At 62.9% G+C, this 45,310-nt stretch carries 55 protein-coding genes, 2 tRNA genes and 3 pseudogenes (1 of these 60 cut by a window edge); 27 read left to right on the top strand and 33 right to left on the bottom strand.

Translation table 11 applies throughout. The features are described 5' to 3' along the window. From CJ028_RS01595 to CJ028_RS01660, 16 genes are all read right to left on the bottom strand, one after another. Window positions 1–460: the start of a hypothetical protein gene (locus tag CJ028_RS01595; protein WP_105033531.1), read on the bottom strand. Its footprint begins 593 nt before the window's first position; the window shows 460 of its 1,053 coding nt (coding positions 1–460); its start codon is at window positions 458–460; the stop codon falls past the left edge of the window. After that, window positions 457–1,077, bottom strand: coding sequence for a hypothetical protein (locus tag CJ028_RS01600; RefSeq protein WP_129590346.1), 621 nt, complete (start codon window positions 1,075–1,077; stop codon window positions 457–459). Before CJ028_RS01600 ends, CJ028_RS01595 begins: the two co-directional genes overlap by 4 nt. Window positions 1,078–1,100: 23 nt before the next feature. Beyond that, window positions 1,101–1,232, bottom strand: a complete 132-nt coding sequence (locus CJ028_RS21675; protein ID WP_276309358.1) for a hypothetical protein — start codon at window positions 1,230–1,232, stop codon at window positions 1,101–1,103. Then, on the bottom strand, window positions 1,229–1,462 hold the full coding sequence (locus CJ028_RS01605) for a hypothetical protein (protein ID WP_105033533.1): 234 nt from the start codon (window positions 1,460–1,462) through the stop codon (window positions 1,229–1,231). Before CJ028_RS01605 ends, CJ028_RS21675 begins: the two co-directional genes overlap by 4 nt. Beyond that, on the bottom strand, window positions 1,459–1,953 hold the full coding sequence (locus CJ028_RS01610) for a hypothetical protein (RefSeq protein ID WP_105033534.1): 495 nt from the start codon (window positions 1,951–1,953) through the stop codon (window positions 1,459–1,461). The genes CJ028_RS01605 and CJ028_RS01610 overlap by 4 nt, the downstream gene beginning before the upstream one ends. Next, a complete protein-coding gene (locus tag CJ028_RS01615; protein ID WP_105033535.1) occupies window positions 1,950–3,224 on the bottom strand; it encodes an OLD family protein in 1,275 nt (424 codons plus the stop codon). The genes CJ028_RS01610 and CJ028_RS01615 overlap by 4 nt, the downstream gene beginning before the upstream one ends. Continuing rightward, on the bottom strand, window positions 3,221–3,382 hold the full coding sequence (locus CJ028_RS20860; protein ID WP_161498865.1) for a hypothetical protein: 162 nt from the start codon (window positions 3,380–3,382) through the stop codon (window positions 3,221–3,223). Before CJ028_RS20860 ends, CJ028_RS01615 begins: the two co-directional genes overlap by 4 nt. After that, window positions 3,379–3,633, bottom strand: a complete 255-nt coding sequence (locus CJ028_RS01620) for a hypothetical protein (RefSeq protein ID WP_105033536.1) — start codon at window positions 3,631–3,633, stop codon at window positions 3,379–3,381. Before CJ028_RS01620 ends, CJ028_RS20860 begins: the two co-directional genes overlap by 4 nt. Further along, window positions 3,627–3,878 carry a hypothetical protein gene (locus CJ028_RS01625; protein WP_105033537.1) on the bottom strand — a complete coding sequence of 84 codons (252 nt, stop codon included), beginning with the start codon at window positions 3,876–3,878 and terminating at the stop codon, window positions 3,627–3,629. The genes CJ028_RS01620 and CJ028_RS01625 overlap by 7 nt, the downstream gene beginning before the upstream one ends. Further along, complete coding sequence (locus CJ028_RS01630; RefSeq protein WP_105033538.1) at window positions 3,875–4,096, bottom strand: hypothetical protein; 222 nt, start codon at window positions 4,094–4,096, stop codon at window positions 3,875–3,877. Before CJ028_RS01630 ends, CJ028_RS01625 begins: the two co-directional genes overlap by 4 nt. Beyond that, on the bottom strand, window positions 4,093–4,944 hold the full coding sequence (locus CJ028_RS01635; protein ID WP_105033539.1) for a phage antirepressor KilAC domain-containing protein: 852 nt from the start codon (window positions 4,942–4,944) through the stop codon (window positions 4,093–4,095). Before CJ028_RS01635 ends, CJ028_RS01630 begins: the two co-directional genes overlap by 4 nt. Next, complete coding sequence (locus CJ028_RS01640; protein ID WP_105033540.1) at window positions 4,941–5,228, bottom strand: hypothetical protein; 288 nt, start codon at window positions 5,226–5,228, stop codon at window positions 4,941–4,943. The genes CJ028_RS01635 and CJ028_RS01640 overlap by 4 nt, the downstream gene beginning before the upstream one ends. A gap of 61 nt (window positions 5,229–5,289) precedes the next feature. Beyond that, a complete protein-coding gene (locus CJ028_RS01645; protein ID WP_105033541.1) occupies window positions 5,290–5,595 on the bottom strand; it encodes a hypothetical protein in 306 nt (101 codons plus the stop codon). A gap of 32 nt (window positions 5,596–5,627) precedes the next feature. Continuing rightward, window positions 5,628–5,696, bottom strand: a tRNA-OTHER gene (locus tag CJ028_RS01650). Between the two features lie 578 nt (window positions 5,697–6,274). After that, window positions 6,275–6,466, bottom strand: coding sequence for a hypothetical protein (locus CJ028_RS01655; protein ID WP_105033542.1), 192 nt, complete (start codon window positions 6,464–6,466; stop codon window positions 6,275–6,277). Then, window positions 6,466–6,705, bottom strand: a complete 240-nt coding sequence (locus tag CJ028_RS01660) for a helix-turn-helix domain-containing protein (RefSeq protein WP_205683911.1) — start codon at window positions 6,703–6,705, stop codon at window positions 6,466–6,468. Before CJ028_RS01660 ends, CJ028_RS01655 begins: the two co-directional genes overlap by 1 nt. Before the next feature lie 165 nt (window positions 6,706–6,870). On the opposite strand from CJ028_RS01660, the gene CJ028_RS01665 reads away from it, so the two are divergent. The 6 genes and pseudogenes from CJ028_RS01665 to CJ028_RS01690 all read left to right on the top strand — a co-directional run bounded on the left by CJ028_RS01665 (window position 6,871) and on the right by CJ028_RS01690 (window position 9,968). Beyond that, window positions 6,871–7,344, top strand: coding sequence for a hypothetical protein (locus tag CJ028_RS01665; protein ID WP_129590347.1), 474 nt, complete (start codon window positions 6,871–6,873; stop codon window positions 7,342–7,344). Next, on the top strand, window positions 7,286–7,696 hold the full coding sequence (locus CJ028_RS01670) for an ImmA/IrrE family metallo-endopeptidase (RefSeq protein ID WP_240607021.1): 411 nt from the start codon (window positions 7,286–7,288) through the stop codon (window positions 7,694–7,696). The genes CJ028_RS01665 and CJ028_RS01670 overlap by 59 nt, the downstream gene beginning before the upstream one ends. Further along, entirely contained in the window at window positions 7,693–9,117 is a 1,425-nt protein-coding gene (locus CJ028_RS01675) for a recombinase family protein (RefSeq protein WP_161498866.1), read from the top strand. Before CJ028_RS01670 ends, CJ028_RS01675 begins: the two co-directional genes overlap by 4 nt. Next, a pseudogene (locus tag CJ028_RS01680) lies at window positions 9,099–9,191 on the top strand (DUF4244 domain-containing protein); the annotation flags it as partial. The gene CJ028_RS01675 and the pseudogene CJ028_RS01680, both read left to right, overlap by 19 nt. Further along, on the top strand, window positions 9,172–9,519 hold the full coding sequence (locus tag CJ028_RS01685) for a TadE family type IV pilus minor pilin (protein WP_129590349.1): 348 nt from the start codon (window positions 9,172–9,174) through the stop codon (window positions 9,517–9,519). The pseudogene CJ028_RS01680 and the gene CJ028_RS01685, both read left to right, overlap by 20 nt. Then, the gene (locus CJ028_RS01690) at window positions 9,516–9,968 is read left to right on the top strand and encodes an Rv3654c family TadE-like protein (RefSeq protein ID WP_105033546.1); all 453 of its coding nucleotides are present in this window, start codon (window positions 9,516–9,518) and stop codon (window positions 9,966–9,968) included. Before CJ028_RS01685 ends, CJ028_RS01690 begins: the two co-directional genes overlap by 4 nt. 9 nt (window positions 9,969–9,977) lie before the next feature. Here CJ028_RS01690 and CJ028_RS01695 read toward each other — a convergent pair whose 3' ends face one another. Further along, the gene (locus CJ028_RS01695) at window positions 9,978–10,214 is read right to left on the bottom strand and encodes a hypothetical protein (RefSeq protein WP_105033547.1); all 237 of its coding nucleotides are present in this window, start codon (window positions 10,212–10,214) and stop codon (window positions 9,978–9,980) included. A gap of 206 nt (window positions 10,215–10,420) precedes the next feature. On the opposite strand from CJ028_RS01695, the gene topA reads away from it, so the two are divergent. The 7 genes from topA (at window position 10,421) to CJ028_RS01730 (ending at window position 19,264) form a co-directional block, all read left to right on the top strand. After that, window positions 10,421–13,414: a type I DNA topoisomerase gene (gene topA, locus CJ028_RS01700; RefSeq protein WP_105033548.1), complete on the top strand. Its 2,994-nt coding sequence runs from the start codon at window positions 10,421–10,423 to the stop codon at window positions 13,412–13,414. Next, window positions 13,411–14,028 (top strand): dTMP kinase, encoded by a 618-nt coding sequence (gene tmk, locus CJ028_RS01705; protein WP_240607022.1) that lies wholly within the window; start codon window positions 13,411–13,413, stop codon window positions 14,026–14,028. Before topA ends, tmk begins: the two co-directional genes overlap by 4 nt. Before the next feature lie 127 nt (window positions 14,029–14,155). Further along, on the top strand, window positions 14,156–15,352 hold the full coding sequence (locus CJ028_RS01710) for a DNA polymerase III subunit delta' (RefSeq protein ID WP_105033550.1): 1,197 nt from the start codon (window positions 14,156–14,158) through the stop codon (window positions 15,350–15,352). Between the two features lie 121 nt (window positions 15,353–15,473). Further along, the gene (locus CJ028_RS01715; RefSeq protein WP_105033551.1) at window positions 15,474–17,009 is read left to right on the top strand and encodes an alpha/beta hydrolase; all 1,536 of its coding nucleotides are present in this window, start codon (window positions 15,474–15,476) and stop codon (window positions 17,007–17,009) included. Window positions 17,010–17,048: 39 nt separating this feature from the next. After that, a complete protein-coding gene (locus CJ028_RS01720) occupies window positions 17,049–17,705 on the top strand; it encodes a TetR family transcriptional regulator (RefSeq protein WP_105033552.1) in 657 nt (218 codons plus the stop codon). A gap of 46 nt (window positions 17,706–17,751) precedes the next feature. Next, window positions 17,752–17,827: transfer RNA gene (locus tag CJ028_RS01725), tRNA-Thr, on the top strand. A 363-nt stretch (window positions 17,828–18,190) separates the two neighbouring features. Beyond that, window positions 18,191–19,264, top strand: coding sequence for a tellurite resistance/C4-dicarboxylate transporter family protein (locus CJ028_RS01730; RefSeq protein ID WP_105033553.1), 1,074 nt, complete (start codon window positions 18,191–18,193; stop codon window positions 19,262–19,264). A gap of 330 nt (window positions 19,265–19,594) precedes the next feature. Here CJ028_RS01730 and CJ028_RS01735 read toward each other — a convergent pair. From CJ028_RS01735 to CJ028_RS01765, 7 genes and pseudogenes are all read right to left on the bottom strand, one after another. After that, a pseudogene (locus CJ028_RS01735) lies at window positions 19,595–19,819 on the bottom strand (ATP-binding protein); the annotation flags it as partial. Window positions 19,820–19,947: 128 nt separating this feature from the next. Continuing rightward, window positions 19,948–20,541 (bottom strand): SGNH/GDSL hydrolase family protein, encoded by a 594-nt coding sequence (locus CJ028_RS01740; protein ID WP_105033554.1) that lies wholly within the window; start codon window positions 20,539–20,541, stop codon window positions 19,948–19,950. A 1-nt stretch (window position 20,542) separates the two neighbouring features. Beyond that, on the bottom strand, window positions 20,543–20,944 hold the full coding sequence (locus CJ028_RS01745) for a gamma-glutamylcyclotransferase family protein (protein ID WP_105033555.1): 402 nt from the start codon (window positions 20,942–20,944) through the stop codon (window positions 20,543–20,545). A gap of 237 nt (window positions 20,945–21,181) precedes the next feature. After that, window positions 21,182–21,646, bottom strand: coding sequence for a GNAT family N-acetyltransferase (locus CJ028_RS01750; protein WP_105033556.1), 465 nt, complete (start codon window positions 21,644–21,646; stop codon window positions 21,182–21,184). A 348-nt stretch (window positions 21,647–21,994) separates the two neighbouring features. Beyond that, on the bottom strand, window positions 21,995–22,501 hold the full coding sequence (locus CJ028_RS01755) for an RNA polymerase sigma factor (protein WP_205683912.1): 507 nt from the start codon (window positions 22,499–22,501) through the stop codon (window positions 21,995–21,997). Between the two features lie 14 nt (window positions 22,502–22,515). Beyond that, window positions 22,516–23,136, bottom strand: coding sequence for a hypothetical protein (locus CJ028_RS01760; RefSeq protein WP_105033557.1), 621 nt, complete (start codon window positions 23,134–23,136; stop codon window positions 22,516–22,518). A 273-nt stretch (window positions 23,137–23,409) separates the two neighbouring features. Continuing rightward, complete coding sequence (locus tag CJ028_RS01765) at window positions 23,410–24,006, bottom strand: GNAT family N-acetyltransferase (protein ID WP_105033597.1); 597 nt, start codon at window positions 24,004–24,006, stop codon at window positions 23,410–23,412. A gap of 436 nt (window positions 24,007–24,442) precedes the next feature. On the opposite strand from CJ028_RS01765, the gene CJ028_RS01770 reads away from it, so the two are divergent. The 5 genes from CJ028_RS01770 (at window position 24,443) to CJ028_RS01785 (ending at window position 27,202) form a co-directional block, all read left to right on the top strand. Continuing rightward, window positions 24,443–24,982, top strand: coding sequence for a hypothetical protein (locus tag CJ028_RS01770; RefSeq protein WP_129590350.1), 540 nt, complete (start codon window positions 24,443–24,445; stop codon window positions 24,980–24,982). After that, on the top strand, window positions 24,979–25,512 hold the full coding sequence (locus CJ028_RS01775) for an RNA polymerase sigma factor (protein ID WP_105033559.1): 534 nt from the start codon (window positions 24,979–24,981) through the stop codon (window positions 25,510–25,512). Before CJ028_RS01770 ends, CJ028_RS01775 begins: the two co-directional genes overlap by 4 nt. Next, window positions 25,509–25,649 carry a hypothetical protein gene (locus tag CJ028_RS20865; protein ID WP_161498867.1) on the top strand — a complete coding sequence of 47 codons (141 nt, stop codon included), beginning with the start codon at window positions 25,509–25,511 and terminating at the stop codon, window positions 25,647–25,649. The genes CJ028_RS01775 and CJ028_RS20865 overlap by 4 nt, the downstream gene beginning before the upstream one ends. A 587-nt stretch (window positions 25,650–26,236) precedes the next feature. Continuing rightward, a complete protein-coding gene (locus CJ028_RS01780) occupies window positions 26,237–26,746 on the top strand; it encodes an RNA polymerase sigma factor (protein ID WP_205683913.1) in 510 nt (169 codons plus the stop codon). Window positions 26,747–26,758: 12 nt separating this feature from the next. Next, the gene (locus CJ028_RS01785; protein WP_105033561.1) at window positions 26,759–27,202 is read left to right on the top strand and encodes a hypothetical protein; all 444 of its coding nucleotides are present in this window, start codon (window positions 26,759–26,761) and stop codon (window positions 27,200–27,202) included. Between the two features lie 298 nt (window positions 27,203–27,500). On the opposite strand, the gene CJ028_RS01790 is transcribed toward CJ028_RS01785, so the two are convergent. Together CJ028_RS01790 and CJ028_RS01795 are read right to left on the bottom strand one after the other, a co-directional pair. Next, window positions 27,501–28,208 (bottom strand): NAD(P)H-dependent oxidoreductase, encoded by a 708-nt coding sequence (locus tag CJ028_RS01790; protein WP_105033598.1) that lies wholly within the window; start codon window positions 28,206–28,208, stop codon window positions 27,501–27,503. Between the two features lie 77 nt (window positions 28,209–28,285). Continuing rightward, window positions 28,286–28,621 (bottom strand): ArsR/SmtB family transcription factor, encoded by a 336-nt coding sequence (locus tag CJ028_RS01795; RefSeq protein WP_105033562.1) that lies wholly within the window; start codon window positions 28,619–28,621, stop codon window positions 28,286–28,288. A gap of 693 nt (window positions 28,622–29,314) precedes the next feature. Between CJ028_RS01795 and CJ028_RS20870 the strand changes: the two genes are divergently transcribed. Next, window positions 29,315–29,464 (top strand): hypothetical protein, encoded by a 150-nt coding sequence (locus tag CJ028_RS20870; protein WP_161498869.1) that lies wholly within the window; start codon window positions 29,315–29,317, stop codon window positions 29,462–29,464. Window positions 29,465–30,263: 799 nt separating this feature from the next. Then, window positions 30,264–30,533 (top strand): annotated as a pseudogene (locus tag CJ028_RS21865) (RNA polymerase sigma factor); the annotation flags it as partial. Window positions 30,534–30,833: 300 nt separating this feature from the next. On the opposite strand, the gene CJ028_RS01815 reads toward CJ028_RS21865, so the two are convergent. From CJ028_RS01815 to arsM, 5 genes are all read right to left on the bottom strand, one after another. Continuing rightward, window positions 30,834–32,030: a glycosyltransferase family 4 protein gene (locus tag CJ028_RS01815; protein WP_105033564.1), complete on the bottom strand. Its 1,197-nt coding sequence runs from the start codon at window positions 32,028–32,030 to the stop codon at window positions 30,834–30,836. Continuing rightward, on the bottom strand, window positions 32,027–32,683 hold the full coding sequence (locus tag CJ028_RS01820) for a response regulator (RefSeq protein WP_105033565.1): 657 nt from the start codon (window positions 32,681–32,683) through the stop codon (window positions 32,027–32,029). The genes CJ028_RS01815 and CJ028_RS01820 overlap by 4 nt, the downstream gene beginning before the upstream one ends. Then, window positions 32,680–33,885, bottom strand: a complete 1,206-nt coding sequence (locus CJ028_RS01825; RefSeq protein WP_105033566.1) for a sensor histidine kinase — start codon at window positions 33,883–33,885, stop codon at window positions 32,680–32,682. The genes CJ028_RS01820 and CJ028_RS01825 overlap by 4 nt, the downstream gene beginning before the upstream one ends. 215 nt (window positions 33,886–34,100) lie before the next feature. Further along, window positions 34,101–34,460, bottom strand: a complete 360-nt coding sequence (locus tag CJ028_RS01830; protein ID WP_105033567.1) for a hypothetical protein — start codon at window positions 34,458–34,460, stop codon at window positions 34,101–34,103. Between the two features lie 47 nt (window positions 34,461–34,507). Further along, window positions 34,508–35,272 (bottom strand): arsenite methyltransferase, encoded by a 765-nt coding sequence (gene arsM, locus CJ028_RS01835; RefSeq protein WP_105033568.1) that lies wholly within the window; start codon window positions 35,270–35,272, stop codon window positions 34,508–34,510. A gap of 96 nt (window positions 35,273–35,368) precedes the next feature. Between arsM and arsD the strand changes: the two genes are divergently transcribed. Together arsD and arsA are read left to right on the top strand one after the other, a co-directional pair. Next, window positions 35,369–35,761, top strand: a complete 393-nt coding sequence (gene arsD, locus CJ028_RS01840) for an arsenite efflux transporter metallochaperone ArsD (protein WP_105033569.1) — start codon at window positions 35,369–35,371, stop codon at window positions 35,759–35,761. Window positions 35,762–35,765: 4 nt separating this feature from the next. Continuing rightward, window positions 35,766–37,520, top strand: coding sequence for an arsenical pump-driving ATPase (arsA, locus tag CJ028_RS01845; protein WP_105033570.1), 1,755 nt, complete (start codon window positions 35,766–35,768; stop codon window positions 37,518–37,520). A 60-nt stretch (window positions 37,521–37,580) separates the two neighbouring features. On the opposite strand, the gene CJ028_RS01850 is transcribed toward arsA, so the two are convergent. Beyond that, window positions 37,581–37,850 carry a hypothetical protein gene (locus CJ028_RS01850; RefSeq protein WP_105033571.1) on the bottom strand — a complete coding sequence of 90 codons (270 nt, stop codon included), beginning with the start codon at window positions 37,848–37,850 and terminating at the stop codon, window positions 37,581–37,583. 49 nt (window positions 37,851–37,899) lie between these two features. On the opposite strand from CJ028_RS01850, the gene CJ028_RS01855 reads away from it, so the two are divergent. From CJ028_RS01855 to CJ028_RS01875, 5 genes are read left to right on the top strand one after another with little or no spacing between them, the layout of a single operon-like run. Beyond that, complete coding sequence (locus CJ028_RS01855) at window positions 37,900–39,282, top strand: DHA2 family efflux MFS transporter permease subunit (protein WP_105033572.1); 1,383 nt, start codon at window positions 37,900–37,902, stop codon at window positions 39,280–39,282. Then, a complete protein-coding gene (locus CJ028_RS01860; RefSeq protein ID WP_105033573.1) occupies window positions 39,279–40,265 on the top strand; it encodes a Gfo/Idh/MocA family protein in 987 nt (328 codons plus the stop codon). The genes CJ028_RS01855 and CJ028_RS01860 overlap by 4 nt, the downstream gene beginning before the upstream one ends. A gap of 33 nt (window positions 40,266–40,298) precedes the next feature. After that, window positions 40,299–41,777, top strand: coding sequence for a D-alanyl-D-alanine carboxypeptidase/D-alanyl-D-alanine-endopeptidase (locus CJ028_RS01865; protein WP_240607023.1), 1,479 nt, complete (start codon window positions 40,299–40,301; stop codon window positions 41,775–41,777). An 18-nt stretch (window positions 41,778–41,795) separates the two neighbouring features. Beyond that, a complete protein-coding gene (locus CJ028_RS01870; protein ID WP_105033574.1) occupies window positions 41,796–42,386 on the top strand; it encodes an isochorismatase family protein in 591 nt (196 codons plus the stop codon). Further along, complete coding sequence (locus tag CJ028_RS01875) at window positions 42,383–43,114, top strand: alpha/beta fold hydrolase (protein ID WP_105033575.1); 732 nt, start codon at window positions 42,383–42,385, stop codon at window positions 43,112–43,114. Before CJ028_RS01870 ends, CJ028_RS01875 begins: the two co-directional genes overlap by 4 nt. A gap of 85 nt (window positions 43,115–43,199) precedes the next feature. Here CJ028_RS01875 and CJ028_RS01880 read toward each other — a convergent pair whose 3' ends face one another. Then, window positions 43,200–44,945: a hypothetical protein gene (locus CJ028_RS01880; RefSeq protein ID WP_129590351.1), complete on the bottom strand. Its 1,746-nt coding sequence runs from the start codon at window positions 44,943–44,945 to the stop codon at window positions 43,200–43,202. Window positions 44,946–45,310 lie beyond the last annotated feature (365 nt).

Raw genomic sequence — 45,310 nt, forward strand, 5'->3', positions numbered from 1 at the left:
CTGACACCTTCCACACGCCGCCCTCCTGCTTGTACGTGCAGAGTTCTGCGCGCATCGCCCGGTGCGGCGTCCACGTCGACTTGTAGGTGAAATCGAGGTCATCGGAGCGTGTGAGTGTGGCGGTGGCCGTGAAGTCGCCGCCCTCCACTGTCCCGTCTGTCACGACACGCAGCGTGTGGCCGGCGCCGCGCACGAGCGCCGACATGAGCGCCGGGCTGATCGATGGTTTGCCTTCGATGATGTTGATGCCCGACAGCGCGGCCACCGGGTGAATTCCGAGCATCGCGCCCGTCTCCATGACCAGCAGCACTTTGCCGGGCGAGGGTGCCGGGAGAACCCCGCCGCCCGGGCTCGACCAGAGTCCCTTGGGGATAAGGTCGCCCGCGCTGGCCATCGTGCGGGCATAGCCCATACGCGCCTCGAGCGATTCGTTCCTGTAAACGGTCAGATCAGTGCTCATAGTTCAAGCTCCTTTGCGAATTGGAGTGCGGCGCGAACTCGCGCCAGCACGGGGGTTGCGATGTCGATCATTGGTTGCAGCAGGTGCTCGACGTCCTTCGGGAAGATGCGCAGATGCTTCGGCTCGATCGCGCCGTTTCGTAGCTCGCCGTTGACGACCTCGCCCCACACGAACTCTGTGTAGAGGACGCGGTCCCAATCGGCACAGAACATCTGCCAGGCGACCTGCCGAAACTCTCGCGGCGTCGGACCATGCACGATCTTGTTGTGCTTGACCTTCGCCTCGTCGAGGATGATTCCTTCGGGCGTGGATTTCATGGCGTCGGGTGTGGCGCCGAAACCCATTTCGCCGGGCGCATGAATGAGTACCGTGCTCTGCTGCAGGCCACGAGATGCGAGCAGGCGCGGCTCCCATTCGTGGCCAGCCTCGGTGTAAGCGTTGCCATGGAAGCTCGACGGCTTCAACTTCGCGGCCGTGTACTTCTCGATGGATGCGAGATTCACATAGCCGGCGGCGTCGCTCGCACCGATGACGGCGTTTGCGCGGGCCGCCAGCCACCGCTCACGGTCCGTCCCGTCATCGAGGATGCGCGAGTGCCAGGGCGGCAGGATCAGCATGGGCGATGAGATCGGGCTGGTCATCATTCCCACGCATCCCGTTCCCATTCGGCACGGCGCTCGTTCTCGTCGTCGGGGTCGGACTCTTCGACCGGCTCGGCAAATTCGTCGGGCACGTCGTAGTAGGCGTCGGACATTCCAGCGGGGAGCATCACGACACACGCTCGACTCGGATAGTGCAGTCGCCCATGATGCTCTCGAAGAGGTTGCCGAGACGTTCCATCTGTTCCGTCTGCGCTTGAGTGGCGGCGACGAGCGCCTGAGTGGCAAGCACCTGCGCGATGGCGGCCTGAGCCTGCGCAGCATGGTCGCTGTTCGCGTGCTTGGCGGTGTCGAGGCGGTCGGCGGATTGGTGCAGAAGGTGGGCGATCGATGCGGTGGTCATTTGGTGGCCCACTTCGCAGCGAGCAGGTCAAGCTGTGCGGCTGCCTGAGTGGTCCATCCGTTGAACGGTTGGCTGAGAATCGCGGCGAGGTCTGCCAGCACCTCGGCGGCCACTTCGGCCTCGGGGCGTAGGCGGGTGAGAACCCCGTCGCGCTGCCATTCCGTCAGGAAATACAGGTCGGTCATCACTTCGGTGCTGCCGTACTCTTTCCACCCTTCCGGCGTGAGTCTGGTAACCAGAGCCATATAGCCGGACTGGAGATCTCCCCGCACGTAGAGGCCGAGAGTAGTCGGCAGCACCACGAGCGGCGGGGCGGTGAACACTGCCCACTCCGTAAGTAGGAAGGACTGATCCCGACCTACGAGACACAGTGTGTGGGTGCCGAACGCTCGCAAGGTGCCGTTCAGCTCCCCGAGGTCGCTCATCAGCTTCACTGGGCGCCCGATGTCCGCATAGACCAGCTGCCCGGTGAGGATCATCTCGTCGTTCATGCGGCCACCGCCAGGATTCCCTCTTCGAAGACGAACCCGAAGTCAGCCGAGTTGTCGCGGCCCCGGTCGGCGATGATCGTCCACTTGTTCTCGGCGGCGTACGCCTGAACCTTCGCGAGCGTCTTGTCGTCGAACGCGTCGCCATTCTTGAGGAAGATCAGTTTCAGCTTCGGATTGCCAGCGGTGGCGATGCGGAGTGCAACCCAGAGCTGCTCACTTTCACTCAGCGACAGGAACGACAGCCCGTTGACCGTGATGCCCTCGTCGCTCACGTTCAGGCCCTCAACAGGGAACTTGGCGGCGGCGAGGCCGTCAGCCTTCCGCTGGTCGATCGCGGCGAGCTTCGCGGTCAGCGCGGCCTCCTCGGCGGTGCGATCGTCAAGCTCAGCGGCGAGGGCGGCCCGGGTGAGCTGTGCGCGCACCTTCACATTGATATCGTCGATGCCGGCCAGCTGCGCGGCGAGGGCATCCGGGGACTTGATCTCACCCGCATTGGCGGCGTCGGCGGCGATCTTCTCGGCGGCTATGGAGGCTGTGAGGTCGGCACGTGCCTTGTCGAGCGCGGCGGCCGCGTCACGGCCCGCCTGATCTGCCGCAACGCGGGCGTTGGTCGCGGTCACGAGTGCGCAGTCAAGCCGCGCCACCTCCACATTGTGTTCACGAATCGCATCCATCTCGGCGTACAGCGAGGCGGCCGACACCTCGGCATCCGGCACGCTCGCGTCGGCCGGCGCGCATCCGTCCAGCTGCGCGGCCAGGCGCTTCACGTCGCGCGTCTTGTCGGTGCGGCCGTCGAAGATTCCCTTGCGCTCGGCGGCGAGTTTGTCGATGTCGAAGGGCAGTTCCACCTGACGCAGCAGCTCGTCGCGCTGCTTCTTCTCGTCGAACCCCACGAACTCGCTGGGGTCGATCAGGTTGCCGCCCATGAGCTCAGCGACCAGTGCGACGGCTGAGGGGTACTTGGCGCCGTCGAGGGCGTAGGCCGAGAACGTCGAGGTGATCGTGCCGTCCGCCTTGCGCTTCCACACCCGGAGCAGTCGCACACCAAGCTCGGTGTCGATGAACTCGGCGCGGGATTCGTCCCGACCCTCATGGATTGGATCGGGAATGAGCTTGGACGCGTACTTGAGGAGCGATTGCATCGCCTGGCGAAAGCTCGACTTGCCCGCCCGGTTCTCTCCGGCGAGCACGACGAGCTCGTTACCGGATGGGGTGATGGTCGCCTCGCCGATGAGGCGCTTGAAGTTCGTTGCGGTGAATGTCTGGGTCATTGCATTTTCCTTGCGTAGGTGAAACCGAGTACTAAGAACAGCGGGACCATGAGGGCCGCGCCGAAGAGTGCGAGCGGGTTCGATAGGAACCAGGCACCCGCGAAGATGAGCAGTGCGCCGATGACGGCGAGGATGATGAGCCAGCGCGTGACGGTCATACGAACGCCCAGGTACGTCGCCGGAGCAGCTCGACCCGAACTTCGTCGGCGCGGTACGTGGCCCGCCACCAGTCCTCAGGTGGGTCGGCGCGGTTGTCGTCGGCGGCCTCAGCGGCCAACCGGACGATGCCGGGCGGCGCGGGCAGTTGATAACCGACAAGGCCATATCCGTCGCTGTGATTTCGCACGACTATGACCTTGTCGCCGTCGACCGCGACGGCTGGCGGCGTGTAGCCCGGCGACTTCAGCACGGCTGCTCTGGATGCGGGTCGGGCTGGGCGTTCACGAGCCGCGCCAGATTCACCGCATGAACGGTCAGGTCGTCGTCACCGCCGAATCCCGCCGTCATGATCGAGAGCAGTTCGGGGACGGTGCGCTTGAGTGCGGCGCGCAGGTCGGCATCGTTGGCCTTCTGCGCGGAGTCACTGCGCGCCCGGGGGTCGGTCAGGTCGGTGAGTGTACGGATTGCGACCGTGAGGTCTTCGGTTGCGCTCACGATGCGATTCCAGCGATGTTGACGATGAAGAATCCGGCAGTCGCCGTCAGGGCCACGACGAGCGAGCCGAAGAACCAGAGCAGGAAGAGGCGGCGGCGACTGCGCTGACCAACTCGCTGGCGGTGACTGGGCTGAGTGGCTCGCCGGCGGCGGTCATTGTCCACGATGCTCTGGCCGTGGGTCGGTTCAGGTCGGTATGGGGCAGGAGGTTTCGTCATGCTGCAACTGCTTTCTGAATCGTGAGTGTGCCGTGTTCGGTGATGTAGTTGAGGCAGCCATCCCAGAGCCGGGCGCCGCCCTTCGGGGTGAGGCGCGCGAACTGCTTGGTAGTCGTGCTGCCGTCGTTGTGCTCGATCTCGGTTCGAGCAGGTTTGACCCATCCGGCCTTGATCGCCTGAGCGGTCGGTTGGTTATTCCGCACCGTGTCACCGCGAATGATTAGGCCGAGTCGGCCCGCCTGGTCGTAGACATCGGTCTGCACGACCTTCACCCCGACGACGTTCGTCAAGACGTGCGTGCGCAGGTCGTTCGCGAGATCCTGAATGGTGCGCAGGCCCGCGCTCTGGCGGTAAGTCATCGACTCGGCCGCGACCGGTTCAAGTTCGGCCACTCGAATCTCCAGCGCCGCAACTCGGCGGGACGTGATCTGCAACGCCTGGGCGACGATCTCGTCATCCGTGAGCGTGGCGGGCGCCGCGAGTTCCTGTTGGCGTGTCTTGACCGCGAAATACGACTGCATGGCCGCGATCTCAGGCTTCCGTGCATCTGCGTTCTGGAACAGGATGTAGCAGCCGTATCGGGTCAGCTCGACATCTTCGACCTGACGGAACCCGCCGTTGGGCATCGGGGATGATTTCGCGGTGCCGCGAAAATGTAACGAGGCATCCAGCCCGGTCGTATTGACGGACGTGACGGCCCGGGTGATCGCATCATTGAACCGTTCCCACCGGTCATACCCGGCAAAGACCATGAGGTCGCGAGCGCTCCATACTTCGCCATCAGTCAGCGTGATCACCTTGAGGTCGTCTAGGCGCTCGGCGTAGGCGGTAGCGATTGTGGCGCTCATGAGAAAGTCTTCATGTTGATCACGAGCGTGAGGTGGTCACGCAGGCTCACGAGGTCGGCAGCCGTGAGGAATCCCGACGACTGCGGGGTGTTGTAGCGGAAGGTCGTAACCTCGGCACCGCCGTTGCCGTGAGCGTTGAGGCTGACCATGTACTTCCCGGGCCCGCTGAGCCATTCGGGGTTGGTGGCTAGAACATCAGCGCGTGTTCGCTGCTGCTGCAATTCGGTGATCTCTGCTTGTAGTTTCTTGATCTGCTCGGTGAAGTCGGTAGTCTGGGTGGGCATTGGATCTCGTTTCTGTGTCATGGCCCCCGACTTGTCCTCGGGGGCTTTTTTGTGCTTGGGGTTAGCGCACCGACTCGGCGAGCTCGGCGGCGATGGCCTCGTCCTCGGCCATGGCAGCGGCGTACCGGGCGCCCTCGGCCACCCAGCGAGCGTGCTTTCGGTCGGCGGTGCGCAGCGCCTTCGACGGGCTGACTCTGCGAGTGACCGTGACCTCGTGGGTCTTGCCCTTCGCGTCACGGCGCAGCTTGACGCGCTCGCTCGTGGCCTCGGGCAGGTTGAGTGCAGCGACCCGCAAGGCGTTCGCCTGGTGCCGCTTCTCGTTCGCATCCGTGTTGCGCTGGGTGCGAGGGCTGATCTTGTCTGACATGCGATGTCCTTTCGTGACATTCGGTTGGTGAGTGGACGGGACAGGATTTGAACCTGCATCGGGTCGGGGGAACCCTGCTCTTCCAGTTGAGCTACCCGTCCATGTGCCCGGTCAGGGCTCGAAGCTGACCGGGCGCCTGACCGCTGCCGACGTTCCTCCGTCGATGCGCAGCGTTGACAGCACCCGCCCAGCTACACCCGAAGGTGACGAATGGAATGGCAGATGCCCGATCAGGTAAAACAAGGTGGCGCGCCAGAGAGGCCGCGTTTGTGAAGCACCATGCGCCGGCAGACACCTAGCTGCCGCGCATGTCGCAGAACCGAGTACTTTCCTTGGTGGGGCGATGACCGTCGGATTGGCCGTTCCCTCGCACCGTTCGCAGCTCCTGCGTGCACCATCGTTCGGGTGCCCCGTATCGCAGGAGAAATATCCTTCTCGTGTTCGTTGTATGTAGTTATCAAGCTGCTAATCGCCCCCATCCCGACTCCTCCTCACGGAGTTCCCCGACTTCAATCGAGGTGTCTGCCGCCTTATGTGAACCGTTGGAGCTGGCGCACATAGATGGCAGGTCTGGCTTTGAGCGATCTCGGGGCGTGCGGGCACGCCGGCGGTTCGGCCATCCGGTGGACGGCCAAGAATGTGAGGGTCTAGCTCGACCCGGGGGTAAAAATTGACGCCACTAGAGGGCGCCGGCGGGGACTAAGTACTTCTCCCGTTTGGCGGCGATGCGCACGAGCAAAACCTCGAACGTCGGACCGCCGGGGCGCAGTGCGCGTCGTGCTGCTTCTTCGATCGGATACGTATAGAGGACCCGGTAGCAGTTCGCCAGGGAGACCGCGGCCGCCTTGATGCACTCCTCGCGGGTGGCCACTACGCCGCCTTCGCGACCGGTTCGGCAGATACGACGTCGAACGCTTCGCCGAGTCCGAGGCCGAATGCGTCGCAGAAGCCGGCCATAAATGCGCCAGACGGCTGTGCGCCCCCGGAGATGCGGCGAAGAGTTGACCGATCCGTTCGCACGAGTCGTGCAAAGGCGTCTTCGCTGCCGATTCCGCGTGTTTCGCGGAGGCGATTGATGATTCCTGGTTTGATCTTGATGGCGACCGACACGTCCACCTCCTTGTTGTGTTTTTAATTCGGTATGTAGCGAATCTACACCAAAACAAGGGCAAATGGAGCAATGACACTACGGTGTGTTGCGAAAACACACAAGGGGGGTACCGCGCTGACAGTGTAAAAGCATCCACAGTGTTGCAAAAGTGCTACATTGAACGCATGACGCAGACACTCGTTGACTTCCTTTACATGGCAACGTCCGGGGCAAGTAACCGTGCGATGGCCGAGCGGATCGGGATGACCCACACCACACTCAAGGCGCAACTTGCCAGCGATAAAACTCCCGGCCTCACGGTGTCGATGCTCTGCCGCGCTTACGGCATCTCGTTCGGGGACGCGGCCGTAGCAGCTGAATGGGTGACCGAGCAGGAGATGCGCGCCTTCAGCGCAACGCTCCGCCTCGTCAGTGTTAGCGACATCGACCTTTCGAAGGAGCTGCTGCGCAGAGTCGCCGCCGGCTCGGCCACGAGAGCGCTCACTGAACCCGCTGCGGAAGAACTGATAAACGATGTCCTGCGCGAGGTAGAAGACGCCCGAGAAAAGGGGCGGCGGTCTGACTACGCGATTGCAGCAGATGACGATGACGATGAAACGCCAGGGGGCGATGATGCAGACGATCGGGCGGGCCTATGACCCTTACGAGCATGCGCGGGCACTCGGAGTCAAGGTGGTCTACCGCAAGCTGCGCACGGCGAACGGCCTATGGATACCTGACCTGAATACCATCTGTCTCCAGACGCGCATGAGATCCATCCATGAGCGCTCCGTGCTCACTCACGAGATTGGGCATGTCTGGCTCGGCCACACGGACGCTACCCCGCGCCAGGAAGTTCAAGCCGACCGATGGGCCTCACGAAAGCTCATCGACTTCACCGAATTGCGACGCGCGGCCGCGCTTACCGACGACCCGGGCATCTGGTGTCACGAGCTCAACGTCTCAGCGAAATTGCTGAGCCGCTATATGAGCGACAGCCGAGCATCATGAAGCTGCACGCGGTACCGGAGACTCCGCCGCGCGCGGTGCTGTACCTCAGGCAGTCCGTATTCCGTGACGACTCGATCAGCATTGAGATGCAGGAAACCGCCGGCCGCGACTACTGCGACCGCATGGGTTACACGGTCGTCAAGGTCGAAGCGGACCAAGGCTTGTCGGGCCGTAAGTGGGACAACCGCCCCGCGGTCAAGCGCGTGATCGACATGATCGAAGCGTCGGAAGCCGATGTCATAATCCTATGGAAATGGTCACGACTCTCCCGAAGCCGCCGTGACTGGGTTCTCGCGGCCGATCGTGTTGATGTGGCGGGCGGGCGCATCGAGTCAGCGACCGAACCAATCGACACCGCCACAGCATCGGGTCGTTTCGCCCGTGGCGTGATGACCGAGTACGCGGCCTTCCAATCGGAACAGATCGGCGAGCAGTGGGAGGAGGTCCGCCAGCGGCGCCTTCGATTGGGGCTTCCGACATCTGGACGTCTGCCATGGGGGTGGCGGAGGACGGATGCCGGCATCGAGCCGGAACCCGAGCAATCTCCGTACGTCGTGGAGATGTACCGCATGTACCTCTCTGGGAGTGGTGCGGCTTCGATCTCACGCTGGCTGAACTCCAAAGCTATTCCCTCCCCGAATGGAGGAATTTGGAATCGGGTACGGCCATTCACTGTGATGGATTCGCCGATCCACGTCGGCATGGTTCCCTACCGGGGGGAAGTCTTCGAAGGCCACCATGACGGCATCATTGACCTCGCGACATGGGAGGCTTACCAGTCGATGCGCAAGGTTCGTAGAGTCTCAGGCGCGAAGCCGCGCCAGTCGACGTACCTGCTCTCCGGGATTGTCCGGTGCGCATGTGGATTTCGCATGCAGGGCAAGGGAGCCGTGACTGGCGGAATCTGGTACGGCGGGTACATCTGCACCTCTATGGACCCGGGACACGGCCACAACTATGTGTCCGCGAAGAAGCTCGAACCACTTGTTCAAACATGGCTGGAGGGGCTGGCCGGGGAGCTTGACGAGGCTGTAGACCTCGCGCCCAGAGTCGAAAATGAAGCCAACCTTGAGCGGTTACTGGCAGAACAGAATGCGCAGCAGCGGCGCATTGATAAGCTCACTTCCTTGTACGTCGATGACAAGGTTTCAGATGCATCCTATGCGGCCACGCGTGTGGAGGTGGAGGGTCGGCAGCGAGAGCTCAGGGATCAGATAAGCGAGGTCAAGACATTGCTTGCCGGTGTGCCGGACGTTTCCCGCGACCTTGTGCGCGACATGGCCCGGGACTGGGATGATTTCGACGCCATCGGCCGGCGTGAGGTTCTCGGAAGTGTTCTGCAGACGGTGTTGCTCGATCTCGATGCCCATAGGGCAGATTTTAATTCTCGGTGGGGAAACTCGTCTCCTTTGCACTGGTGATAGTCATTCTCCGCAGCGACGAGGTGCGGGGAATGCTCACCGACCTGGTGCGACGTGCCCTCAGTATCGGGTAGCCGACGTAGCCGGGGCAGCACGACCGCGGAGTTCGCCACGGCACTGCCGGCGGTCGTGCTGGTGCTGGCCTGCTGCCTCGGTGCTGTTCAGGTTATTGGTGTGCAGGTGCGGTTGACGGATGCTGCCGCCACCGCAGCGCGGGTGCTCGCCCGCGGTGACAGCACGGCGCGGGCCGCGGGGCTCGTGCATCGGGCCGTGGCAGGCGCGAGCCTGGCTCCGGAACGCCGCGGCGAGTTTGTCTGTGCGGGAGTCGTCGCGCGTGCGCCGGGAATCTTCGCGGGCCTCACCCTCGAAGCAGTCTCCTGCGCTCTGGCTGGCGGACAATGAGTTGGGGAATTGGCACGGCGAACGACCAAAGCACGGAGGTCGGAACTTCCCGGGCTGGAGCTGGGCCTGAATCGGGGCCTGGCACCCGGCCTGGCACCGGGCCGGAGACTGGATTCGGTTCGACCGAGCGGGGAGCCGGGTCGATCCTCGCGCTCGCCGTGCTCGCTGCCACAGTGCTGCTGACGACCCTCGTCGTGTCGGTTCTCGGGCTGCTCGCCGTGGGCCGGTCCGTCGCGAGCGCGGCCGATGCGGCCGCGCTCGCCGCCGCCGACACGGCCTCCGGCGCGATCGCGGGTTACCCCTGCGAGGCGGCGGATGCCGTCGCCACGATGAACGCGACCACCGTCACGAGCTGCACCGTAACCGGACTGATCGCATCCGTTTCGGTGCGGCGCCGGGTGCACGGCATCGAGATCTCCGCGAGCGCTCGGGCCGGACCGCCGCCCTGATCTGACGATTTAAGAGAGGAGCACCTCGAGGTAGCGGTACTCGACCGCGCTTGGGCGGCCGGGGGAGTCGGAGCCCTCGAATTCCAGGCCGGCGCCGCGCGCGTAGAGATAGCGCTTGCCGGAATCGGCCGGAATCTCGATGCGCGGCTGCGGATCACCAGAGTCGAGAAAAGTCGTCGTGATTGTCTTGCCCTGAAGGGGCCCGTCCGTCAACTTCGCGGTGTACGTGGCCGTCATTGTACCCATGGGTCTATTCTGCACTTGGGCGGGCAAACAGCAAGGGCTGGGTACTGTTGTGCTGCATGCTCTGAGCGAACTGGGCGCTGGCTGGGAGTGTCGTGTGTGTGAGCGGGGCGCGCCGAGACGTGACCGTCGATTAGGCGTGCACTCCATTCCGGTGTGTATGGTGTGCCTTGGCCCACATTTGGTCACTACGTATAAAGAGGAGTCTGGTGCCAGGCACTAAGAAGCTGGTCATTGTTGAATCACCGACCAAGATGAAGTCGATCGCCGCCTATCTCGGTGACGGCTACGAAGTTTTGTCTTCGGTCGGTCACATTCGCGATTTGATCGAGCCGAAAAACCTGCCGCCTGAGCTCAAGAAGGGTGCCCTCGGCCGATTCTCGGTCGATGTGGAGAACGGTTTCGAACCGTATTACGTCGTCTCCGACGCCAAGAAAAAGACCGTGAGCGACCTCAAGCGGGCCCTCAAGAATGCGAACGAACTCTTGCTCGCAACTGATGAGGACCGCGAGGGCGAGGCCATTGCCTGGCACCTGCTGCAGGTGCTGCAGCCTAAGGTTCCGGTCAAGCGCATGGTGTTCCACGAGATCACCAAAGACGCCATCCTCGCCGCCAAAGACAACACCCGCGACCTCGACACCGCCCTCGTCGACGCGCAGGAGACCCGCCGCATCCTCGACCGCATCTACGGCTACGAGATTTCCCCGGTGCTGTGGCGCAAGGTCGGCCCCGGGCTGTCCGCCGGCCGCGTGCAGAGCGCCGCAACCCGCCTCGTCGTCGACCGGGAGAAGGAGCGCCTCGCGTTCGTCTCCGCCGGCTACTGGGATCTGCTGGCGCGACTGGCCGCATCCGCTTCAGAAACAGAGCAGGCGTTCGACGCGAAGCTCGTTCGGCTGAACGGTGAGCGCATTGCCACCGGTGGCGACTTCGACGACTCCGGTGCGCTCAAGCCCACCGTGAAGGCCGTCACCCTCGACGCCTCCGCCGCCCAGGCACTAACAACCGCGCTGCGGGCCCCGGGTGTGAAGCTCGAGGTCACGAAAGTCACCTCCAAGCCGTACCGTCGCAGTCCCGCGGCGCCGTTCACCACCTCGACCCTGCAGCAGGAAGCGGCGCGCAAGCTGCGCTTCACCGCCCGCCAAACCATGAGCGTTGCCCAGTCGCTGTACGAAAACGGGTACATCACCTATATGCGTACCGACTCGCCGTCGCTCGGGCAGCAGGCCCTCACGGCCGCCCGCACCCAGGCCGCGGCGCTGTACGGCGCCGAAACTGTTCCGGATGCCCCGCGCGCCTATAAGGGCAAGAGCAAGAACGCCCAGGAAGCGCACGAGGCTATTCGCCCCTCCGGCGACACCTTCCGCACGCCGGCGTCGCTCGCGTCGAGCCTGCGCGGCAACGACTTCAAGCTGTATGACCTGATCTGGAAGCGCACCGTCGCCTCGCAGATGAAGGATGCCACTGGCTCGACTGCCTCCGTGACCATCGCGGCCGGCCCGACTGGCACATCGGAGCACGCCTCGGCGTCGGGCGCGCTCGCTGAGTTCTCGGCCAGTGGAACGGTCATCACGTTCCGTGGTTTCATGCTCGCCTACGAGGAGTCGAAGGACGAGGAGCGCAACGCGGAGGCCGTTGCGACCGAGTCGAAGCTGCCGCCGCTCGAAGAGGGCCAGAAGTTGACCCTGCAGGACCTCGAGGCCAAGGGCCACGAGACCACGCCGGCCGCCCGCTACACCGAGGCCAGCCTGGTGAAGAAGCTCGAAGAGCTCGGCATCGGCCGTCCCTCGACGTTCGCCTCGATCATCTCGACCATCACCGAGCGCGGTTATGTCACGCCGCGAGGCCAGTCGCTTGTTCCCAACTGGATCGCGTTTTCGGTCGTGCGCCTGCTCGAAGAGTTCTTCGGCGATTTGGTCGAATACGATTTCACCGCCGAGATGGAGGACGATCTCGACCGCATCGCCGGCGGCGAAGCCAACCGCCTCGACTGGCTCAACAGCTTCTATTTCGGCAGCGACAAGCACAGGGGCCTCCGCCAGGTCATCGACAACCTCGGCGAGATCGACCCGCGGGTGATCAACTCGGTAACCATCAGCGACGACATCACCCTGCGCATCGGCAAGTACGGTCCCTATCTCGAAGTCATCGATCCCGACGCTGCAGCGGATGCCCCGCCCCGCCGCGTAAACATTCCGCCGGAACTCGCTCCCGACGAACTGACCGCGACCAAGGCCCGTGAGCTCATCGATGCCCCCGTCGTCACTGACCGAGTGATCGGACTCAACCCGGAGAACGGTAAGGAAATCGTTGCGAAAGACGGTCGGTTCGGGCCGTACGTCACCGAACTCGCGCCGGCACCGGCCGAACCGGTCGTCCCGGTCGTCGTTGCCGCTCCGGTTGAGACGATCGACGCCGCCACCGGCGAGGTCACCGTCGCGAAGCCTAAGCGCAAACCGGCCGCGAAGAAGGTGGCCGCTGCTGACAAGCCGCGTACGGCATCCATTTTCAAGTCCATGGACCTGGCCACCGTCGACCTCGAAACGGCGCTGCGCCTGCTTGCCTTGCCGCGCACGGTCGGGCTCGACCCGGAGACCGGCACCGAGATCCTGGCGCAAAACGGCAAGTTCGGGCCGTACCTGAAGAAGGGCATCGATACCCGGTCGCTCACGAGTGAAGACCAGATCTTCGACATCGACCTTCCGGGCGCGATCGAGCTCTACGCGCAGCCGAAGTACGGCGCGCGCCGGGCGTCGAGTGCACTGAAAGAATTCGAAGCACCCGACCCCGAAAGTGGCAAGGCGATCAAGATCAAGGACGGCCGGTTTGGCGCCTATGTGACCGATGGGGTCACCAACGCGACCATTCCCAAGTCGGAGGACATCGAGGAGATCGACTTCGACCGGGCAGTGCAGCTGCTCGCGGACAAGCGGGCCAAGGGCCCGGCCGCGCCGCGTAAGAAAGCACCGGCCAAGAAGGCTGCCGTGAAGAAGCCCGTGGTCAAGAAGGCGCCGACCGCCGCAGCTAAGGCAGCGACCGCGAAAAAGGCGGCCGCTACTCGGGCCGCGAACGCGGCAGCCAAAGCGGCCTTAGCCGGCACACCCGTGGTCAAGAAGTCGGCTGCAAAAAAGCCTGCAGTGAAGAAGGCGGCCAGTTCGGCAGCTGGATCCGCTGCCCCGACAACGATCGCGCCGAAGGCCTCGTGACCGGTCTGTTCATCACCCTCGAGGGCGGCGACGGATCGGGTAAGACCACGCAAGCGACGCTGCTCACCGAGTGGCTCGAAGATCGGGGTCGCACCGTGGTGCGCACCCGCGAGCCGGGCGGAACGGACGTCGGCGCCCGGATTCGTCAGATCGTGCTGCACCATCGCGGCGAGGTCGACCCGCGCGCCGAGGCCCTGCTCTACGCAGCCGACCGAGCCCAGCACGTGGGCACCAAACTGCGGCCCGCGCTCGCCCGCGGTGACGTAATCGTGCAGGACCGTTACCTCGACTCCTCGGTCGCCTACCAGGGGGCCGGCCGCGTGCTCGACGCCATCGAGGTGCGTGACCTGTCGCTCTGGGCCGCCCAAGGGCTGCTGCCCGACCTGACCGTGCTGCTTGACCTCGACTCGCGTGCCGCCCGGGCCCGACTCGATGCCGACGACAAGGTCTTCGACCGGCTCGAAGCGGAGAAGAACGACTTTCATGCCCGCGTGCGCGAGTCGTTTCTTGAGTTGGCCGCCGCCGAGCCCGACCGGTTCCTGGTCGTGGATGCCGCTGCACCCGTCGCCGAGATCGCCGCCATCATTCGGGCACGGGTGGCGCCGCTCCTTTGAGGGACGGGGCCCAGGCCCCGTCCCCGGGCCCAGTTTATAAACTGGGCCCACGGCCCGGGCCCGGGCCCCGTCCGCAAGAAGGGCGCGGACGACGCGGCGTGTCCGTGGGGCGGGTTACCCTTGACTCATGGCAGTGTGGGACAACCTAACGGGACAGGCCGACGCGATCGCCATCTTCCGGGCGGCGGCGCAGCGGGTGCCTTCGACCACCGATGCAGCGGATGCCGGGGGAGCGGCCACCGCGACCGCCGAATCCAGCTCCATGACGCACGCCTGGCTCATCACCGGACCGCCCGGCTCCGGCCGTTCCAACCTGGCCTTCGCTTTTGCGGCGGCACTGCTGAGCCCGGGCACCCCCGACGGCGACCTTGCGGCCGCGCGTCAGGTGGATGCGCGCACTCACCCCGACCTCAGCGTGCTCACGACTGAGGGCGTCATCATCCCGATGAAGACCGTCAAGGAAGCCGTCGCCCGCTCGCAGTACTCGCCCTCGGTCGGTCGTTACCGGGTTGTGGTCGTCGAAGATGCAGACCGCATGGTCGAGCGCACCTCGAACGTGCTGCTGAAAGCACTCGAAGAACCGCCCGAACGCACGGTGTGGATTTTGTGCGCGCCGAGCGAGGCCGACCTGCTTCCCACCATCCGGTCGCGCGTGCGCACCGTTCGCCTGCGCGTGCCGAGCGTCGCCGACGTCGCCGACCTTCTCGTGCGCCGCAACGGCGTCGACCCCGTCATCGCCGAGCTCAGCGCCCGCCTCGCTCAGAGCCACATCGGCATGGCCCGGCGGCTCGCCACCAATGCTGATGCGCGGGCACGACGCGAGGAAACCCTGCGTGCGGCCCTCGGCATCCGCTCGGTGTCGTCTGCCGTCCACGCGGCCGCCCGGTTACTCGCGATCGCCGGTGACGACGCGAAGGCGATCACCGTCGAGCTGGATGCCGCCGAGCGCGACGGCATGCTGCGCTCGCTCGGTGTCGAGGCCGGGCAGTCCGTGCCGCCAGGGCTGCGTGGCCAGATCAAAGACCTCGAAGACGACCAGAAGCGCCGCGCGAAGCGCAGCCTGAACGACGGCATCGACCGCATTCTGGTCGACCTCGCCTCGCTTTATCGCGACGTCTGCATGGTGCAGCTCGGCCGGGAACACGCCGTGATCAACCTCGAACTGCTCGCCGAACTGCGCACCGCGAGCGTGGCCGGCGCTCCAGCGGCCACGGTCGCCACGATGGACGCGATTGCCGTGGCCCGTCAGCGCATTCAATCCAACGTCGCCCCGGCCCTCGCGCTCGAGGCCATGCTCGTATCGGCGATCCGCCGCCGGCAGTGACAAGTCAGCAGTGCCAAGCGGGCAGTGACATAGCCCGCACTGACATAGCCCGTAGTGACTCCCAGCCGCTTTCGGTAGCCTGAACCGCAGCATCCGCTTCACGCTATGAAAGAGGAACCCGTTGAACCGACGCATTCGCGCCACCAGCATCACGGCCGCAGCTCTGGCCCTCACCCTCGCGCTCAGTGGATGCGCGTCCTGGTTCGCGACGGATGCCGGCCCCACGGAGTCCACCCCCACCGGTGAGCAGGTGACAAGCGACCTTGACCCGTTCTATAGCCAGGTGCTGCAGTGGAGCGACTGCGGCGACGCCCTGCAGTGCACCGATGCTTCAGTGCCGCTCGACTATACCGACCCGGCCGCCGGGAACATATCGCTCGCCCTGGTACGCCACGTCGCCACCGGCAATGACCGGATCGGCTCGCTCCTGGTGAATCCCGGCGGGCCGGGCGGTTCCGGATACGACTTCATCAAGGATTCCCTCGATTACGCCACCGACGCCACCCTGCAGGCGAGCTTCGACATCGTCGGGTTCGACCCTCGGGGCGTCGGGCGCTCCTCGGCGGTCGCCTGCTACGACTCCTCGGAGATGGATGAGTACGTATACGGTCTCACGACCGCCGAGCGCGGAACGGATGCCTGGATCGCCGAGCTGAAAGCCTCCTCTGACGCCTTCGCAGCGGCGTGTGCCCAGCGCACCGGGCCGCTGCTCGGCACGGTCGACACTCAGAGCGCCGCCCGCGACCTCGACCTGCTGCGCGCCGTGCTCGGCGACACCCACCTGAACTACCTCGGCTACTCCTACGGCACGTTCCTGGGTGCCACCTACGCCGAACTCTTTCCCGAGAAGGTCGGCCGCCTCGTGCTCGACGGCGCCGTCGATCCCTCGACCAGCAACTTCGAGGTCACCAAGACCCAGGCCGTCGGCTTCGAAAACGCCCTGCGCGCTTACCTCAGCGACTGCCTGGCAGGCGAGGACTGCCCATTCCGTGGCAGTGTCGACAGCGCGATGGTGACAATCGGCGCGCTGCTGAAGTCCGCCGACGCAAGCCCCATCATGGCCAAGGACGGCCGTCCGCTCGGCGGAAACGCGCTGCTCACCGCCATCATCTACCCGCTCTACCAGGCCACCGCGTGGCCGAAACTGAGCAAGATGCTGGACACCGTGCTGCACGGCAGCGCCGACGGCGCTTTTGTATTTGCGGATGCCTACAACGGTCGCGACGCAAACGGGGACTACATCGACAACTCGACCGAGGCGTTTATGGCGATCAACTGCATCGACTATCCCTACAACGCCGACCCGACAGTGATGCGAGCCCAAGCCACCGAGCTCGAAGCTGCGGCCCCGGTGATCGGCCCATTCATGAGCTTCGGCGACATCGGCTGCGCCGACTGGCCGTACAAATTCACTGGCGAACGCACCGAGATTCACGCGGCAGGGGCGGCACCCATCCTCGTCGTCGGCACCACGAACGACCCGGCCACCCCCTACGTCTGGGCGCAGCAGCTGGCCGCGCAGCTCGAGCGCGGCACCCTCGTGACCTACACCGGCGAGGGGCACACCGCCTACAACAAGTCGAACTCCTGTGTGAACGACGCCGTCGACTCGTACCTGGTGGACGGAATCGTGCCCGCCTCCGACCCGCAGTGCTAACTGCCGGTGCCCTTTTGCGGGCTGTGAAATAATTACGGCATGTCGATCGATACTAGACTGCCCGGACTGCGCGAGCGCAAGCGCCTCGCCACCCGGCGGGCTATCCAGCACGCCGTGCTGACCCTGTCCAGCGAGCGCGGCATCGACCACGTCACCGTCGAAGACATTAGTCGGGTCGCCAACGTGTCCCCGCGCACGTTCTTCAACTATTTCCCCTCCAAAGATGCCTCCCTCATCGGGGATGCGCCGGGAATGGCATCCGCTGAAGATATCGAAGTGTTTGTCTCTGGCGGTCCCGACAACGACGTGCTGGCCGATCTGGCCATGTTGCTCTCCAAAAGCCTGCAGCCTACCGAGGCTGACCGTGAGATCCACCAGCTGCGACGCGAGGTCATGAAGGAGAACACCTACCTATTCGGCATGCGCATGGCCACCTTGCGCGATTTTGAAAACCATTTGCAGCAGATCATCGAGCAACGCTTCAAAGCGGATGCCCCCGCTATCGCCGCTGACACCGCTCTCGGCGACGATCCCGCCGGGCTGAACCAGCGCGCCCTTCTGTACACTCTGGTGGCCGTGGCCGCCATCCGTCATGCCTGGCGGTGCTGGGCCGAGGGCGACGGTGCCAGCCCGCTGTCGGAACGCGTGGACGCCTCGTTCGCCGAGGTGTACAGAATCACTCGCAGAAACGACTAAGCTTGGCTGCTGTGTCACCGAGTGCTTTATGGGGCATTCTGGTATCGCCGCCTTAGCTCAGTTGGTAGAGCATCTCACTCGTAATGAGAAGGTCGTCAGTTCGATTCTGACAGGCGGCTCCACTAACTTTGCTGGTCAGATAGATTTTCTAAAAACAAGATCCGCGGTATGTTTCTCCAGATTCGCCGGATTTTCCCACGTTTGTTTTAAATGCGCGTCTATTGAGGGCGACTTCACCCCGGGGCCTGAGACCTGGACGCCTTCGAGCCGGTAAATGAATACGGCATGGTCATGTACCTTGCGCGCGTCTGAGTTGCGGTTTCTGGCTGTTGTCTGGCGGGCGGTCGCTACGGATACCGATCCGGGCTGTTCCGTGGTGTTCGCCACCACCTGGCCGTCTCCGCTGGTCCACTTGATATGGATTGAGTCCGGCTCCGGGTCAGCGCGAGAGCCGCGAGTTCCGCTCGAAGGGCTAGCCTGTGATAATGGCGTCGGAACGAAGTGTGCGAGTGCGCGCCGCCGTACGCACGATGCCACCTGGATATTTCGCCATGGTCATGGCCACCGGCATCCTCTCGATCGGCATGAACCTGATCGGGGTCGCAGGCCTCAGCTACGCGCTCCTGGTGGTCTGCGCCGGAGCTTATCTGGCGCTCCTGGTGCTGACTGCATGGCGGTTCGTGGCGTTCCGATCAGACTTTCTCGATGACCTGCACGACCCGAACCGGGGATTCCAGTTCTTCACCTTCGTCGCCGGCACCAATGTGCTGGCTGCGCGTTTGGCCGTGGAAGGTTGGTTTCTTGCGGCAACGGTGCTCCTGGGCATGTCTGGTGTGGCCTGGGTCGTGCTCGGTTACGCGGTGCCCTGGCTCGCCGTACTGGGCCGCACGGCACGCCCGGTACTGGGGTCGGCAAACGGAACCTGGTTTATCTGGGTCGTTGCGAGCCAGTCGGTCGCCGTCGTGGCAGCGGCGCTCGAACCAGTCGCGGGCGATGCCAGGGCGCTGCTCGCGGTGCTGGCCGTATTGTCGTGGTCGGTCGGCATCTTCCTCTATGGAGCCGCTGGGGTGTTCGTCTCACTGCGACTGATGCTCTACCCACTGCGGCCGGAAGATCTCGATCCGCCATACTGGGTATCGATGGGCGCCTGCGCGATCACAGTTCTGGCCGGCGCCCGCATCGTCGAAATGGCGGATGCTCCGATGGTAAGCGCGACTCGCGGACTGGTCGGCGGCATATCCGTGATGTTCTGGGCCTTCGCGACCTGGCTCATCCCCGTACTCATCGCCGTGGGGATTTGGCGTCACTTTAAACGCCACGTACCACTGCGCTATCAAGCGACACTGTGGAGCATCGCGTTCCCCGTCGGAATGTATGCCGTCGCCGGAATCTATCTGGGTCAGGCCGACACGCTGCCGCTCGTCGGTCAGATTGGTACCGTCACGCTGTGGGCTGCGCTGGTCGTATGGCTCCTCGTTTTCACAGCGATGGCGCGCCAACCGATCCGGGCAGGTCGCGTCCGACGTGATGCCCGACGGCACGAGAACGCCGGTCGGTAGCCGTCGCGAGGGGGCTAAAGTCCGCCGGGTCTATTCCGGCGAGAGGGTGCCGTTTCGACCTGAGATGGAACGCGAACCGTGCGCGAGAATCCGTTTGCATGCGAGAAGCCATCTTTGGCCCCTTGGCCGACTTTCATGGGGCCAGAAGGGGCATCTCGGCGTGTGTCTGTAATGCAGACAGGCAGGCCCGTGATGATGAGCAAGTCAGGCTCGGTGAGCTCCTCGAAAGTGGGGTGGAAGAGTAGCGCCGAGCCGTGTCGGTCCGTGTCAACGCCGACCGAAAATTGGGCCATTTCTGCCAACTGAAAATAGGGCCACTTTCGTGTGGTTCTAGTGTGCCGTAGTGGTGGCGGGTTGGTGTTGCTTGAGGCGGTAGCTGTTGACTTTGAGGCTGATGACGTCGGCGTGGTGAACGATGCGGTCGATCATGGCGGAGGCGATGGTGAGGTCTCCGAAGACGTCGCCCCAGCGGGCGAAGGGCAGGTTGCTCGTCATGATCAGCGATGCGTGTTCATAGCGACTAGAGACGAGTTGAAAGAACAGGTCCGCCGCGTCTCCGCGCGGACAGCAAAAGTCCGCGCCGTGATAGTGCGCTCAGTTCGCGTTCATGCTCATATTCATGAGGGCCTCCTCGGCTGTCTCTGGAATGCCGCGGCTATCCATCCCACGACAGTAGATGGTGCTTAGACCAGTTTCTGGCGGACAGCGTTGTAGATCGCTTGATGGCCAGTGCCGTCGGGATGTAGCCCATCAATGAGCTGGCCGGGATGGCCGTCAAACAGGCTCCACAGGTTTACCCGCGGTACTGCCAATTGTTTGCAGACATCCGCAAGTCGCCTTTCAAGGTCCAGTGCCGGACCGGTGTCGAAAAAGTCTCCAAAGATGGGCATAGTGCGGGAAGTGTCAGGCTTCATTAGACCGACGGCGAGAACCTCGCTTCCGAGCGATCTGATGTCCCGAACATTGGAAGCGAAGAGATCGGCAGCGTGCTCCAGCGTCAACGGGTAGGGCCCCGATCGTGACCCCACGCGTCGAGCGTCATTGATGCCATAGGCCAATACGACGAGGTCGGGGCTTCGAAACGGAACCTCCGACTGTACGATCCGGCGCACTTCAGCTGACCCAATACCCGGTATCGACAGATTGAAGTAGCGGTTGCTCTCTGGATCCTGCGCGACATGCTCTCGCTGTAACAGCCCACTCCAACCGACGCCGTGCGGGTCTCCCCGTCCGTAAGCAATGCTGTCGCCGACGAGTACGATTCGGTGGGCACGCACGTTAGCGGATGTCGTCCATCAGCTTGGTTAAACTGCCGGACGTTGAGGACGAATCTTCGTTCGGACCTCGGGCGTCCGCGTAAACCCACGCCTGCGTTCCTGACTCGAGGGTCAGCAGCACGCGTGCATACTCTCCGACCTCGTACGCATCGGCGGCAGAGAGTTCCTCGTCCGAGAGTTCAAACACTTCACCCGCCACGAATGCGCACGACTCTCCAGAGGACCGGAGGATCGGATGAGAATCCGTGCCGCTTATTGCAATTACGGCAGGATCAGTGATCTGCAGGTATGCCAGCTCGAATCCGGGAAGCCGGTCGTGCGTGCCGGTGAAGGTCCGACCGAAATTTGAGAGCTGTACTTCCGCAAGCTGAAGCGTTCCATACGAAAAAAGCCGTTGCACCACGAATAGACCCCTGACGATATTGGTTGACTTGCGATATCCGAAATCACGCTATCAGCTAGCCAACGCAGTGGCGGGTGCAAGACCTCTTTCAAGAGGCCCCTAAACAGAGGCCCGAAAATTAAGGCGCGTCGGCGAAGCGGCGGCGGGCCGCGAGTATTCGAGCGAGACGGCGGCGTCCTCCCAGTCGCACTCGGTCATGCGTTTTGCAGAATCGAGGAGGACAGCGATGGCGCGCTGTCATAGTGCCCCTGGCGCAAGATCATACGTAACCCACTTTGTAGACGTGGCGGTCAAATCATAGAGACGGCGGGCCCGAGCGTTGTTTTCTGCCGTGATCCAGCGAACGACTGAGCGTCCTTCGCGTTCGGCCAGCGCGGAGAGCTCACTCAGTAGCGAGCGCCCGACGCCGGCTCCCCGAGCGCTCGTGTCCGTGAACAGATCGTCGAGGTAGATACCCACGCTGCCCGTTGAGGGACGAGAAAATCGACGGTAGTGCGCGAGCCCCACGAGTCGATCCCCGGAGGTGGCGACAAAGGCATTGACTTCATTCGAGTCGTCATTTATCCAGGTCCAGACACGCTCAACGATGCTGTCATCGGGAGACAGCTCGTAGAAGTCTCGATAGCCCCGATAGAGCTCAGCCCACTGGGACGAGTCTGAGGTTTGGACCGCGCGGATAGAAACCGAATCGTTTGTAATCATCGTCCCAGAGTATCTGCGCGCATTCCGCTCCCGCCTTCGCTCCCATTCGGGCTCTTCTGGCCACGCTTCCATCGTCGGCAGGCCCGGGGGTACGGGCGCCCGTAAAGGGTTCCCGGAACGGAACGGACCGCCAGCGAGCATCTTTGTCCGCCTGGTCCGTGGTTTGGCCGAGCAGTGCCAGCTAGTGGTCTACGCGCGTTCGGCCTCCGAGCGCGCTGCACGGAGCAGCGCGTCGACGAGGTCTGTGAGGTTAACCACTTCGGTAGCTGGAAGCGAAATATCGTTAGGCCCCACGTGGGTTGGTGCGTCATTCCGCAATCGATCCTCCTTGCAATCTGGCCTGTGTCGTCATCGACGGGTGAATTTCTCGGGCTGCACCACAAGGACGGTGCGGAGACGCTCTTTGGCGGAGGCGTACCGGGATCGCGCTGTTGATGCCGATATGCCCGTTATCTGGGCGGCGTCGCTGATGCTGAATCCGTCCCAGTGGACGAGTTCCACCAGCTCGCGAAGATCGATGGGGAGTTGCGTGACTGCACCGCGAACGTCGAGCGGGTCGGCAGCGTCCGCGCCCCGCCCCGTGGGTGTCTGCGCGAGTTCGAGGCGTAGACGGTCTGTGGCCGCGAGTCGTCGACGCGTTGATCTGCGCGCGTTCAGGAGTATGTTCCGAGCGATCGCAAATAACCACATACGGCCGCCGATTTCATCCGTGGGAGCTTGCCGCTCCTTCTTCCACGCAACTATGAAGGTTTCGCTCAGTACGTCGGCAGCATCCGCCCGCGGATCGATCCTCCGCTCGAGATAGGCGAGAATATCGGATGCATTGGCTCGAATGAGCGCGTCCAAGCGGTCCACACCGCCCGCGCGCGTCACGGAGAGACCGCGTCGCACTCACCGGCGCCCTCGAGGGAGAAGCTGCTGGTGTCCAAGCCTTGGCTGGTCACACCATCCGTGATCAGACGGTACGCCGTGTCAAACAGCATGTCGGTTTCTGGGTCAGGAGGCCCGGGCTGCATCGTCGCGTCAGGGTTGGCCGCGTTCCATTGCGCAATGGATTCGATCTTGGCCGCTTCCCGCTCTGAATAGCCCTGATCGGTTCCGATGTCCTCGGGAATCACCAGCGCGTCGAAGTTGATGTCCAGCAGAATGGCGCGCGCGGCCAGGAAGGACGGATCACTCACGGGTACCCCTTCGGGATGAATGATGATCCCGGCTGCGCAGAAGTCGCCGGCAGCATTAAAGTGCTGGAGAGTCTTATCGGGGACGAACCCCAGCCACGTGAGCACCGACGGCGACGCGATCGCAGCGGACCCACCGCCCAGGAGAATCACGGAGAGTGTGACCCCTGTGAAGACGAAGCGTTTGCGCCGCCGACGCTGGTGCCGGCTGTCCGTGACGACCTCCTCCAGGGCTGCGTGCAGCGGACCGCTTCGCGGCGCAATTGAGGGGCGTGTGGCCGACAGGCGGCCCATCAGCTCTTCGTCATCCATGTGGCTCTCCCGTCAGTGATGCTCTCACTACCTACATGTCTGCGGGAAAACAAAACGTCCATGACATTCGAAAATTGGCAAATCTTCATCGAGCTGCCTGACTCGCTGTCGCCGGACTGGCAGAGGATCAAGCATCCCGCGTCGTGGCCCCCAGACTGCACATAAGCACTGGATGTTGTTTTGACCCGGGCGCATGGACTCGAAGGTTCCCATCCCGCAGAGGGTTCGCCATGCGGGCGCTTTGTAGCCCGAGCTGCCTTGCATGCGGGACTTCTACTTGAGTCCGTCTGCGTCGAGGTACTCAGACCTGAGGATCGACATCGTGAGTGCGTCGACGTACTCGCCGTCGAATTTGTGAGCATCGCGACGCCTGCCCTCGAGTGTGAAACCGCTGCGTTCATACACGTGCTGGGCACGGGGATTGAAAGCAAAGACCTCAAGCTCGATTCGGTGCAGTGTCGTGGTTCGAAACGCATGTCGGATGATGAGCCGTGTTGCCTCGGTTCCGAGACCGCGATCGCGCCCTGCGGGGCCGATGAGAATGCGAAAGCTGCAGCTGTCGTTCTCCGGGCTGAGTTCATTAAGGACCACTTCGCCCACGCAAGCGGACGATGCCTGCTCGATGATCGCGAGGTCCAGACGGCCAGGTTGCTCCGCTCTTGTCTCATACCACTGGCGCGTTGCCGAGTCGAGGATGGCCGTGCGTCCATGTGCTTCGTTTGTGGTGTGAACGCTTCCCGTGAGAGTGAGCACCTCGGGGTCGGCAAGGATGGCGCCCATGGCGTCAATGTCTCCTGCCTCGAACGAGCGCAAGAGACCGCGCTCTCCTGCGAGGGTGGGCTTATCGGCAAAGAATCCTGCATTGGCCATTCGCCCATCATGCACGACCATAACCGCCATCCGTGTCTGACCTGGCACGCCACCGATCCATTGCCTAAGCTGACAGCGCTGAAATCCACGCGGTTTTGATGTCCGGCCAGGGTTCCCCGTCGAGACGGGAAGTTTTTTTCGTCGATTTCATGGGTGACTGTCACACTTTGACCTCGGCCGGTCATGTTCTAGGTATAAGGCTGATGAGAGGACGAGGTTCATGGCAATCACTGATGATGAACTTGACGGGCGACTGCGGAGTGGTCGAGTAGAAATACGCGGCGATATCCTTCCCTCTGGAGTGGTATCTGCGCTTATTTCCGATGCGCGTGCGACGGCTCGGGGCCGAACACTCCGAACGCGGGTCACGGCCGTAACAGCGGCTGGTGCGATAGTGGTCAGCGGTATCGTGGCTGGGCCCGCAACCGCTGACATTGTGCAGAAGTTTCTGGCGCAAACTGTTTTGAATCCGCCTTTGGATAGTGTCGCCAGTCCGAGCGAGGAAATGATCGATACCGCCGCATTCGATTTCCCCGAATACGCGGCCTCGATCTATCCTCTGTGGCTTCCGCTCGCGCCCGGTCAGACTCAACAAGGGGTTATTGCCCAGGTCGTAGCGCAGCAGATGGCCACTCCTGCGCTGACCACCGAGCTTAACGTGCGGCGCAGTTTTGAAACCGTCGTATACACCGCGTGGATGGGTGAATGGATCGCCGCCCACGATGCGGGCGATGAAGCCCGGATGGCGGCCGCCATTGCTGTGTTGGAGGACACTCCGACCTGGCCGGCCATTGTGGCCACGGACGGCGGTGGTATCACCAATTTGATGGCCGGATTCGTAGCTGAAATGGCCGACGGCGACGCTGAGGTCGCGCAGGCCGCCGCACAGTACGACGGTAATCCGGCCTGGGATGGCATCGACCGTGAGGCTCTCATCACGGAGCTCTTCACTAAATACATCTCTGAGGCACGGTGAGCACCGTTGAGGGCACCGGTGGGCTCGTATTCGTGGAGCAGGTTGCGCTGGCCGTGCCCCTTCAGGACGTTATGCGGGAACTGATCCCGGACCTCCTCGGCTATTTCTTGAACCGGTTAGATGATCGTGAGGATGCCGCAGACGCGGTAGCTGAGACGTTGCTCGTTCTGTGGCGGAAGGAGCGCGCGGTGCCGGCCGCCGCCGAAGATGCTCGACGATACGCTTTCGGCGTGGCACGCAAGATTCTCCACACGACACGACGTGGTCGCCGCCGCCACACGGCCTTGGCCGACCGGCTACGCGTCGTCGTTCGCGAGGAGGTCTTCCCCGGTCCTGACGTCGACATCGAGCTTCGAACAGCACTCGGCAGCCTGACCGATCACGACCGCGAGCTGGTTCTGCTGGTTGCGTGGGAAGGATTCTCGGTTGCCGACGCCAGCCAAATCCTCGGCATACGACCGGATGCCGCGCGAGCACGCTACTCGCGGGCACGCGCCCGACTCCGCGAAACACTCGGCGCGACACCATGACGTCACCGCGAAACCAGCCCACGCTGCCGAGCCAACCCGCGTCACTGAACCCGACTGACGCTGCTGGGGACGGCTCAATTCGCCCGGATGACCTCGACCTACCCGCCACCGTCTCCATCGTCATCGCGACATGGTGAGATGCCTCGTACGATTCGTCGGGTAATTCCTGCCTACGCACTACGCACTACGCACTACGCACTACGGAGCGGACCAGCCTCGGCCCTGTCCCGCTGGCGGTTCCGCTTGCGGACGTCTCAAGCGGTTAACGTCGATCGTCGACGATGTCATCCCAAATGACGTCTCGCGCAGATGCGCCTTTCTAGGCTCACTGGCACGGGCGGTGCCATCCTTGGGCGTGGACCGTGTTCATGTTGCTGTCGACGCAGTGGACAACAGCTGTCAATGTTCGCGCAGGACCATGCTGGAGCCCTGAGGAGAAACGGTCGACCGGCCCAGGACGTCTGGCTTACGGTCCTACTGCCTCTACCTTTTCTACGGTTCCTTCGCACTGGTCGATTGATGAGTGTCAACCGCGGCACTAGATAACGGTCTTTAGTTATTTGGCACGGCGGCATGGCCTCGATCGAGTTATTGGGACGATGCTGAGCCAACTCAACGAGCCGCCGCTGATGAAATGGAAGTCGACCGCGTGTCACAAACCCGTGTTTCGCTGACACTGTGTAGGTGGAGGTCCACCTTGAATTCAGATTCTGACCATGAGCTCGTGACGAGCCTCAACCGCGGCGACAAAGCCGCCTTCTCCGAGCTTATGACGCGGCACGGACCGGCTGTATACCGGTTTGCTTGGGCGTTGGCGGACGAAGCGCACCAAGCCGACGATCTTCTACAGGAGACCTTCCTGGTGATGTGGAAGCGAAGACACAAGATCGTGCTGGCAAGTGAGTCACTGCTCCCATGGTTGCTCACTACTTGCCGGTTCACGGCGTACAACTCGAACAGGAAATCCCGCGCTCGTCGCACGCTTCCACTCGACACCGCGGAGACTGCCACAAGCACGGGTGCTCCGGCGTCAGCAATCGACGAGCTGAACTGGGTAAGGGAAGAGATTGGTGCGCTCGGCCCGATCGATAGGCAGTTGATTGAACGATGCCTCCTCGAAGGAGAGAGCTACGCCGCAGCCGCGGCGGCCCTCGGTATATCGCCCGCGGCCGCGCGCAAACGCATCCAGCGCACCCGCATCCACTTGGGTGCCGCACGAATCGAAAACCAGTAAAAGGAGCACGGCATGAACATCGCACCCCCCACCCAGGCACAGATTGAATCGACCATCGCAACCGCTGAACGTAGTGTGCGCCGCACCATCGAACGTCGCCGCAACATGGCTCGCGTCGGAATAGGAGCCGGAGCCCTGATGGTTCTCGGCATTGCCGGCAACGGAGCTGCCACGGCCTTTTTCCCCCAGTATGTCGACCTCGAAGGCGTTGTGAAGACGGTCTACGCCGAGGACTTCGCCGATTGCATCCAGGCATCTGGATGGGACGCCCAGATTCTTAGCCCTGCCGAAGGGGCTCCCATCATCGAGAGTTGGGGCTTCGACACTTCTACTCACACCGTCGTGTCCAGTCACCTCCTTCAGGACACCCAGGGTGAAGCCGGCCGCGCGATCTCGTTGTGCCAGGAGGAAATATCTGCCGACGTAGGGGAGCCGATCATGGGCATTCCAAACTGACCCGTATCCCCTCGCCGTGGACTCAGTTTCGACAGTTTGGCGGGTGGCTCGATCGATCTCTCCTGATCTGGATCACACACGACGAGCGCCTGGCCGCGCAGGCCTCCCTGGTTGACAGTGAACGCATGCTCGCCGGTGCTCAGCTACCGCCTCATGTGTCCCGTAAGTCGTTCCCCTTACGAAACTTCTGCGGAGAGCTTCTCGCGTCGTGACGCCAGACTTCATTCGTTTGAGAAAGTCAATTTGCGGAGCTCTGAAGGGCGGGTCGTGTCTTTCGGAACTCTGCTAAGAAACTGGGTCAGGCCGGCGAAGTGAACGACAGCAAGGATCGTGTGGCAATCTGTTCGAACTCGTCATGAATTGCGGAGAGCGCGGCTTTACGATTATCGGCGTCGAGGTGAGCTGGCCCGTACGTGACGATCGGTTCCAGTACCTCGTAGCCGACGAAGCGAAGCATCCCGAAATGTATGTGGAATAGGTGCGTGTCGAGGACTCCGAATCGGCTGCCCTCACCGAACGAGTCTGACGAACCTCCGGTGGTTATGAGCAGGACTGCTTTGTGACCTGCAAGGGCAGCCTGGTCGAAGAGTCCGTGATCGCCGCCGAAAACAGCTCCCATGACGAAGACTCGGTCAATCCACCCTTTGAGAATGGCGGGGAGGGAGAACCACCAAAGAGGGAACGACAGCACGAGGAGATCGGCATCAAATAGCGCGTCGAGGTCTGCGCGAACTTCAGGCGCGAGAGCTCCAGCGTTTGCTGCGGCCATTTGTTCGACCTGCGGTTTGAAGTATGTCGACGCCGACGGGAACCCTGAGCGATCGAGCACAGGTGACCAGCCGTTCTCATGCAAATTTATTGTTCTAACGTCGTAGCCCTGGTCCTGCAGGGATGATCTTGCAGACCGCATCTGCGCATTACTAAACGACTGGGGTTCGGGATGAGCGTGCACTATCAAGGCGGTTGGTTTCACAGTGTGCTCGGCTGCATCCGGAAGTGAGTTCATACGCATATCGTATCGTCATATCGAATAATAACGATACGACGAAGGTTGTGAGCAGAAGGAAGCAAACTATTTGAGCTTTAGAGCTCTCGTCCCAAGGCACTCACGAGCTTTTCAATCTGCGATTCATTCCGCCGGTAGTGCGTCCACTTGCCGATCCGGGTCGGCGTGACGAGACCAGCTCGTTCGAGGACAGCCATGTAGGCCGAGATGGTGGACTGCGCCAACCCGGTTTTCGCTTGAATATGACTCACGCACACGCCGACTTCAGCGCGGTCAGCGATCGGCTCGTAGTCGGCGAAATCGACCTCAGGATTCTTCAACCATTGAAGTATTCGGAGTCGAATCGGATTACCCAGGGCCTTGAAAACCTCAACCAAGTTTTCATCTGGGGTGGGACCCGGATCCGACTGCATGTACTTCCGTCCAACGTGTCGACATTCTTCGATATCTCGCTCTGAGCATACATATTTATCATGAGATTTCTCCGGCAATACCGCACGCCTCCATCGCAACGAAATTGCCATAGCAGTCCATGGGGATCGCCTCCGTCGTGATCACTTCAAGAAACTTCTAATGGCTGCCCGCTGACGAGGAATGGCCGTCGTGAATGTTGTGACCGCGGAAGGCCCAACACTTTCATTACTGTGGATGACGCTAAGCCAAATTCAGTACGCGTGTCTCCGCATCGGAGTGACATGGCGTCTCGCCCCTGGTCTGGTGTTTCGACATCGTGACCGTCATGGCGGCATCACCAGGTCAAGCGATCGGACGCCGACCGATTTTGCAAGCCATGGGTTTGATCGCTATCGGGTCAATTGGCATCCAGACCTCGTCTGCAATTTCCGCAAGCTTGTTTTCGACGCTGGGACCGTTTGCGGTCAGCTCGTTGCGTCTACTGATCGCCGCGATCATTCTGTTGGCCATTGTCCGACCCAAACTTCGCGGCCGCACCCGTTCAGCTTGGGCTGGAGTCGTCATTTATGGCATTGCCATGGCAGCCATGGCAGCCATGGCAGCCATGAACATAGAGTCTCTATGCCGCTATCGATCGCATCCCCCTGGGGGTCGCGGTAACGCTGGAATTCCTCGGCCCGTGCCTCGTAGCCTTGCTGGCGTCCAGGCGGATCCGAGAGGGGCTCTGCGCCATCGCCGCCCTCATCGGCGTCGTGCTCATCACGGGACCCGGTGGGTACTTCGACTTCTGGGGCTATGCTTTCGGCCTCGCCGCGGCCGTCTTCTTCGGCCTGTATACGTAGGGGCCGCAAGGTCAGGCCAGTAACGGTGAGATGCTAGTTCTGTGGAATCGAACAAGGGCACCGATACGCTAGCCGTTGTAATCCGTCCCTATGGTCAAGCGGATGCCGCAGACACTTTGGCCATATTCCTTGTGGCGGTGACCGAGACGGCTGCCGCTGACTACTCGCCGAAGCAGATTCAGGCGTGGGCTCGGCCAGAGTCGCGAGATCTGCCCACCTGGCATGCGGCGCTGAGGTGCGCGTCAGCGGACAGCTTGTTTGCCGCACCGACGACCAAGCGACCACTTGGTACGGGATCACCTGCCGCTGCACCTTTTCCTGACTCACTCTGAACAGGGATGCAGTTTCTTCAGCGTCACCACGACGAGCAATCCGCTGATCTGGCAGGTCGAGGAGCGCTTCGAGCACGCCGCCGCCTTCGAGGCTCACCAAGAACGGGTCGCCGGCAGCGCTTGGGGTCATGCGACCTCAGGAATCGAACGCCACTATTCTGTGACTGGACGGTGAGTTCTCGCCCGAGTTCCTGAACCTGCACCGAAAGTCCGCCTTGTCCGGGCTGGCGTTCCCCTTTCGGGCACCGCTCGTTTCAGGACGCGTCGCTGAGCAGCAGCGCCCTCGACGCCAAGCTGACCACCCGCAGCGCCCGTTGCCTATCGGGATCGGAACTGGTGTCCACTGACCGAGGGCAAGTCCACATCGACCGGCCCGGACAGCGGTTCGCACTCAACTCGCCAGCTTGAAACAACATTCTTCGAGAGATCTGAGACAGTTCGGGACTCAAAGGACACTTCCTAGTCTGATGCAATATCCCGAGAACACCGAAGCCACGCTATCGGAGCGCGCACGCCACGACGATGGTCTAGCGTTCAGCCTCTTATTTGACCTCCACCAGGCTCGTATTTACCGCCGTGCGTTCGGTTTGGTGTCGAACACGCACGACGCAGAAGACGTCGCGGCGGGCGCGTTCTTTGAACTGTGGCGCAAGCGACGAACGGTGGGACTGGTTCACGGATCGGTGCTTCCGTGGCTCCTCGTCACGACCCTCAACCTTTCGCGCAATTCCTTGCGGGCACGGGCGAGATATGAGCGAGTACTCCGGACTCTACCCAGAGTCGAAGCAATGGCACCGCTGGATGAAGCTGCACTGGAGACCAAGGAACGACTCACCGAATCCGCGTCGACTCGCGTGACCACCGCCCGACAATCCATCCTGCTGTAGAAGGGAACTGCTGATGAGCACGACCGAGATGAACACCGACTTCGCTCGGGGCGGCTGGTCGCGGATTGCGAAGCGGATGGGGTCTTCGTCAGGTTCAACTACTCCGGACCCAACCTCGGAGCGTTCAGCGAGGGCGGCCGCAGTGTTCGATCAGCGATACTGGCCCTGTTTTCGGTCGGCGTTAACACGTAGGAGTGCTTGTCTAATGTTGCGGGCGTGTTGTGGTGCGCTGGCCCGTGCTGAGTAACATTTCGCACCGGCCGCTGGCTCACGCAACCGGTCGCGGTCCCGTGCGAGCCGAATGATGGTGCGTGCAAGGCCCTCGGCGGTAGTGTCGGTCGCTGCGATGGCAGCGATACCGAATTCGGTGGCGAGGGTAGGGTCGGAGACGATCACGGGTCGACCGGCTTTGAACGCTTCGATAGCGATCATTGGCTGATTGTCGAACCCATTGGACGTGATGACGGCGGCATGAGCCGAAGCGAGCAGCTGAGTGACACCAGCGGACGATACACGTCCGTGGAAGATGACAGAAGCGCAAGGCGCACCAGACGCGCGACCGCCGGCGACGTCGAGCTGTACGACGCCGGACCCCAGGACGCTCTCCACTATCGCCATGGCTGAAAGCGCGACGTTGAGTCTTTTCTCCGGGGCGAACCGTGCCGCCCACACGAGCCGGAGTGGACCGGTCGATGAGCTGATGAGTGGCCGGCTGTGGAGGTACTCGCTGGTGTTGGAGATCACCGTGACGTTCTGCAATCCTGCCGCGCGCAGCACCGAAGCCTGATGGTGGGAGGGCGAGATCACCAAGTCAGCGGCCTGCGCCACGCTCAAAGTCATCCCACGCAGCGCGCTATCCAGGCGTCGAGGTGCCAGACGTCGCCGTGACGGGGCTAGGCCTGTCGCCCAGCCATGAACTGCGGTGACTAGCGGCGCGGCCAAGGCTGCGATTCGGGGGCCGCGCCAGAAAAAGGTGTGGACGACGTGCATGCTCGGGATGCCACGTTTCGCGGCAACTGTCAGCACTGCGGCGGCGAGACCGAATTCTGAATGCGTAATGACTAGATCGGTCTGCCATTCGGCCATCCGCCGGTCTAGGAGAGATTGGGTTCGGGCCGTATTGCCGACGATTGGCAGGTTGGCGCCCGGGACCACGAAGGTGACTGGAGAGTCCCAGCAGGTCACGCCCGCCTCGGCGAGGTCGAGCTGGGAGCAGGCGTCGGGAGCCGCGATGGTCACAGTATGCCCGGCCGCGGCCAGAGCGCGTGCCTGCTGCAGGAATGCCGTTTGGGCACCGCCCATGTATTCGAGCTTGTAGTCGATCACGAGCAGGATGCTCATGGTCATCGCAGCAGTCCATTCTCGTAAGCGAAGGCCACTATCTGTAAGCGCGAGCTCAGGGTGAGTTTTGAAAAAATGCTGGAAACGTGGCTCTTGACGGTGGTCTCCGATATGAAGGCGGTCGTCGCGATGTCGCTATTACTCAGCCCGCGCGCGGCCAGCAGAAAGATCTCCTTTTCACGCGCGGACAGGTGACTGATCGCCGCATAGTCTGCCCGCTTATTCTCGGTGGGAATGAGGTCCTTGATAACGGCGACGCTGTCTCGTGGTGCGATTACCGATTGGCCGCCATGGACGGTGCGGATGGCTTCGAGTAAGAATGCGGGGTTGGCGTCTTTGAGGAGGAATCCGCTCGCTCCAGCGTTGATCGCCTGCAGCACGGCGACGTCGCGTTCGTGAGTAGTGAGGATGATGATCTTGGGTGCGTCACCCGAAGCCCGCGCACAGATAATCTCGGTCGCGGTGATTCCGTTCGCGATTGGCATACGAATGTCCATCAGGACGATGTCGGCCTTCTGAGACAGCGCGAGCTCGACGATCGCTTCGCCGTCGTACGCAGCACCGACGAACTCGAGATCGGGTTGCGATTCGATAAGCATCTGGATTCCAGAGCAGAAAAGTTTCTGGTCATCGGCGATGGCCACGCGGATCAGGCTCATCGTGGGGTCGTCGCATCCTCGTGTACGGGCATAGTGGGAATGAACGCTGTGACAATGAACCGTCGGGGATCCTCGTCGTCTAATTCCGCGGCCAGCCAGCCTCCCGCGAGACGTGCACGTTCAGTCATTCCAGTGATTCCCCGTGAGAAGTGCCGTGGCGGAGATTTAGCCAGGTCCAGTGAAGCAGTCGAGACAACGCTGAGGGCTAGGCCCGGGCCGCGCCAATCGCGCGTGATCCGCACAATCGTAGGACCGCAGCCGTGTTTTAGGGCGTTTGTTAAACTCTCCTGCAGGATGCGGTAGACGGCCAATTGTTGCCCCGCCGTCAGTGGACTTGCCTCGCCGAACGTAACATCGGTCACGTTCAGCCCCGACTTCCTCATGCGTTCTACAAGGTCGTCCACATCTGTCAACGAGGGGTATGAATGCCCCTCTGGAGAGGTCGACAGCGATTGCAGCAGTACGCGCAGCTCGCCCAGCGACTCCCTCCCCGACTTAGCTATGGTCCGGAGCGTCTCCGAGGTGGCTTCCGGACGTTGATCTTGCAGAAACAGCGCCCCGTCTGCCTGAGCGACGATGACTGATAGGGAGTGCGCCATGATGTCGTGCACGTCCTGTGCCGTGCGGTCGCGCTCAATCGCGATGGCGAGCTCGAGCTCGGCGGCGACAACCTCGTCCTCAAGTAGGCGTGCCCGGTGTAGCCCCGTGTCTCTCTCTAGAAATAGATGCACGGCGAATCCCAGCGCCCAGGCCACGACGAAAACGACCGTCGCCAACACCATCGATGCGATCGGGCCTGAAACGTCTGAGGCGATCTGCCAACGGGGGGAAGCGATCGCGCCGACGGCGAGACCCACGAGGGCGCTCATCGCCAGGGCGAGCATTCGGATGCGTTTTGGGGCGAATGCGGCGACGATCCCAATGACGAACACGATGCCGAGGTACGCGGCCGTATTGGTCTCAAGGAATCGCCACCCCGGAAGGAGAAGTTGGGTCAATACCGTTGCCACGACGAGGCCCAGTGCGCTGACGGGCAATAATCGGCCCAGAGCGATGGCCAGCCCCAGCGCCGCATAGGGGATCCACTCGACAGGTAGAGCCGCCGAAATAGTGTTCGCCGCTCCGATGATCCAGAGCAGGGTGAAAGTCGCTCCCGCCACGGGCAAGAATGCAGTCTTCGCGATCCGGAGGGTGTGTCTCATAGGGCAACAGTACGGGCGTGAATGTTCAGACTTCGTTCGACCTTGGAAATATCCTCCCAAAGGAGGAATAGATTCATTCGTGATCACGGTCGTGGTGGCCGCTTGGAATCGATCAACAGTGCATAGAGCGCGGGCCGGCCGGAATGGACCGGCTGAGGCGGTGGGGTTCGGGCTTACTCGGCATCAGCCGCGGGGTGATTGCCATCTTGTGCCCGTCATGCCCACACCGGCCAGACGACGAAACCGGCAGAGAACAACACGACGAGGCTGCCGACAAGCCCCACGACGGCCAGGAGCAGGGCTACCCAGCTCATAACTGTGAGGCGCTGATCACTCGGCACGACATACCCGGCGACCACTGCGCCACACAGTAACAGAATCAGAACGACCGATGACACCACGGCGGGAAGCAACCTCGCCTCCGGTCCGGGGCACGGTGCAAAGCTGGAGATGGCGCAGATCGTAGATTTGAATCTGAACAGCCAGACCAATCCAAGTGCCAGAACAACGATTCCAAGATTCAGCGCCGCCCACTGCAGGGCGCTGCGCTGCGTCGTACTCGATATAGCCCCCATGGGTTTGAGTATGGCCGCGGGCACGGGGATTGTCCAGCGCAGCGGCGTCAGCTCCGGGCGGTCACGGCAGGTTTGATGGCCTTCACGATGGCTCCGTGCATTTCGGCGGCGACCTCGTGGGTGTACTCCACGGCCCCGTCGACAAAGCCCGCCGCGGCCAGCGCATCGAGGTATTCCTGGTTCGAGAGGGCACCGGCAATGCAGCCGGTGTAGCTGCCTCGCGCAATGCGATCCTCGACGCTCAGGTGGTTTTCGGCCACGACGTCGGAGATGCCGAGGCGCCCGCCGGGCTTCAACACCCGAAACATCTCGGAGATCACGGCATTCTTGTCGGCGGACAGGTTGATCACACAGTTGGAGATGATGACGTCGATGCTGTCATCGGCCAGGGGGATGGCTTCCATCTGACCCTTGATGAACTCGACGTTTGTGACATCGGCCTTAGCCGCATTGGCCCGGGCGAGTGCGAGCATCTCATCGGTCATGTCGAGACCGTAGGCGAAGCCGGTCGAGCCCACGCGGCGGGCGGAGAGAAGCACGTCGATGCCGCCTCCGGAGCCTAGGTCGAGCACCGTTTCGCCCAGGCGCAGGTCAGCGACCGCCGTCGGGTTGCCACAGCCCAGGCTGGCCAGAAACGCTTCCTCGGGGATCTCGTCGTTCTCCCCCTGGGTGTACAGCACGGACCCGAACACGTTTCCGTTGCCCAGGTCGGTGGGCACGCAGCAGGACGTGCTCGAGACATCGCTCAGCTGCAACGCTGCCGCCGCATAACGCTCGCGAACGAGCTCGGTGATCTCAGATTTCTCGGTCATCGGTTGATCCTTTCGGTAGGTGGCGGCACCAGCCTACTGCTACATTGATACTGATCGATATAGCGAGTGACGTCTAAACTTTTGAGGGAGATCGACATGGCTGCCATCCGAATCTACGAACCGGCACTGTGCTGCGACACCGGCGTCTGTGGTGTCGACCTCGACCAGTCCCTGGTGGAGGTGACCGCGACCGTGCGCAGTCTGCAGGACCTTGGCGCTGACATTGCGCGCCACAATCTGGCCACTGACCCGCTCGCCTTCACCACGGATGAGACTGTGCGCGCCTTCATGCACGTCGTCGGTTCGACCGGACTGCCGCTCACCGTCGTCGACGGCGTCACCGTCGCGACCGGCACCTACCCCTCGAAGGCACAGCTGCTCGTCTTTGCCGGCCTCGCTCCGGTAACGAGTGAGCCAGCCGAGCGACCCCAGCTCGGCCTGACCGAGAAATCTGCAAGCGGATGCTGCGGCGCCACCGGCTGCTGCTAGCACCATGAAGTTTCTGCAAAACCCGCCCCGCTTTCTGTTCTTCACCGGCAAGGGCGGCGTGGGAAAGACATCCGTTGCCTGTGCCGCCGGCATGGAGCTAGCCTCGCGCGGGCGCCGGGTTCTGCTGGTGAGTACCGACCCGGCCTCCAATATCGGGCAGGTGTTCGGCGTCACGATCGGCAATACGGTCACTCCGATTGCCGCGATTGCGGGCCTGAGCGCGCTCGAAATCGACCCGGAGCAGGCAGCGGATGCCTACCGCGAACGCATCATCGCCCCGGTTCGGGGGCTCCTGCCGGAACGCGAACTCGCGAGCATTGCCGAGGGTTTGTCGGGCTCCTGCACCACGGAGGTGGCCTCGTTCGACGAGTTCACGAACCTGCTCACCGACGACAGCCTGCTGGCGACCTACGACCACATCGTCTTCGACACCGCGCCGACCGGCCACACCATCCGCCTGCTGCAGCTGCCCGGTTCCTGGACCGAGTTTCTCGACGCGGGCAAGGGCGATCCGTCGTGCCTCGGCCCGCTGTCCGGGCTGGAGAAGCACAAGACGGTCTACGCCGCTGCGGTCGCAGCCCTCGCCGACCCCGCGCGTACGCGACTGGTGCTGGTGGCGCGGGCGCAGGCATCCGCTGTGGCCGAAATCGATCGCACCTTCGGCGAGTTGGAGCAGATCGGCATTCTGGGCGGCTACGTCGTGATCAATGGTGCGCTGCCGACGGGGGCGGGAACCGAGCCGATAGCGGTAGCGGTGCGCAATCGGGAGGCGGCTGCGCTGAGCGGTATTCCCGCACGTCTGGCGGCCTTGCCGAGGGACATTCTCGAGCTCAAAGCGGGCAACATGGTGGGCGTTGACGCGCTCCGCACCCTGTTTCAGGGCAGCGATGGCCCGGCGCACGCGCAGGCTCCGGTCGATGTGGCGGATGCCCCGCTCGGCCACTTCATCGACGAGCTCGAACTGACCGGGCACGGGCTGATCCTCTGCATGGGAAAAGGCGGCGTTGGCAAGACGACGATCGCTGCGGCGATTGCCGTTGCCCTGGCGCAGCGCGGCCACGCCGTGCACTTGACCACGACGGACCCGGCCGCTCACCTGATCGACACCCTGCACGGAAACGTGCCAGGGCTGCGCGTTTCGCGCATCGACCCTGAGCAGGCGATTCGCGAGTACCGCGATCATGTCATGGCCACCAAGGGCAAGAACCTCGATGCGGATGGCCGGGCTGCCCTGGCCGAAGACCTGCTCTCGCCGTGCACCGACGAGGTCGCGGTATTCCGGCAGTTCTCCAAGGCCGTGCACGAATCCCGTCACGAATTCGTCGTCGTCGATACCGCGCCGACCGGCCACACCCTGCTGCTCCTCGATGCGACGGGGTCGTACCACCGAGAAATCGCCCGCCAGATGGGCGAGGGCATGTCGTTCGTGACCCCGTTGATGCGGCTGCAGGATCCGGCGCTGACCAAGGTGCTGCTGGTGACCCTGGCCGAGACGACGCCGGTGCTCGAGGCCGAGAGCCTGCAGGACGATCTCATTCGCGCCGGAATCCAGCCGTGGGGCTGGGTTGTGAACAACTCCATCGCTGCCGCGCACCCCGGTACGCCTTTTCTGCAGGCACGCGCCGCCAACGAGGCCGCCCAGCTCGCGGAAGTGTTCGCCCGCGCCGATCGGGTGGCGATCGTGCCGCTGCTTGCCGAGGAACCGATCGGCATCGACAGGCTCACCGCGCTCACCGCTCTGGAGTCGCAGCCGGTGTGAGCGAGCCGCCACTCGGTGCGTCGGCAGTATTAGGGCGTGCGCGGGCCGGAGCTGTTGGGGTTAGGAGGCCATTTTGGGGTGCACCTTCACGAAGGTGATGTTCTTCGTGGGATGCACAGTTTTGGCCGGCGCCCGGGAGAAGCCCTTGGCTCCCTCGAGACGGTTCTGGCCACGAAACTCGGTCAGGGCGTCGTCGAAGATGGCGTTCAGCTGGGTTCCGGTGAACTCTTCCGAGGTCCCCTCGGTGAAGCTGATGCTGATGAGCGAGTTGTCGGGAAAGTGCCGGTTCATGCGGATGAAGCCATCGGCATCCTGCTGCAGGGTGATCATTGGTCTAGTTTGACCTATATATTCCTAGTCGGTGGAGTTAACTCGGAGCATGACAAGTTCTTCGGCCAGCACCCAACGGCTCGTTCTCGTGGTTGCGGTGCTCGCCTCGTTCATCGCCTTTCTCGACGGCACCGTCATCAACGTGGCCCTGCCGGCGATCACGCGTGAGCTCGGCGGCGGCATTGCCACCCAGCAGTGGGTGGTCGACGCTTACCTCATTACCCTCGGTGGAATCATCTTGCTCGCCGGTTCGCTCTCCGATGCTTTCGGGCGTAAGCGGGTGCTGTTCTGGGGTCTCGTGGGGTTCGCCGCAGCATCCGTTCTCTGTGCCGTGGCACCGAGCGCTCCCTTTCTGATCGGCGCGCGCGGGTTGCAGGGAGTGGCCGGTGCCCTGCTGGTGCCGAGCTCTCTCGCCCTCATCTTCAGCACGTTTTCCGGCGCCGGTCAGGCCCGCGCCATCGGCACTTGGACTGCCTGGACCAGCACCGCCTTCATCGCGGGCCCGCTCATCGGCGGTCTGCTGGTCGACCTGTCGTCGTGGCGGCTGGTCTTCGCCATCAACATCGTGCCCATCGCGGCGACGCTGCTTCTGTTGGCGCGCCTGCCGCGCGACCCCGCAGCGGATGCCGGCACCCGCGTTGACATCGTCGGCGCGATTCTCGGAGTGCTCGGACTGGCGCTGCCCGTCTTCGCACTCATCGAACAGGGGAACTTCGGGTGGGGGAGCCCGGTCATCCTGATCCCTCTCGTGGTGGGCCTCGTGTGCTTTGCGGCGTTCATCGGGCACGAGCGGCGTACCCGGCAACCGATGATGCCCCTCAGCCTGTTTCAGGTGCGCAACTTCTGGGTGGGCAACGTGGCCACGACCTTCATCTATGCGGCCCTGTCGCTCGGCTCATTCATTCTTGCCGTGTTCCTGCAGCAGGTCGGCGGGTATACAGCTACGCTGGCCGGCCTCGCACTGCTACCGGTAAGCATTCTGAGCATTGCCCTGTCGGGACTTGTCGGCCGGCTCGCCGGACGGTTCGGGCCGCGACTGTTCATGTGCGTCGGCCCGATCACCGCCGGAATAGGGTTTTTCGCTATGCTCCGGGTCGATCAGAGCGTCACCTATTTCAGCCACGTACTGCCCGGCGTCGTGATCTTCGGCCTCGGCCTGACCATCACGGTCGCCCCGCTTACCTCCGCCATCCTGGGCGCCATCGATCCCAGCCGGGCCGGCATCGCGTCGGCCGTCAATAATGCCGTGTCACGGGTGGCCGGACTCGTTGCCATTGCAGCGGCGAGCATCATCGTCGGCCCGGTGCTCGACCTGGAGGGGTTTCATCGGGCGGCCATTGTCACCGGAATTCTGCTGGTCGGCGGTGGAATCGTCTCGGGCTTGGGTATCCAAAACGCAATGTCGGTGCACGTGGATAAACTGCAGGCATGACGGTTCACATCCGCTGGGGGATCCTGGCCACCGGCGGCATCGCCCACCTGTTCACCAACGATCTCGTGCAGAACGGCCACACGGTGCAGGCCGTGGGGTCGCGCAGCCAGCAATCGGCGGATGCCTTCGCTGCTGAATTCTCCATCCCCACCGCGCATGCCAGCTACGCAGATCTCGTGAACGACCCCGAGGTCGACGCCATCTACGTGTCGACCCCGCACCCTTTCCATGCCGAGCATGCCTCGCTCGCGCTGAACGCCGGCAAGCACGTTTTGATCGAGAAGCCGTTTGCGCTCAACGCTCACGAAGCCCGACAAATCGTCGACCTCGCCGCGAGCCGCGGATTGCTGGTCATGGAAGCCATGTGGACGCGGTTTCTGCCGCACATGGCCCGCATCCGCGAGGTTCTCGCCGCCGGAACGCTCGGTGACGTGCGCAGCCTGCTCGCCGACCATACGCAAGATCTGCCCGACGACCCCGCGCATCGGTTGAACTCGCTCGCCCTGGGCGGCGGCGCGCTGCTCGACCTCGGCGTCTATCCAGTGAACTTCGCGCACGCCGTCTTCGGGACACCAGACACGATTCTGGCCAGCGCCTCGTTCAAAACCACCGGAGCGGATGCCCAGGTCGCGACCATCTTTCGCTATGCCGACGGCCAGATCGCTACGACGTTCTCGGCGAGCGACACCCTCGGCCCGACCATGGCATCCATCATCGGCACGGCAGGGCGCATCGATATCGACTCCGTGTGGTACTCGCCGACCGGGTTTCGGGTTCTCGACAATCTCGGCGCTGTACTCGAGACCTTTGTGCCGGCCGAGTTCACCGGGCGCGGCATGCACTTCGAAGCGGTCGAGGTTGAAACTTTGATTCGGGCCGGCAGAATTTCGAGCGGCATCATGCCGGCCGAAGAATCGGTCGCCATCATGGAGACCCTTGATGCCGTGCGCGCTCAGATCGGCCTGCGCTACCCGGGCGAATAGCCGGCCCGGTAGAGCGTCGGATACCATACGGAGGTGGACGAACCAGTGCAGACACCCGAACCCGCCACGGCCGATGCGGCCCCGCGCGGCGGGATCGCGGCCATCTTCACGCGGCACCGCCGGGCCTGGCTGATCGCCGCCGGCGCCCTGGTGTTCGTGCTGCTGGGCAGTGGAGCCGTGTTCGCCGGAACCCAGAACGGCGGGAATGAGCCGGCGGCGGCATCCGCTGTGGGCTCGCCGACGGCCACGCCGAGCCCGACGCCCACGGTGGATCCGGCCCGGCCGGTGCCCGCCGAAACGACAGCGGCCAGCCGCCTGCGCACGTGCTCGGTCGCCGGGCTCGCCGCCGACACCCGCCTGGCCGATTTTCAGGCGCAGGTGGTCAACGCCAACACCGGTGAGGTGCTGTTCGACCGCGGCGGTACGACCTCGTCGCGCACGGCGAGTGTCATGAAGGTGCTCACCTCGGCCGCTGCGCTCAACGTGCTGGGCAGCGACTACCGGGCCACGACCCGGGTCGTGAAGGGCACCGAACCCGGCCAGGTCGTTCTCGTCGGCGGCGGAGATTTGACCCTGTCGCGCCTGCCCACCGGTCAGGAACCGTTCTACACGGGAGCCGCCCACCTCGACGACCTTGCCACCCAGACCATGGTCGCCTGGGCCGCCGACCCGGCCAACCCGCCGATCACCTCACTCGTGCTCGACTCGTCCTACTTTTCCGGCCCCGACTGGGACGACGGCTGGGCCCGCACTGAACTCGGCCTCGGCTACATGCCTGAAATCACCGCCCTCATGGTGGACGGCGACCGCAATGAACCCACCCGCAGCACCTCCGCTCGCAGCGAAGACCCGATTGCCCGGGCCGGCCAGGCTTTCGCCGACGCGCTCGGCGGGGGACTGACCATCAGCCAGGCCACCGCTCCGGCCGGTGCCGCGCAGCTCGGTGCCGTGCAGTCCGCACCGGTGTCGACGCTCATTCAGCAGTCCCTCATCGTGAGCGACAACACCATCGCCGAGATGCTCGCCCGCCTCGTCGCCATCGAAAACGGCGCAGGCAACTCCTTTGCCGCGCTGCAGCAGGGCATCGTCGGCGGTCTCGCCGCCTACGGCATCGACACGACCGGCATGATCATCAAGGACGGTTCGGGCCTTAGTCCGAACAATGCCGTATCGCCGGCCTACCTCACTGCCCTGTTCATCAAGGTCAACGCTCGCGAGGGCAACCTCGGCGTGCTGTTCGACGGCCTGCCGGTCGCCGGCGGACCGCGCGGATCCCTCTCTTACAGCGACCGTTTCGCTGGCGCGAACTCCGCCGCTGACGGCGCCGTGTTCGCCAAGACCGGCTGGATCGACACCGGTTACACGCTCGCCGGCATCATCCACGCCGCCGACGGTACCCCGCTTACTTTTTCCATCTACGCCATCGGCAACGTCAGTTCCAACGCCAAAATCGCCATCGACACGTTGACTACCGGTTTCTTTCACTGCGGCGACAATCTGTCTAATAACTGACCATTCGAAGGAGACATCGTGACCCGTGCACTGTTCATCATCGACGTTCAGAATGACTTCACCGAGGGCGGTGCGCTCGGGGTGGACGGTGGGGCGGCCGTCGCGGCGGGCGTGAGTGCGCTGCTCGCGCAGCATCCGCTCGCCTACAAATACGTCTTCGCCTCACGCGACTGGCACGACATCGGCAATGACAACGGCGGTCACTTCGCCCGCGATGCCGCTCCCGACTACGCCGCCACCTGGCCGGTGCACTGCGTGGCAGGCACTGCGGGCGCCGAATATCACAAAGCTCTCACAACGGATGCCGTGACCTTTCACATTCGCAAGGGTCAGGGCAAGCCCGCGTACTCCATCTTCGAGGGCACCACCGAGGCCGGGCAGACCGTCGGGGCGCTGCTGAGCGAGCACGGAGTGACCGACGTCGACATTGTCGGCCTGGCCACCGATTACTGCGTGCGGGCCTCCACCCTCGACGCGCTTGAACACGGCCAGCACGTGCGCGTGCTGACCGATCTCGTCGCCGGGGTCGCCGCCGAATCCACCGCGACTGCCCTCGCCGAGATGGCGCACGCCGGAGCGGTGTTCGCTGCGAGTGACGCCGTCGAATGACAGAGTTCGCGAGACGGCTCGACGGTGTGCGCATCGCCTTCGACGCCACGGCGGGGGAGCGGCCGGTTCTGCTCGTGCACGGTTTCGCGTCGACTGCCGCGGTCACCTGGGGCGGTTCCGGCTGGGTTCGCGCGCTGGGCGAAGGCGAGCGCGGCGCGATAACGCCGGACCTGCGTGGTCACGGCCGTAGCGATAAGCCGCATCGCGCCGCGGACTACGCGCCCCGGCAGCTCGCCGCCGACCTCGTGGCCGTGCTCGACGCCCTCGAACTCGAGCGGGTCGACGTGATCGGCTACTCGATGGGCTCGCGGATCGTGGCCGCCCTGGCCCGGTTGGCGCCGGAGCGCGTGCGACGCCTCGTGCTCGGCGGCGCTGGTCCGCTAGAACTGTTCGAGACCTGGGATCAGGGCGAGGTGGCCCGATTCGTTGTCTCGGGTCAGCTGCCCGCCGACCCGACCATCGCCGCCGTGCTCGGCCCGGCGATCGCCGCTGGCGCCGACCGCGAGGCGCTGTTGGCGTGCGTGCAGGGGGTGGCGGGCTGCACGCTCGACGTGCCGGTGGGTATCCCGCAGCTGTTTGTGGCGGGCGGCGCCGACGCGATTCCGACCGGGGTGGCCGCACTCGCCGCCGAGCGCGACGCCCAATATCTTGAGTTGCCGGGCCGCACCCACCTCAACGCGCTGACGTCGCGCGAGTTCAAGCAGGTCGCCCTGGATTTTTTGGCCTGAGCTGTGAGCGAACCGAACGAAGACGAGACTCCTCTTGCTGGTTTTCGGCGGGAAGCCTGCCGTCCGGTGAAGTTCATCCGCGCAATTAGGTGTTTTCCGACTCCAGCTCCTGACGTACGGCGGCCAGCCGCTGCTCGGAGATCCTCGGATTCTTCAGAAGTTCTCTTCTGATCACCGGCGATGTGAATGTCCCCCAAACCTTATCCAAGTCGCTGCGGATTCGATTTGCAATCGTGGCCACCAAGTCGGGATGGGTCCTTATGCGTTCTTGGTCTGTGTCGCGAAGAGAAGGGTTCAGGGCGAGCTCCGTGAGACATGTCCTGAACCTGTCCGTCACCTCGCTAAAGCTGCTGCGTGCTTCCGCCGGAAGCCAAGACGGGGAATCCCAACCCTGGTCGAACCAATTTGCTGGTAATGAGGCGTCACGCCATTCGAGCACATCAAGCATGTGTTCGACGAAGCCGCGCGACCCCTCGTCTGAGTCGACGTCGATGTGAACTTTTGACAGGAAAACGGCCTGAACGGTTTCGGGGTAATCCATCCATTCATCCATTTCCCAGAGGTATTCGGTTGGCGCATTGGGATTCAGCATGACGAGAAGCTGGGCCCGTTCATCGTCGGTGGACATTATTTGGAGCAATAGGTCGGAGCTTGAGTTCTTATTCGACGCAAGACGTCTAGCGGCAGCAACGAGCGTTCGCTCTTCCGGTTCCTTCTGCTGCTCGACGCTTTCCGTCGATTGAGCCGCTTCCCAAATCCGATCGAGTAGATCACTCGTGCAGTCCTCATCGACAGCGAGGTCAAACATCCAGTAATGCCACGCATCTGTTGGCAGCTCAGATACGGAATCGCCTAACTCCGGAGCGTCGGCCGCCTCCGCCTCGAGACCTGCCTGCAGTGGGCTGGCAGGGTCAGACGCAAACCACGCATTGATCGCCATCCCTCTCGATTTAGCGCTTAACGCGACCGCCGAGCGTACGTCCTCACTGTGGTCTGCTGCCAGAATCCGCAAGATATTTTCAGGCGTGGATGGCGACGCTGCCACGGCAGCGCGCATGTACTCGCTTTCATCCAGCGCTGCGGCCTCTAATAATGTGAGCGGAACGTCTCGACGCACGAGGAGAGAATGTAGATTGATTCCTGCATCGAGAGCACGACTGAAGTCAACGAGCGAAAATGCGCTCTTCTCTGCCACAATCCGCGATCCTGCGGTTAAGGCTCCATGATCGGTGAGAATTGTCCAGACCAACTGCACAGGGGCCGACGGATGGTCAGAAATCGTTCTGGCAAGAACAAAGTCTTGCTCACCGTGCTTTCGATATAGGTCAGCGAGCAGTTCGGCAGAACAAGCTGGATTGGCGGCGATCCTCTGAACTAATTGATTTCCGTCGTCCGTATTAGTGATCTCGCCGTATTTTCTCCAGAGCGTCGCCAGAGTGCCAGCAGAACAAGCTCGATGATCCGCAATCGTCTGAAGTAACTGAGGTCCCGAGCCGACGTCAGCTAACCAACTTAGAATCTTATCTGGTGTAGATCGGTTCTCCGCCATGGCCGAGTAGTACATGGCTCGAATAGTTTCCAAGGGAATCGGGGACCCGCGACCTCTAAGAATCGTCTCAGCTTCGTAAGCAATTCGTGCGTTGCCATTGCAGACCAAACCGACCAGTGCGGCGACTGATACGTTTTTTTGAGCAAACTCGCGTCTTTTTCGGTTCCACTCCCGGTGCTGAACAATATCCTCGTAACTCTGGTTAACCGGCTCCTCAAAAAACCAAATCCAGTCGGCTGCATACATATCGACGATTCCTTGATCCGTGATTATGCCATCCAAGACTAGTTCCGAGAGTTCAATCGTTGGATGAAATTCGTAGTCTGGATCATCCCGAGCACCCATCCGTATTGCCATGTGGAGCGCACTCAGTAGGTCAAGTTTTTCTTTCTCTGGAAGGGCCTGTGTCCGCAACAGTGCACTACACAACTGGATGACAAATTGATTTCGTCCATGCCTGCCAGGCAATCGGGTTGACCAGATAGCCTCAGAGTAGATCCACGCGAGCGAATAGTCGTACTGAACCGTCCCTGATTTCCTGCCGCTTTCTTTCTAGTGAAAGGATTCGGTTATGCCCAAGAAATACCCAGATGAGGTTCGTGAGCGAGCGGTTCGTATGACGCTTGATCGTGTGAAGGATTACCCGT

The organism is Cryobacterium aureum (assembly GCF_002954245.1).
GTDB classification, from domain to species: Bacteria; Actinomycetota; Actinomycetes; order Actinomycetales; family Microbacteriaceae; genus Cryobacterium; species Cryobacterium aureum.

Coding starts and splice junctions, on each gene's coding strand:
- CJ028_RS01600 (WP_129590346.1), bottom strand. CDS start 1,077: ATGCTGATCCTGCCGCCCTGGCACTCGCGCATCCTCGATGACGGGACG.
- CJ028_RS01605 (WP_105033533.1), bottom strand. CDS start 1,462: ATGACCACCGCATCGATCGCCCACCTTCTGCACCAATCCGCCGACCGC.
- CJ028_RS01610 (WP_105033534.1), bottom strand. CDS start 1,953: ATGAACGACGAGATGATCCTCACCGGGCAGCTGGTCTATGCGGACATC.
- CJ028_RS01615 (WP_105033535.1), bottom strand. CDS start 3,224: ATGACCCAGACATTCACCGCAACGAACTTCAAGCGCCTCATCGGCGAG.
- CJ028_RS20860 (WP_161498865.1), bottom strand. CDS start 3,382: ATGACCGTCACGCGCTGGCTCATCATCCTCGCCGTCATCGGCGCACTG.
- CJ028_RS01630 (WP_105033538.1), bottom strand. CDS start 4,096: ATGACGAAACCTCCTGCCCCATACCGACCTGAACCGACCCACGGCCAG.
- CJ028_RS01635 (WP_105033539.1), bottom strand. CDS start 4,944: ATGAGCGCCACAATCGCTACCGCCTACGCCGAGCGCCTAGACGACCTC.
- CJ028_RS01640 (WP_105033540.1), bottom strand. CDS start 5,228: ATGCCCACCCAGACTACCGACTTCACCGAGCAGATCAAGAAACTACAA.
- CJ028_RS01645 (WP_105033541.1), bottom strand. CDS start 5,595: ATGTCAGACAAGATCAGCCCTCGCACCCAGCGCAACACGGATGCGAAC.
- CJ028_RS01665 (WP_129590347.1), top strand. CDS start 6,871: ATGACGCAGACACTCGTTGACTTCCTTTACATGGCAACGTCCGGGGCA.
- CJ028_RS01670 (WP_240607021.1), top strand. CDS start 7,286: ATGACGATGACGATGAAACGCCAGGGGGCGATGATGCAGACGATCGGG.
- CJ028_RS01675 (WP_161498866.1), top strand. CDS start 7,693: ATGAAGCTGCACGCGGTACCGGAGACTCCGCCGCGCGCGGTGCTGTAC.
- CJ028_RS01690 (WP_105033546.1), top strand. CDS start 9,516: ATGAGTTGGGGAATTGGCACGGCGAACGACCAAAGCACGGAGGTCGGA.
- CJ028_RS01695 (WP_105033547.1), bottom strand. CDS start 10,214: ATGGGTACAATGACGGCCACGTACACCGCGAAGTTGACGGACGGGCCC.
- CJ028_RS01710 (WP_105033550.1), top strand. CDS start 14,156: ATGGCAGTGTGGGACAACCTAACGGGACAGGCCGACGCGATCGCCATC.
- CJ028_RS01720 (WP_105033552.1), top strand. CDS start 17,049: ATGTCGATCGATACTAGACTGCCCGGACTGCGCGAGCGCAAGCGCCTC.
- CJ028_RS01730 (WP_105033553.1), top strand. CDS start 18,191: ATGGCGTCGGAACGAAGTGTGCGAGTGCGCGCCGCCGTACGCACGATG.
- CJ028_RS01750 (WP_105033556.1), bottom strand. CDS start 21,646: ATGATTACAAACGATTCGGTTTCTATCCGCGCGGTCCAAACCTCAGAC.
- CJ028_RS01760 (WP_105033557.1), bottom strand. CDS start 23,136: ATGGATGACGAAGAGCTGATGGGCCGCCTGTCGGCCACACGCCCCTCA.
- CJ028_RS01765 (WP_105033597.1), bottom strand. CDS start 24,006: ATGGCCAATGCAGGATTCTTTGCCGATAAGCCCACCCTCGCAGGAGAG.
- CJ028_RS20865 (WP_161498867.1), top strand. CDS start 25,509: ATGACGTCACCGCGAAACCAGCCCACGCTGCCGAGCCAACCCGCGTCA.
- CJ028_RS01785 (WP_105033561.1), top strand. CDS start 26,759: ATGAACATCGCACCCCCCACCCAGGCACAGATTGAATCGACCATCGCA.
- CJ028_RS01790 (WP_105033598.1), bottom strand. CDS start 28,208: ATGAACTCACTTCCGGATGCAGCCGAGCACACTGTGAAACCAACCGCC.
- CJ028_RS01795 (WP_105033562.1), bottom strand. CDS start 28,621: ATGCAGTCGGATCCGGGTCCCACCCCAGATGAAAACTTGGTTGAGGTT.
- CJ028_RS01815 (WP_105033564.1), bottom strand. CDS start 32,030: ATGACCATGAGCATCCTGCTCGTGATCGACTACAAGCTCGAATACATG.
- CJ028_RS01820 (WP_105033565.1), bottom strand. CDS start 32,683: ATGAGCCTGATCCGCGTGGCCATCGCCGATGACCAGAAACTTTTCTGC.
- CJ028_RS01825 (WP_105033566.1), bottom strand. CDS start 33,885: ATGAGACACACCCTCCGGATCGCGAAGACTGCATTCTTGCCCGTGGCG.
- CJ028_RS01830 (WP_105033567.1), bottom strand. CDS start 34,460: ATGGGGGCTATATCGAGTACGACGCAGCGCAGCGCCCTGCAGTGGGCG.
- arsM (WP_105033568.1), bottom strand. CDS start 35,272: ATGACCGAGAAATCTGAGATCACCGAGCTCGTTCGCGAGCGTTATGCG.
- arsD (WP_105033569.1), top strand. CDS start 35,369: ATGGCTGCCATCCGAATCTACGAACCGGCACTGTGCTGCGACACCGGC.
- arsA (WP_105033570.1), top strand. CDS start 35,766: ATGAAGTTTCTGCAAAACCCGCCCCGCTTTCTGTTCTTCACCGGCAAG.
- CJ028_RS01850 (WP_105033571.1), bottom strand. CDS start 37,850: ATGATCACCCTGCAGCAGGATGCCGATGGCTTCATCCGCATGAACCGG.
- CJ028_RS01855 (WP_105033572.1), top strand. CDS start 37,900: ATGACAAGTTCTTCGGCCAGCACCCAACGGCTCGTTCTCGTGGTTGCG.
- CJ028_RS01860 (WP_105033573.1), top strand. CDS start 39,279: ATGACGGTTCACATCCGCTGGGGGATCCTGGCCACCGGCGGCATCGCC.
- CJ028_RS01875 (WP_105033575.1), top strand. CDS start 42,383: ATGACAGAGTTCGCGAGACGGCTCGACGGTGTGCGCATCGCCTTCGAC.